52 protein-coding genes (1 of these 52 cut by a window edge) are annotated in these 57,671 nt (G+C 61.8%); 21 read left to right on the top strand and 31 right to left on the bottom strand.

Translation table 11 applies throughout. The features are described 5' to 3' along the window. Nucleotides 1-572 precede the first annotated feature (572 nt). Together R2855_04235 and R2855_04230 are read left to right on the top strand one after the other, a co-directional pair. Nucleotides 573-1,703, top strand: coding sequence for a hypothetical protein (locus R2855_04235; protein ID MEZ4530220.1), 1,131 nt, complete (start codon nt 573-575; stop codon nt 1,701-1,703). Between the two features lie 46 nt (nt 1,704-1,749). Beyond that, on the top strand, nt 1,750-2,757 hold the full coding sequence (locus R2855_04230; protein MEZ4530219.1) for a decaprenyl-phosphate phosphoribosyltransferase: 1,008 nt from the start codon (nt 1,750-1,752) through the stop codon (nt 2,755-2,757). An 18-nt stretch (nt 2,758-2,775) separates the two neighbouring features. Here R2855_04230 and R2855_04225 read toward each other — a convergent pair whose 3' ends face one another. From R2855_04225 to R2855_04210, 4 genes are read right to left on the bottom strand one after another with little or no spacing between them, the layout of a single operon-like run. Next, the gene (locus R2855_04225) at nt 2,776-3,885 is read right to left on the bottom strand and encodes a quinone-dependent dihydroorotate dehydrogenase (GenBank protein MEZ4530218.1); all 1,110 of its coding nucleotides are present in this window, start codon (nt 3,883-3,885) and stop codon (nt 2,776-2,778) included. Further along, nucleotides 3,882-5,462 carry an NAD(P)/FAD-dependent oxidoreductase gene (locus tag R2855_04220; GenBank protein ID MEZ4530217.1) on the bottom strand — a complete coding sequence of 527 codons (1,581 nt, stop codon included), beginning with the start codon at nt 5,460-5,462 and terminating at the stop codon, nt 3,882-3,884. Before R2855_04220 ends, R2855_04225 begins: the two co-directional genes overlap by 4 nt. 14 nt (nt 5,463-5,476) lie before the next feature. Next, on the bottom strand, nt 5,477-5,977 hold the full coding sequence (locus tag R2855_04215; GenBank protein ID MEZ4530216.1) for a hypothetical protein: 501 nt from the start codon (nt 5,975-5,977) through the stop codon (nt 5,477-5,479). A gap of 9 nt (nt 5,978-5,986) precedes the next feature. Further along, nucleotides 5,987-7,174: a L,D-transpeptidase gene (locus R2855_04210; protein ID MEZ4530215.1), complete on the bottom strand. Its 1,188-nt coding sequence runs from the start codon at nt 7,172-7,174 to the stop codon at nt 5,987-5,989. 187 nt (nt 7,175-7,361) lie between these two features. Between R2855_04210 and recJ the strand changes: the two genes are divergently transcribed. Further along, on the top strand, nt 7,362-9,104 hold the full coding sequence (gene recJ / locus R2855_04205; GenBank protein ID MEZ4530214.1) for a single-stranded-DNA-specific exonuclease RecJ: 1,743 nt from the start codon (nt 7,362-7,364) through the stop codon (nt 9,102-9,104). A gap of 27 nt (nt 9,105-9,131) precedes the next feature. On the opposite strand, the gene lon is transcribed toward recJ, so the two are convergent. Together lon and R2855_04195 are read right to left on the bottom strand one after the other, a co-directional pair. After that, the gene (gene lon, locus R2855_04200) at nt 9,132-11,582 is read right to left on the bottom strand and encodes an endopeptidase La (GenBank protein MEZ4530213.1); all 2,451 of its coding nucleotides are present in this window, start codon (nt 11,580-11,582) and stop codon (nt 9,132-9,134) included. 254 nt (nt 11,583-11,836) lie between these two features. Next, nucleotides 11,837-12,625, bottom strand: coding sequence for a TIGR00730 family Rossman fold protein (locus R2855_04195; GenBank protein MEZ4530212.1), 789 nt, complete (start codon nt 12,623-12,625; stop codon nt 11,837-11,839). Nucleotides 12,626-12,746: 121 nt separating this feature from the next. Between R2855_04195 and R2855_04190 the strand changes: the two genes are divergently transcribed. Both R2855_04190 and R2855_04185 read left to right on the top strand, forming a co-directional pair. Next, nucleotides 12,747-13,262 (top strand): hypothetical protein, encoded by a 516-nt coding sequence (locus R2855_04190; GenBank protein ID MEZ4530211.1) that lies wholly within the window; start codon nt 12,747-12,749, stop codon nt 13,260-13,262. Between the two features lie 348 nt (nt 13,263-13,610). Beyond that, entirely contained in the window at nt 13,611-13,856 is a 246-nt protein-coding gene (locus R2855_04185) for a hypothetical protein (protein MEZ4530210.1), read from the top strand. A 212-nt stretch (nt 13,857-14,068) separates the two neighbouring features. Here the strand turns inward: R2855_04185 and R2855_04180 are convergent, their stop codons facing one another. Beyond that, nucleotides 14,069-14,617, bottom strand: coding sequence for a DUF1684 domain-containing protein (locus R2855_04180; GenBank protein ID MEZ4530209.1), 549 nt, complete (start codon nt 14,615-14,617; stop codon nt 14,069-14,071). A gap of 252 nt (nt 14,618-14,869) precedes the next feature. On the opposite strand from R2855_04180, the gene murI reads away from it, so the two are divergent. Beyond that, the gene (gene murI, locus R2855_04175; GenBank protein MEZ4530208.1) at nt 14,870-15,688 is read left to right on the top strand and encodes a glutamate racemase; all 819 of its coding nucleotides are present in this window, start codon (nt 14,870-14,872) and stop codon (nt 15,686-15,688) included. 16 nt (nt 15,689-15,704) lie between these two features. On the opposite strand, the gene R2855_04170 is transcribed toward murI, so the two are convergent. The 15 genes from R2855_04170 to thpR all read right to left on the bottom strand — a co-directional run bounded on the left by R2855_04170 (nt 15,705) and on the right by thpR (nt 30,606). Beyond that, nucleotides 15,705-16,784: a DUF362 domain-containing protein gene (locus R2855_04170; GenBank protein MEZ4530207.1), complete on the bottom strand. Its 1,080-nt coding sequence runs from the start codon at nt 16,782-16,784 to the stop codon at nt 15,705-15,707. Between the two features lie 33 nt (nt 16,785-16,817). Continuing rightward, nucleotides 16,818-17,471, bottom strand: coding sequence for a cyclase family protein (locus R2855_04165; protein MEZ4530206.1), 654 nt, complete (start codon nt 17,469-17,471; stop codon nt 16,818-16,820). A 25-nt stretch (nt 17,472-17,496) separates the two neighbouring features. Next, nucleotides 17,497-17,778, bottom strand: coding sequence for a hypothetical protein (locus R2855_04160; GenBank protein MEZ4530205.1), 282 nt, complete (start codon nt 17,776-17,778; stop codon nt 17,497-17,499). Between the two features lie 18 nt (nt 17,779-17,796). Continuing rightward, nucleotides 17,797-19,074, bottom strand: a complete 1,278-nt coding sequence (locus R2855_04155; GenBank protein MEZ4530204.1) for a hydroxyacid-oxoacid transhydrogenase — start codon at nt 19,072-19,074, stop codon at nt 17,797-17,799. 98 nt (nt 19,075-19,172) lie between these two features. Beyond that, a complete protein-coding gene (locus R2855_04150; GenBank protein MEZ4530203.1) occupies nt 19,173-20,132 on the bottom strand; it encodes a hypothetical protein in 960 nt (319 codons plus the stop codon). A gap of 15 nt (nt 20,133-20,147) precedes the next feature. Then, nucleotides 20,148-21,050: a carbohydrate ABC transporter permease gene (locus tag R2855_04145; GenBank protein ID MEZ4530202.1), complete on the bottom strand. Its 903-nt coding sequence runs from the start codon at nt 21,048-21,050 to the stop codon at nt 20,148-20,150. A gap of 1 nt (nt 21,051) precedes the next feature. Then, the gene (locus R2855_04140) at nt 21,052-22,056 is read right to left on the bottom strand and encodes a sugar ABC transporter permease (protein ID MEZ4530201.1); all 1,005 of its coding nucleotides are present in this window, start codon (nt 22,054-22,056) and stop codon (nt 21,052-21,054) included. 100 nt (nt 22,057-22,156) lie between these two features. Beyond that, nucleotides 22,157-23,590 carry an ABC transporter substrate-binding protein gene (locus tag R2855_04135; protein MEZ4530200.1) on the bottom strand — a complete coding sequence of 478 codons (1,434 nt, stop codon included), beginning with the start codon at nt 23,588-23,590 and terminating at the stop codon, nt 22,157-22,159. Nucleotides 23,591-23,797: 207 nt separating this feature from the next. Next, nucleotides 23,798-25,303 carry an FGGY-family carbohydrate kinase gene (locus R2855_04130; GenBank protein ID MEZ4530199.1) on the bottom strand — a complete coding sequence of 502 codons (1,506 nt, stop codon included), beginning with the start codon at nt 25,301-25,303 and terminating at the stop codon, nt 23,798-23,800. A 4-nt stretch (nt 25,304-25,307) separates the two neighbouring features. Then, nucleotides 25,308-26,132 (bottom strand): BtpA/SgcQ family protein, encoded by an 825-nt coding sequence (locus R2855_04125; protein ID MEZ4530198.1) that lies wholly within the window; start codon nt 26,130-26,132, stop codon nt 25,308-25,310. Between the two features lie 93 nt (nt 26,133-26,225). Next, nucleotides 26,226-26,645 carry a pyridoxamine 5'-phosphate oxidase family protein gene (locus R2855_04120; protein ID MEZ4530197.1) on the bottom strand — a complete coding sequence of 140 codons (420 nt, stop codon included), beginning with the start codon at nt 26,643-26,645 and terminating at the stop codon, nt 26,226-26,228. Nucleotides 26,646-26,652: 7 nt separating this feature from the next. Then, on the bottom strand, nt 26,653-27,669 hold the full coding sequence (locus R2855_04115; GenBank protein MEZ4530196.1) for a sulfite oxidase: 1,017 nt from the start codon (nt 27,667-27,669) through the stop codon (nt 26,653-26,655). Next, entirely contained in the window at nt 27,666-28,553 is an 888-nt protein-coding gene (prmC, locus tag R2855_04110) for a peptide chain release factor N(5)-glutamine methyltransferase (GenBank protein ID MEZ4530195.1), read from the bottom strand. The genes R2855_04115 and prmC overlap by 4 nt, the downstream gene beginning before the upstream one ends. 24 nt (nt 28,554-28,577) lie before the next feature. Beyond that, complete coding sequence (prfA, locus tag R2855_04105) at nt 28,578-29,681, bottom strand: peptide chain release factor 1 (protein ID MEZ4530194.1); 1,104 nt, start codon at nt 29,679-29,681, stop codon at nt 28,578-28,580. Between the two features lie 196 nt (nt 29,682-29,877). After that, a complete protein-coding gene (thpR, locus tag R2855_04100) occupies nt 29,878-30,606 on the bottom strand; it encodes an RNA 2',3'-cyclic phosphodiesterase (GenBank protein ID MEZ4530193.1) in 729 nt (242 codons plus the stop codon). On the opposite strand from thpR, the gene pheA reads away from it, so the two are divergent. Together pheA and R2855_04090 are read left to right on the top strand one after the other, a co-directional pair. Further along, nucleotides 30,599-31,477 (top strand): prephenate dehydratase, encoded by an 879-nt coding sequence (gene pheA / locus R2855_04095; GenBank protein MEZ4530192.1) that lies wholly within the window; start codon nt 30,599-30,601, stop codon nt 31,475-31,477. The two genes, thpR and pheA, sit on opposite strands and share 8 nt — an antisense overlap. Nucleotides 31,478-31,485: 8 nt before the next feature. Then, the gene (locus tag R2855_04090; GenBank protein MEZ4530191.1) at nt 31,486-32,274 is read left to right on the top strand and encodes a hypothetical protein; all 789 of its coding nucleotides are present in this window, start codon (nt 31,486-31,488) and stop codon (nt 32,272-32,274) included. Nucleotides 32,275-32,283: 9 nt separating this feature from the next. On the opposite strand, the gene cysK is transcribed toward R2855_04090, so the two are convergent. From cysK to R2855_04075, 3 genes are all read right to left on the bottom strand, one after another. Then, entirely contained in the window at nt 32,284-33,315 is a 1,032-nt protein-coding gene (gene cysK / locus R2855_04085; protein ID MEZ4530190.1) for a cysteine synthase A, read from the bottom strand. 68 nt (nt 33,316-33,383) lie between these two features. Beyond that, nucleotides 33,384-34,109: a molybdopterin converting factor subunit 1 gene (moaD, locus tag R2855_04080; GenBank protein MEZ4530189.1), complete on the bottom strand. Its 726-nt coding sequence runs from the start codon at nt 34,107-34,109 to the stop codon at nt 33,384-33,386. Then, nucleotides 34,106-35,329 (bottom strand): thiolase family protein, encoded by a 1,224-nt coding sequence (locus tag R2855_04075; protein MEZ4530188.1) that lies wholly within the window; start codon nt 35,327-35,329, stop codon nt 34,106-34,108. The genes moaD and R2855_04075 overlap by 4 nt, the downstream gene beginning before the upstream one ends. 77 nt (nt 35,330-35,406) lie before the next feature. Here R2855_04075 and R2855_04070 point away from each other — a divergent pair, with 77 nt between their 5' ends. Then, nucleotides 35,407-36,381 carry a GNAT family N-acetyltransferase gene (locus tag R2855_04070; GenBank protein ID MEZ4530187.1) on the top strand — a complete coding sequence of 325 codons (975 nt, stop codon included), beginning with the start codon at nt 35,407-35,409 and terminating at the stop codon, nt 36,379-36,381. Nucleotides 36,382-36,387: 6 nt separating this feature from the next. On the opposite strand, the gene R2855_04065 is transcribed toward R2855_04070, so the two are convergent. After that, the gene (locus R2855_04065) at nt 36,388-37,641 is read right to left on the bottom strand and encodes a molybdopterin molybdotransferase MoeA (protein ID MEZ4530186.1); all 1,254 of its coding nucleotides are present in this window, start codon (nt 37,639-37,641) and stop codon (nt 36,388-36,390) included. Nucleotides 37,642-37,796: 155 nt separating this feature from the next. Here R2855_04065 and R2855_04060 point away from each other — a divergent pair, with 155 nt between their 5' ends. Genes R2855_04060 through R2855_04030 form a run of 7 tightly spaced genes read left to right on the top strand, consistent with a single transcriptional unit; the run spans nt 37,797 to nt 46,457 of the window. After that, nucleotides 37,797-40,073 carry a bifunctional (p)ppGpp synthetase/guanosine-3',5'-bis(diphosphate) 3'-pyrophosphohydrolase gene (locus R2855_04060; protein MEZ4530185.1) on the top strand — a complete coding sequence of 759 codons (2,277 nt, stop codon included), beginning with the start codon at nt 37,797-37,799 and terminating at the stop codon, nt 40,071-40,073. After that, nucleotides 40,070-41,041, top strand: a complete 972-nt coding sequence (locus R2855_04055) for a carbohydrate kinase (GenBank protein ID MEZ4530184.1) — start codon at nt 40,070-40,072, stop codon at nt 41,039-41,041. Before R2855_04060 ends, R2855_04055 begins: the two co-directional genes overlap by 4 nt. A gap of 4 nt (nt 41,042-41,045) precedes the next feature. Then, nucleotides 41,046-41,879: a prolipoprotein diacylglyceryl transferase gene (gene lgt, locus R2855_04050; protein MEZ4530183.1), complete on the top strand. Its 834-nt coding sequence runs from the start codon at nt 41,046-41,048 to the stop codon at nt 41,877-41,879. Then, complete coding sequence (locus R2855_04045; protein MEZ4530182.1) at nt 41,876-43,270, top strand: lyase family protein; 1,395 nt, start codon at nt 41,876-41,878, stop codon at nt 43,268-43,270. The genes lgt and R2855_04045 overlap by 4 nt, the downstream gene beginning before the upstream one ends. A 37-nt stretch (nt 43,271-43,307) precedes the next feature. After that, nucleotides 43,308-44,747, top strand: coding sequence for a GTPase HflX (gene hflX / locus R2855_04040; GenBank protein ID MEZ4530181.1), 1,440 nt, complete (start codon nt 43,308-43,310; stop codon nt 44,745-44,747). 58 nt (nt 44,748-44,805) lie between these two features. Continuing rightward, nucleotides 44,806-45,879 carry a phosphoribosylformylglycinamidine cyclo-ligase gene (gene purM / locus R2855_04035; GenBank protein ID MEZ4530180.1) on the top strand — a complete coding sequence of 358 codons (1,074 nt, stop codon included), beginning with the start codon at nt 44,806-44,808 and terminating at the stop codon, nt 45,877-45,879. 2 nt (nt 45,880-45,881) lie between these two features. Further along, a complete protein-coding gene (locus tag R2855_04030; GenBank protein MEZ4530179.1) occupies nt 45,882-46,457 on the top strand; it encodes a GTPase domain-containing protein in 576 nt (191 codons plus the stop codon). Between the two features lie 12 nt (nt 46,458-46,469). Here R2855_04030 and R2855_04025 read toward each other — a convergent pair whose 3' ends face one another. Together R2855_04025 and R2855_04020 are read right to left on the bottom strand one after the other, a co-directional pair. Continuing rightward, a complete protein-coding gene (locus R2855_04025; protein ID MEZ4530178.1) occupies nt 46,470-46,787 on the bottom strand; it encodes an EthD family reductase in 318 nt (105 codons plus the stop codon). A 4-nt stretch (nt 46,788-46,791) separates the two neighbouring features. Beyond that, on the bottom strand, nt 46,792-47,691 hold the full coding sequence (locus R2855_04020; protein ID MEZ4530177.1) for a 3-hydroxyacyl-CoA dehydrogenase family protein: 900 nt from the start codon (nt 47,689-47,691) through the stop codon (nt 46,792-46,794). A 166-nt stretch (nt 47,692-47,857) separates the two neighbouring features. On the opposite strand from R2855_04020, the gene R2855_04015 reads away from it, so the two are divergent. Next, entirely contained in the window at nt 47,858-48,583 is a 726-nt protein-coding gene (locus R2855_04015; GenBank protein MEZ4530176.1) for a hypothetical protein, read from the top strand. A 68-nt stretch (nt 48,584-48,651) separates the two neighbouring features. Here the strand turns inward: R2855_04015 and R2855_04010 are convergent, their stop codons facing one another. After that, nucleotides 48,652-49,719, bottom strand: a complete 1,068-nt coding sequence (locus R2855_04010; GenBank protein MEZ4530175.1) for a hypothetical protein — start codon at nt 49,717-49,719, stop codon at nt 48,652-48,654. A gap of 89 nt (nt 49,720-49,808) precedes the next feature. Here R2855_04010 and xylB (R2855_04005) point away from each other — a divergent pair, with 89 nt between their 5' ends. Continuing rightward, a complete protein-coding gene (gene xylB / locus R2855_04005; GenBank protein MEZ4530174.1) occupies nt 49,809-51,263 on the top strand; it encodes a xylulokinase in 1,455 nt (484 codons plus the stop codon). Here the strand turns inward: xylB (R2855_04005) and xylB (R2855_04000) are convergent. Then, nucleotides 51,209-52,744: a xylulokinase gene (gene xylB / locus R2855_04000; GenBank protein MEZ4530173.1), complete on the bottom strand. Its 1,536-nt coding sequence runs from the start codon at nt 52,742-52,744 to the stop codon at nt 51,209-51,211. The genes xylB (R2855_04005) and xylB (R2855_04000) overlap by 55 nt on opposite strands. After that, nucleotides 52,741-54,315 (bottom strand): FGGY family carbohydrate kinase, encoded by a 1,575-nt coding sequence (locus tag R2855_03995; GenBank protein MEZ4530172.1) that lies wholly within the window; start codon nt 54,313-54,315, stop codon nt 52,741-52,743. Before R2855_03995 ends, xylB (R2855_04000) begins: the two co-directional genes overlap by 4 nt. Before the next feature lie 209 nt (nt 54,316-54,524). Here R2855_03995 and R2855_03990 point away from each other — a divergent pair, with 209 nt between their 5' ends. The 3 genes from R2855_03990 to R2855_03980 form a co-directional block, all read left to right on the top strand. After that, nucleotides 54,525-55,109 (top strand): DUF308 domain-containing protein, encoded by a 585-nt coding sequence (locus R2855_03990; GenBank protein ID MEZ4530171.1) that lies wholly within the window; start codon nt 54,525-54,527, stop codon nt 55,107-55,109. A gap of 272 nt (nt 55,110-55,381) precedes the next feature. Beyond that, complete coding sequence (locus tag R2855_03985) at nt 55,382-56,617, top strand: polysaccharide deacetylase family protein (protein MEZ4530170.1); 1,236 nt, start codon at nt 55,382-55,384, stop codon at nt 56,615-56,617. A gap of 173 nt (nt 56,618-56,790) precedes the next feature. After that, a protein-coding gene (locus tag R2855_03980; GenBank protein MEZ4530169.1) for an SH3 domain-containing protein crosses the window boundary here: on the top strand, nt 56,791-57,671 show its 5' portion. It continues 394 nt past the right edge of the window; only the first 881 of its 1,275 coding nucleotides appear in the window; it begins with the start codon at nt 56,791-56,793; its stop codon lies beyond the right edge, outside the window.

Genomic DNA, 57,671 nt, shown 5'->3' with positions numbered 1-57,671 from the left:
AAGAAGGAAATCGGCGTCAGGCGATGCGATGCTCGTGGGGCTCGCGATCGACGTTGCCATGCGGTCGGCGACAACCTGAGTGAGCACGCTCGGCGCCACGGTGACAACGAGCTCTTCAGGTTGCGACGATGATCTTGTCAGCAGGAGCGCGAGGATCAAACTGGCGAGCAACGCGCCAGCGGCCACAATTGCGTTCGTACGATTCAAACCGAACCTCACGGATCGAGCCCGGCCAGCCACCGGTCGAACCGATCGGATTGCGGGCGCAATCGGTTCAAGTGCTCACTCGTTCATGTGCAGTTGGCTATTTTACGCGCAGAAGCGATGGATTTGCAGCGCAGATATCCTTTCTGTGCTTGACAAGCGGCATGGCATCTCTATGCTTGCATCGAACTGTTCCTCGCGAACGTACGAGCAGGCGATTCTGCTGTGCGCCGAAACGGGGGGAGTTTGCCGCGCATCAGTTGCCGGCCGATACTGCCGACGACGCCAGGAGGCATCGTTTCTTGCCGCTGCGCCGGTCAACGCAATCCGGGGGCACCCCCGGTCCAAAGCCATTCTCGCAGGAATGGTTGCGAACACCAACCGAACCCCGGCAAGAGCCCGAGCGTCGCGGACTTCCCGACTGGATTCCTTCCGAGCGGGTGTTGGCTGGTCTGCTGGTCGGACTGCTGATCCTGTTGATCCTGCCATTCCGGCACTCCGGTGGTGTCAGAACGACTCCGCTGCCGGAGGAGACCGCCATCGCGGCCGTGGTTTCGACTCCAACCGAGACGTCGAGCGGACCGGCAGCCACAGACGTGGCGCAACAGCCCAACGCCACCGAGGACGCTGACGCTGTTCCTACCGAAACGGTGATGGTGGAATCGACTCTCCCTCCCACTACCATACCGATCTCGCCGACCTCAGCTCCGACAGTTGTGGTGACAGGTGACTACCTGCTTCCCGCGTACCGGGTTCTCTCCTATTACGGCTTCCCAGGCGAAGTCAACATGGGGGTGCTTGGCGAGTACGATATGCAGACACTGCTCGACAAGCTGAAAGCGCAGGCGGCGGAGTACGAGGCGATCGACGATCGTCCGTACAAGCTTGCATTCGAGGTCATTGCGTCCGTTGCGCAGCAATATGAGGGTGAGGATGGCGATCATCTGGCCTACATCGGCGAGGATCTGTTGCAGGAGTACATCGATTTCACAGCTGCGAACGACATGTTGCTCATTCTGGACGTCCAGTTCGGACGTCGCACCGTGCAGCAGGAAGTCGCGGCCATGGAGCCGTATCTCAAGTATCCGCACGTCCAGCTTGCGCTCGATCCCGAGTTCGCGGTCGACGAGGGCGAGATTCCCGGCACGGTGATTGGCAGTATCGACGCTGCCGATGTGCTCTACGCCCAACAGGAACTCGCCCGTATCTCGGAAGAGAACGGGCTACCTCCCAAGTTGCTGATCGTCCATCAGTTCACGGAGTCATCGATCAGCAATCGCGAAACGATTACCCAGATCCCGGGAGTTCAGTTCGTGCTGGAGGTCGACGGGTTCGGTTCTCCCGACGAGAAGCGCGCGACCTACGCCCTGCTCACCGGGGGAGAAGCGTTCGACTTCCATGGCTTCAAGCTCTGGTACAACGGACAGGATGCCCCGATCATGACACCCGAGGAAGTCCTGGGACTCGACCCGCAGCCGGACTTGATCATCTACCAGTAACGAGCGCATCGCGCGCTCGACCAGGGAAAGCAAAGGCTCGCCGGCGATGGCCGTTCCGTCAGATCAGCACGCAATCCGCCCGCTACCAGGCGACCCCGTGCTTCAGGTCGATGAAAGCGAGGGCGAGATCATCGCCCCGGCAACTTTGGCGCTGCCAGCCGAGCGTGAGCTGGTCGAACCGGGACGCCATCTTCCGCCGCTGCTTCGCGCCCTGCGGCCGGTGCAATGGTCGAAGAACCTGCTCGTCTTTGCGGCGTTGCTCTTCTCGCTCAATGTTTTCGACTTCGGGCGGTTCGTGCAGGCGGTCGGCGCCTTTGTGGTGTTCTGTGCGGCGTCCAGCGCCATTTACCTGCTGAACGACATTCGGGACCGCGACCAGGATGCGCATCATCCGGTCAAGCGGATGCGCCCGATCGCGTCTGGACAGGTCAGCCCCTCGACCGCGTCCATCATGGCGATTGTGCTCGCCGCAGGTTCGCTCGTTGGCGGATATCTGATCGACCCCAAGCTGGCGCTGGTGGTGGTGGCCTACCTCGGATTGATGGTTTCGTACTCGTTCGGGCTGAAAAAGGTCGTTCTGCTCGATGTAATCATGATCTCGATCGGGTTTGTCTTGCGGGCTGCCGCGGGAGCGGTTGCGATCGATGTCCCGATTTCGCCCTGGCTCTACATCTGTTCGATGCTACTGGCGCTGATGCTCGGATTTGGCAAGCGCCGGCACGAAATCCTGATGTTGCGCGATTCGGCCAGCCAGCACCGGGCGAATCTCGACGCCTATTCCGTTCCATTGCTGGATCAGATCATCGCGGTCACTTCGTCCGCGGCGGTGGTTGCCTATTCGGTGTACACGTTCACCTCACCGGCGCTTCCGGACAACCATGCCATGATGCTGACGATCCCGATCGTCCTGTACGCGGTCTTCCGCTACCTCTTCCTGATCTACAAGGAGCATCTCGGTGGAAGCCCTGAGCTCTTGCTCATGCACGATCGTCCGACGCAGCTCTCGATCGTCCTCTGGGCGATTGCCAGCGGAGCGATTCTCTACTGGAGCTGAACCTGGTCCCGACCTGGACTACAGCTGAAAGCCAGAACCGCGCAACTGGGTCAGATCCGGGATGCCGTGCTTTTCCATGAGGTCCAGCATTTCCCGCTGCACCAGCGCCGGCATTGCCGGACCCCTGTAGATGAACCCGGTATAGGTCTGCGCGAAGGACGCACCTGAGGAGATCGCGGACAGGACGTCCCGTCCGGTGAAGATGCCGCCTGCTGCGATGACGAGCGCCTGGCCATCGACAAGGCGCACCAACTGTCGCACGATCGCGGCTGAGCGTTGCGCAAGTGGCGCCCCGCTCAGTCCTCCCGACTCCCGCGCATGGGCCGATCGCAAAGTGGCTGGCCGATCGAGGGTCGTGTTCGTCGCCGCAATCGCGTCGACACGGTGCTTCAACGCAACCGAGACGACGTCCTCGAGCTCATCGTCGGAGAGATCGGGTGAGATCTTGAGCACCAACGGGCGATGTTGCCGCGCGTTGCGTTCGCGCCGCACGGCCAGCAGGATTGCATCCAGCGCATCAGCACGCTGATGCGAGCGCAACCCGGGGGTATTCGGTGACGAGATGTTCACGGCGACGTACGAGCAATAAGGAGCGACACGCCTCCATGACCGTGCAAAGTCCTCGGGGGCGCGACCTTCCTCCACCGATGCCTTGTTGGGACCGATGTTGCAGCCCACAAGCCTGCTCGGCTGCCGAAGCGCGATCAGATTGTTGACCACCGACTCGACGCCATTGTTGGGAAACCCCATGCGGTTGATGAGCCCGCGATCCTCCGGAAGGCGGAAGACACGCGGCCGAGGATTCCCGGACTGCGGGAGCGGCGTCACGGTTCCTGTTTCGACCGATCCAAAGCCAAGGGCGAGGAGCGCTGGAAAGGCGACCGCGTTCTTGTCGAACCCGGCTGCGATGCCAAGGGGCAAGGGGAGCTCCTGGTTGAAGATCTGTACCGCCAGGCGAGGATCGGGCTCCGGCGCGCACAGGAAGAGGGCGTTCAGAAGCAGCGTACGTCGCGACGTTCGAGCGAGCGATCGGATCGCCCGATCGTGAACGCGCTCCGGGTCGAGGTGGAAAAGCCCGGATTTGGACAGTCGATAGAGTGAATCGAGCGCCCGATCGCACGCGCTCATGCGCGAACGGCCGGATCGCCGAAGGCGCCCAGGATGCGCAATGCGGCATTGCGTCCAGGCGCGCCGAAGACCCCGCCGCCCGGCCACGCCCCGCTGCCACAGAGATAGAGTCCGTCGATTGGCGTCAGATAGTCGGCGTATCCCGGGACCGGCCGGTTGCCGAACATCTGGTCCGGCATGATCTCGCCATGGAAGATATTCCCGCCCGTGATACCGACGATCCGTTCGATGTCGGGTGGTCCCAGCACTTGCATGTACTCGATCGCGCCCGGGAAATTGGGAGCGTAGGCGGCAATCGTGTCGACAATGGTCTGGCCAATCTCCGCGCGCCGCTCGTCCCAGGTGCCTTCAGCCAGGTCATAAGGTGCGTATTGCACGAAGGCGCTCAACGTGTGCTTACCCGATGGAGCGAGCCCGGTGCCGTCCTCGGTGGCGGTTTGAATGTAGATATCCATGAATGGGAGCCGCGACGGATTGCCCCGTTGGCAGTCTTCCCAGGCTGCCTGGAGGTAGTCGATCGATGGATTGATGACGATTCCGCCGGTGTGCTGAACGCCCACCTCTTTCCCTGGCATCGCGGTGAAATCGGGCAACTCTCCCATGCCGACCAACAGCTTGACGACCGACCCCTTGACGCGCATCTGCTCGATCCCGGCGACCAGGTCGGCCGGCAAGTGCGAGGCGCCCACCATGCCGAGGAAGGTGCGATGGGGATCGGCATTCGAGACGACGATTGGCGCAGCAAAGCGTCGCCCATCGGACAAACGAACGCCGGTCGCGGCGCCATTCGAGAGCTCGATTTCTTCGACTTCAGCCGAGGTCAGAATCTCGACACCGCGGTCCCGGCAGGCGTGCGCCAGCGCCTGCGTGATAGAGCCCATGCCTCCGCGCACAAAACCCCATGCGCCCTGGTGCCCATCGATCGATCCAATCAAATGATGGAACTTGACATAGGCAGTGCCAGGATCGCGTGGACCAGCGTTGACTCCGATCACACCCCCGGTGGCATATGGCGCTTTGACCTTGTCCGACTCGAAATACCGGTCGAGCAAGTCGCCGATGCTCGTCTCGGTCAGGATCTTCCAATCCTCCTTGCCGTCGGGGCCAGCAAACGCTGCCGCGATCTCGGCCTCTGTGGGCGCCGGACGGCGTATGAGCGGCTGCATCCGGTCCAGGATGCGATCCCACATCGCCCAGTAGTGGCCATACGCGTCAGCGTCCTTTTTCGAGTGCCGGGCGATCTGCTCGCGTGTTCGGTCTCCGTCCAGAAAGGTCATGAAGTAGTCGCCATCGGGAAACGGGACGAAGTAGGTCGGCTCGAATGGCCGCACGTGGTACCCGTACTTCACGAGTTGCAGATCGTCGACCACTTCGGGCAGCAGCAGATTGCAGACATATGAGCAGGTCGAGAGCCGGTAGCCGGGAAACGTGTCTTCGGTCACGGCAGCGCCGCCGATGATGTCGCGCCGTTCCAACACGAGGACGTGCTTGCCTGACTGCGCGAGATAGCCAGCCGTGATAAGCCCGTTATGACCCGATCCGACCACGATTGCGTCGTATCGTTCCGGTTGCCCCATGCTGCGTATCCCCTCTATTCGATCTCGGCCGGAATCTCGAATGCGACTGCGAGTTCGTCGAGGTAGGCCTGCTCTTTCTCGCTGATGCGTTCGCCACCGAACCCCAGGAACCCGCCGGTACGCGCGGCCGCGCAAACGGCGGTGGCCGTTTCGATCAACCAGAGCTTGTAGGCGGCGGCATCGTCTGGATCGGCTTTGGCGGCCAGGATCTCGGCCGCCTGTCGAGCGCGTTCGAACGTGTCGGGAATCAAGCGCTCGATCCACTGCTCGCTCAGCTGCAACGTCTGCGCTTCGCCATCGCCATGATTCTTGTAGTGCTCGAAGACCCGGTGAACGAGCGGGCTGGACGCGTATTCGTTCGCGCGCGATGAGAGCTCGGTCAATCCGGTGGCTTGCTGGAGGAGCAATCCCAATTCGCCGGACTTGTCCGCGCGCATGGCGGACGCAAGCACACGGATAGGGAGCTCCGTGAGGATCGTCCATTCGACGGGGCTAAACGGGTCGGTGTCGGTCATCTCAGTCGCTTAAGGAATGATCGAAACGGCCGTGCCTTCTGGCGCCCACGTGTAGAGGTACTGCGCAACATTCATTGGCAAGTTGACACACCCGTGGCTCATTGGTTGCCCGAAATTATCATGCCAGTAGGTGCCGTGCAACGCGTTGCCGAGATTGTCGAAGTACATGACCCATGGGACATCCTCGACCTTGTACGCCTCGTTGTTGATGACACCCTGCATCGTCTGTTTCTGGAACTTGGTGAGAATGGTGTATTGGCCGACCGGCGTAGTCGTTTCCTTCACCTCGGCGGTGCCGGTGCTCACCAGGGTAGCCGTGACGAGCTTTCCGTTCTCGTATGCCCAAAGCGACTGGCGTCCGACCGAAACGACGATCTCCTTGAACGCGCCTTGCTGCGGTCCCGGCCCGGCGTCCATGGCGCCAACACCGACCACCGGTTCTCCACCCGGAACGACCTGCGATGGATCGATCTTGGGTTCGACAAAAAGCGTCTCGTCATAGACCGGAACCGCGTTCGGCTGGTGGATCTTTTCAGTCGGGAGCTTCTGCGCTCTTGCCGATTCGGAGCCGACAGCGCGCGGTGATACCGCGAGACCGTCTTTCCAGCGCAGCACCATCTTTTCGAAGTACTGTGTGGTGTATCCGTCGCTCGAAACGAACTCCTCGGTCAGCGGATCGCCGATCAATCGGACTCCGTCGTGGTCATTCCAGTAGGTCAGGAACCCGCCACGTATCGTGTGGCTGGTCGATTTGAACTCCAGACATGCGGTCGCAGCCAGCGTTCCACAGGTGGCGGAAGAAGGCAGGGAATGCTTGGCAAGCTCAGCAGCATCGCGCTCGACGGCTTCCTGCCCGAGGGGAAGAACCTGAACCTGTTCCTCCTGGTCCGCGCCCTCTTCCACGTAGACAATGGCCATGTGCTCGAAATATTGGACGAATCGATCTGCTCGCCCGAAGCCCTCGACCTCGATGGGGGACTCCCACTCCTCGGTGATCGGTTGTCCCATGAGCTCGGGATACTCTCGCCACAGATCGAGGAAATATCCATCGAGCGTATGCCCGGCGTCCGCCACCCAGACGGTGCGCGGAGGCGACCATTCTTGCGCCAGACTCGACGCAGCGTTCGAGGAGAGCAACAATCCAGCAATTGTCAGAGCGACTGCAAGCACTCGGACACGAAAGGATGCGGGTCGCACAGGTACCCCCTTTGCAATACCGTGCGTATGGTCATGTCGAACGGGTAGCCAGAGGAGGCGCGTGCGAGTGCGTCTTCTCGATCCGCTCGAGCTGCGGGCCCATGCCACGGAAACCACTATAGTTGTCGATGGAAACGCCGTCCATACGTACGTTCGCCCTATTGATCCCGTCTGAGAACAAGCTGAGATGCCTTCGAGCCGATTTGCCCAGATCGATCCCCGCGCGCGGCCGAAATCCTGGATCGATCCCGAGCCGGTGCCGCCTGGTATCGACCCCATCCACGACCACAAGCTTGCCCACGCGTTGCTCTACCGGCGGGGGATCCGCGACCGTTCGACAGCCGATACTTTCCTGAATTCGCGCATCGATGAATCGATCGACTCGTCGTTATTGCCAGACTTCGGGCGCGCGGTCGACCGGATTACTGCAGCCGTTCGCAATGGTGAGCGGATCGGAATCTTCGGAGATTACGACGTCGACGGGACGACGTCGGCAGCGATGCTTTTCCTGGCGCTCTTTGCGGCGGGCGCTGGTGACCGCACCACTGTTCGTCTGCCAACTCGCGCCGAAGGCTATGGTCTGAGCGGAGCCGCAATCGAAGAGTTTCTCGAGAAAGACATCGATCTCCTGATCGCGCTCGACTGTGGCAGCGCCGATCATGGGAAGGTGGCGTATGCTCGCGCGCTCGGGATGGAGGTGGTCATCGTCGACCACCATCAGATGCGCGATAGCGGCCCGGAAGACGCCATCGTCGTGTCCGCCTATCGTCCGGAGGGCGGAGTCTACAAAGAGCTTTCCGCGGCCGGGCTCACATGGCAGTTGGTGGCTGCGCTCGAAGATGCAGGGCTCCGTGTAGCGGACGATGATGCCGGCGCCGAGTCGTATCTGGATCTCGCCGCGCTCGGTCTCATCGGTGATGTTTCGACGATGACCGGAGCGAGCCGTGTGCTCGTCCGTGAGGGGCTGAGAAGACTGGCGCAGGAGACGCGCCCCGGCATGGCCGCACTCGCGAGCGCGGCAAACGTCGATCTCACCCGAGTGAGCTCCACGGACGTGTCGTTTCGGATCACGCCGCGTTTGAACGCCCCGGGTCGAATGGGAGACCCGAATCTGGCCCTGAACCTATTGCTTGCGCCCAATCTCGGCGTTGCTCAGGGGTTGATGCTCCAGCTGGAGGAACTCAACGCACGGCGCAAACGAGCAACGGACGAGATCACACGTGACGCCGAACGCTTGCTGCAGCGCGACCCGACCTGGCAGTCGCATCCCGTGCTGGTGGTCCAGTCCGAAGGATGGCAGGCAGGAGTGTTGGGCATCGTTGCAGCCAAGCTGTCTGAGGCGCATGATCGTCCCGCCGTCGTTCTCGTGGAAGAAGATGGAATCCTGCGGGGCTCGATGCGCTCCCCCGAAGGATTCGATGTTGCCCGAGCGCTTGCGAACTGCGCGCCGTTGCTTCGGACGCACGGCGGCCATCGCCTGGCGGGAGGCCTGAGCCTCGAATCTGGCAACGTCTCGCGCTTGATCGATCAGTTGACCGAGCTTGCAGCGGAACGGACGCCAGCGATCATGCCCTCGTTGCAGCTGGATGCCGAGTTGCAGGAAAAGCATCTGAATCTCGAGATCGCTCGCCTGGTGCGCACGTTGGAGCCGTTTGGCCCTGGCAACGAGGAGCCCGTGTTCGTGCTTCGCAATGTGAGACTCCAGAAATACGACGCCATAGGTCAAACCAAAGCGCATCTCAGTCTCACAGTTGGCAATGGTCGGCCGGTGCGAGCAGTCTTCTTCAATGCCGCGTCACGTTCGCGTGAACTGGTCGGCGCGCGTGCGATCGATCTTGCCTTCACGCTGGGGGAAGGCGAATGGAATGGTCCAAAGCTTGATGTCCTGGTGAAGGACTTTCGCGCCGCGCAGGCGTCGCCGCTCTCGTGAGGGAGCAGTGAAACTGTCGTTCCGGCGCTAGAGATCCGAGATGATCGGGCCCGAGGCCGGAATCTGTGTGGCCGGGTACGCCGGGCGTTCCGACTCGAGCCGATCGGGCTCGTGCCGTCCATTGCGCGAAATCTCCCGATCGGATTCGAAGAGGATGGCCGCCGCGATCACCTGATCCATCGACTCGACGAAGATGAACTCCATGTCGCGCCGGACGTTCTCCGGGATGCGAATCACCTCGCGCCGGTTTTCTTCCGGGAGAATCAGTCGCTTGATGCCGTGGCGATGCGCTGCCAGTGCCTTGTCCTTCACGCCACCAATCGGAAGCACGCGCCCGAGCAAGGTGATCTCGCCGGTCATGGCGGTGTCGTTGCGCACTGGACGGCGCATCAGGGCAGAAATCAACGCCGCCGCCATCGTGATTCCAGCAGAGGGACCGTCTTTCGGCGTCGCGCCCTCCGGCAGATGGATGTGCAGGTCCAGCACTTCGCGGAAGTTCAGCGGGATGCTGAGCTGCTCGGAACGCGAGCGGGCATAGGAAAGCGCTGCCTGCGCCGACTCTTGCATCACATCTCCGGCACGGCCGGTGATGATGAGGGTTCCTTTTCCGGGCATGGTGGCGACTTCGACCGGAATGAGCTCGCCTCCGATCTCCGTTGTGCCAAGTCCCATCGCAACACCGACTTGGCTGTCCCCAAGATCGTGATCGACCTGGAAATGCCGCGGACCGAGATAGTGTTCGATCAATGCAACGCTGATGGGCTCGTCGGTGTGCTTCCCGCGAACGACCTCGCGCGCGACCTTGCGACAGATTGCGGCGATCTCGCGTTCCAGCTCGCGCACACCTGCTTCACGGGTGTAGCCACGCACCAGAAAACTCCAGGACGAGCGCGGCAGATCCACATTCTCCGGTTTGAGACCATGGGAAACGAGCTGGCGTGGCAAGAGGTATCGCTTGCCAATTTCGACTTTTTCGTCCTCGGTGTAGCCAGAGATCTCGATGATTTCCATGCGGTCGCGCAACGGACGCGGCACCTGCTGGAGATAGTTCGCGGTTGTGACAAAGAGGACCTTCGAAAGATCGTACGGGGCATCGATGAAGTGATCGGTGAACTGGGCATTCTGCTCAGGGTCGAGCACTTCCAATAACGCGGCCGCGGGATCGCCACGGAAATCGGCGGAGAGCTTGTCGATCTCGTCCAGCAGGATGACTGGATTTGTCGTTTCGGCCTGGCGCATGGCCGTGATGATGCGCCCTGGCATCGCGCCGATGTAGGTCCGCCGGTGACCGCGGATCTCGGCTTCGTCCCGAACGCCGCCGAGACTGACGCGCACGAACTTGCGACCCATCGAAGCGGCGATCGAGCGGCCCAGACTTGTCTTGCCGACCCCTGGAGGACCAGCAAGGCAGAGTATCTGGGACGAGGCACGATCGCTCATCCCGTTTTCGGTGCGCAGCTTGCGCACGGCGAGGAAGTCGAGGATGCGGTCCTTGACTTGCTCGAGACCGTAGTGGTCCTCGTTCAGCAACGCTTCGGCTTCGTCGATGTCGAGCCGATCGACCGATTGCTCGGCCCAGGGGAGCGCGAGCATGACATCGAGATACGTCCGAACGACGGTCGCTTCGGCTGACACCGATGGCATGCGTTCGAGACGTCCGACCTCTCGAAGCATCTTGTCTTCGATGTCCGCGGGCATGCCGCTGTTCTTGATCTTCTGCCGGAATCCGTCGAGCTCGTTGCCACCCTCGCCAGAGAGCTCATCGTGAATCGCCTTGAGCTGCTGGGTGAGGTAATACTCGCGCTGCTGTTTCTCGACCTGCTCCCGCACGCGATCCTGAATGCGGCTTTCGAGCTCGGCCACATTCAGGTCTTCGGCCAGGTGGACCGCGATCTCCTCGAGGCGCTTGATCGGTTCGACGAGCTCCAGGAAGTGCTGCCGACGTCCGGTCTCAGAGACGATCTGAGTCGCCAGAAGGTCAGCAAGATGACCCGGATCGGTGGCGCGTTGCACCATATCCAGGATCTCGGGAGCCATCTTTTCACGCGCGTCGTTGTATCGGCTGGCAAGCTCCTGGACGTGCTGCATGAGCGCGCGCGTGTCGGGAGAATCGTTCTTTGGCTCGCGCAGCTCTTCCGCGGCGATGGTGAAGTAGGGGCGAACCGTGTCGAACTGGCTGATGCGCACGCGCGACTTGCCTTCGAGCACGACCTGAATTGCGTTGCTCGGTTGCCGTTCGACGGATACGAGATCGACCAGCGACCCGATCGAGTAGAGATCGTCGGGCGATGGATCCTCCGCGTCCGCATCGCGATGCGCGGTCACGACCAACCGATGATTGCCGGAAAGCGCTTCTTCGACTGCCTGAATGGAGCGGGGACGCCCAACCAGCAAGGTGACGATGTTGCGTGGGAAGATGACGACGTTCTTGAGCGGCAAGAGCGGATATCGGTGCGCATACAGCTCGTGACGACTCATCGAAGTTGGCTCCCCCAGCCGATTGCGACAGTACGTAGCGTGCGCGTCGCGGTTGCCCAGTGGAACGTGCGAGAGGCAATCGCTGGAGCGCGACGGGGCCCGGAACCACTAACCTGGATGCGGCCGCTGGGCTAGGATACCACTCCTGAGGCCTGCGTGTACGTACGCTTTGCCAGGCGAACCGGATGACCTTGCCGCCAGCCATCGAGCCCTCGATAGGGGCTTGACCAGCCGATCGGCCCGGAACGCTCTCGCTACCGGTTGTTATGCCTGTCGAGCATCGTTTGCACGATCTGGTCGACATCGTCCGTCACGATCAGGCGGTCGAGGTCTCGAGCGACGATCAGTTTGTTGTCGAGCAGATCGCGGCCGATCCAGTCGAGTAGCGAATCCCAAAACGCCGTTCCGAAAAGCACCACGGGAAAGTCGTCGAGCTTTCCTGTTTGAATCAACGTGAGCGCCTCGAAGAGCTCATCGAGCGTCCCGAACCCTCCTGGGAAGATGACGAATCCTTCGGCGTATTTCACGAACATCAGCTTGCGCACGAAGAAGTAGCGGAAGTTCAGGGGAAGATTGACGAATGAGTTGAGCCCTTGCTCATGTGGCAGCTCTATGTTCAACCCGATCGAGCAGCCGCCAGCTTCCATAGCTCCCTGGTTGGCAGCCTCCATAATGCCGGGACCGCCGCCCGTGATCACGGCAAACCCGGCTTCTGACAGTTTTCTGCCGGTTTCGCGCGCTGCCGCAAAATACGGAGACTCCTGGCCAACGCGTGCTGAACCGAAGACGGAGATGGCTGGGCCTATCTCCGCGAGCGCATCGAATCCGGCTACGACCTCGCCCTGGATGCGCATGACGCGCCAAGGATCGGTGTGCGTGAAGGCTCCCGCCAGCGCGCGGTCCTCTGCCGACCAGCCGAGGAGAATCTGATCGTCGGTCGGGCGTCCCTGATAGACAGCGCGATTTATGGTTGGGTTGGCGACCGAATGGTCACTGTCGATCCAGCCCATCTCCTCGATCACCGTCGTGCGCTTCTTTGTCATCGTGTTTCTCCGGCAGTACTGTTGCTGATTGGTAGACTCTTTCGGAACCCGGACGTGTGTGCCGCTCCTGGAAGACCGGTCGGGACCAGTCACAACACGCTGTCACGCACGAGGAGCCAGGTTGCCCCCATTCGTCCGGTCCGAAATCTCACGCCGCTTTGGCCTGCTGGCGTTGTCGATCATTTTGGCATGCGCCGTCCTTGTGGCATGCGGCGGGGGTAACGATGACAAGACGGAGCCTACCGCTGCCCCTCAACCGACTGAGACGCTTGTGGTCGTGCCGACCGCGCTCTCGGGAGCGCCACGCATCGGCGAGGCCGTTTGGACGAGCGTCATTCAGCCCGAGACCAATGCCCCCATTGCCCTTGCGCCGAAGCTCACCGACACGACGATCTACGCGGTCTTCCCGATCGAATCCCTTCCGGCCGGTTCGCAGCTGGTGGCGAGCTGGTTCTTCAACGACACGTCGCTCGATGCACTGAACTCTTCCATGCGCATCGACCAGGATCGGACGACTGGCTGGATCGAGTTCCACATCGAGCGAACTGGCGACGAACCCTGGCCAGATGGCGAATATGAGGTCGTCATCTCAGATGGAACCAACGAGCTTCAGCGGGCTGTGATAACGATCTCATAGCATTTGAAGAGGCTAATTTTTGGTCGACCCCGCCTTGAAACCTGAGAACCGGGAATGGTACGCTCCCCTTCGTGCGTGACGTTCGGTCCTCGATGTGTCCCAGTTCGGAATCCTCCGCACCACGGTCATTGGAGGCGCGTTGCGCGCAGGAGATCGCGGGCGACCGCTTCGGGCGCGATCCCTTCCAAGCGTGGGGAGCTTCCATCCGTGGATGACCATAGTCAACCCGAATCACGACCCCGCTCGACTGGCGATTGCAGCGCCGCCGAGTGTCTTCAGCCTCAATCTCCAATCGACGACTACACGCCCGTCGAGCCAACGACCGCGGAGGCATCGCTTTCGAGTGATATGCGCCCGTTCGTTTGGCAATGCGGTCGCCGATTGCTCATGCTCGAGCGCGAGCAGGGGATGTGGGTGCTGGCCGACCTGCGCTTCGAACCGGAGATCTGCCGCTATTCTGAACTGCGACGCGCGTATTTTCGCTGGGAACGAGAAGCGGTTGGTGCCCTGTTGAGCCGCACGATCGGTTGCGGGGAAGATGCCGCTGCCGAATCGGCCGAACTCCTCGACGACTGGATGGAACGGCGCCGGTAGGGATCCTCCCCGGGCTACACCGATTCGAGACCATTGGGCGGCGATAGCCGCCTTTCTTGTTGCCTCAGCCAGGATTGCTCAACGCGCGAATTGCTCATTGCCCTCCGTCGCCAGCGTCCTCGGTGGCTTCCGACGCGCAACTGTTGGGCAGTTGCCGAGAGCGGTTGCCGGTTGGCTTGGGAAGTGACGCAACCCTGGGTGGTACGTGCGGATTATCTCCCTGACGAGTCGCGACGGAACGTCTTCTCACCGGCTCGCAGCTCGACTGGCAGACGGTTCTGCTCGGGAGGCAGCGGGCACGACCATCCGTCGGCATAGGCGCAATAGGGGTTGTAGGCGTAGTTGAAATCGATCGTCAGCTTGCCGTTCGGTTTCTGCTGTGGATCGAGATAGCGGCCGTTGCTGTACGTCTCCAACCCATTGGTGGCGTCGTGAAAGGGCAGAAAGTACCGCCCTCGATCGTAATCCTTGAGCAGCGTCAGTTCATATTCGCCGTTGTCGACCAGGAAGCGCACCTTGCCGGCGATCATGAAGTCGACTCGCTGGCCGTCGCTGGTGTCGAGCGTGAGCGGAGAGCCTTGCTCGTCCATCGGCTCGATCTCCAGCTCGAACTGCAGGGCTGGATCGTACGGAAAGTACGCAAGCCCCTCGAATCCGACTTGATCGGCTGGATCCAACGGGGAGTGTGCTCCGGAGGCGAAATAGTCGTCTTTGTGCGCGCGAAAGTCGTCGAGTCGCTTGTTGCTTGCTGTGGATTCCATGCGTGTGTCCAACCTGAAACGTGTTCGCGCCACCATCGCGAAAATCCAAGTGTAGGCGCTTGCCATCGGATGTACCGCGCATTGCTGAAACCGCCGCTCTGAGCGATGCTGTGCATCCATGCGCAAAAATGGCAGCCGGATCTGCTGGTTGCATGCGCCTGCGGCTTGCGCGAATTGTGAGCCATCTCGGAGGATGCTAGGCTAACCGAACGCAGAACGTTCCCATACTTGGGAAACTGGGCGGGGGAATATGTGATCCGGACTCTCGATCCCATCGGGGTATTCGATTCAGGCGTAGGAGGGTTGAGCGTACTCCGGGCGCTGCGCGCTCAGATGCCGGGGGAGTCGTTCGTTTACCTGGGTGATTCGGCGTTCTGCCCGTACGGCGAGAAGGACGATGCGACCATCGAGCAGCGCGTGCATCTGCTGGTCGGCGAACTTTTCGAGCAGGGCGCCAAAGCCGCGGTCATTGCCTGCAACACTGCCTGCGCGGTCGCGATCGGCTCGTTGCGGCAGAAACACTCCGCTCCCATCATCGGTTTGGAGCCCGCTGTGAAGCCTGCAGTTCGCCGATCGAAATCGAAGCGGGTTGCGGTGCTCGCGACACCACGTACTGCGCGTGGGGAGAAACTGCGGCAACTCATCGACGTTCATGGCTCCGGTGCGGTGGTCGAAACGATTCCGGCGTCTGGTCTCGTCGATCTCATCGAGTCAGGGCGTGGTGATGGGCGGGAGATCCGCTATCGCTTGAGCGATCTCCTGGAGGGACCGCTTGCCCGTGGGTGCGATGTCGTCGTGTTGGGGTGCACCCACTATCCGTTCTTGGCCGGAACCATCGCTGAGATCGTCGGGCCGAGCGTGGCGATCGTCTCGAGCGGCGCCCCGGTTGCGCGTCAAACCGAAACCGTCCTGCGGCGCGCCGGATTGCGTTCGAACGCGACCGGGAACGGCGAGTGCCGCTACCTCACGACGGGTGATCCGGCCGCGTTCGATTCGATTGCGAGCGTATTGCTCGGCATGCCCGTTCACTCGGAACGTGTCGGATTGGAGCACGTCGTCCCGACAATGTGAACGGTTCGCCCTTGACCTACGCGTCGTGGCGCATCGCGGCGTGGACCAATTCCTCCTCGGGCTGGTTGTATTCAACGTTCTCGTACGTCTGATACGTCAGCGTTTCCGAGAGCGTGACGCGGAATGGAGGGGTCGCTACCAGATCGTCGATCCCATCACGTTCCACGAGCGCGCCATCGATGACTTCCAGCACGCGGATGTCCTTCACGCGGTTCGGTCCCATGTTCCGCTCGCCCGCTACACGCAGGTAGGTCACATTTGCGGGATCGATGCCCATCAGCGCTGTGCCGATCGTGTCGACAGCGGTTTGGTTCGAGCTTGCAAGCGCGATACCCATCGGCCGATCGTTCCCATTACGGAACCCTGTTCCGTCGCGCGGAACGAGCGCGTCGACGATGTTGAGATCGGGCGTGCGCGCCAACGAGATATCGCAAATCTTGTGCGCCCAGCGTTCATGCGAATCGATCACATCGTCACGCAGCCCGTTCCCCCCTCGGTCGCCATCGTAACGGGGAAAGAGGGTGCACATGTGCCGCTCCTCGAGCGGGACCACGATGCCTTGCAAGTTCTTGATGCTGATCGTTGTGATGCCGAAGTTGTGCGTCCGCATCTTCGGGATGTTGATGAAGTACGCCTCGGGATCCCAAACGGTTCGGCCAATCGGCATCTGCCTGAAAACGCGCCCCTCGGGGATATCGACCCGCACATAGTCGTCCGCGTTCAGGTCGACCAGGTTCACTCCAAGCTCGTCGGTCAATACGTCGAACCCGACGTTCGCGTAGTGCTCGCGCATGTCGCGGCTATCCTCGCCGCCGCCCCCTTCCGCTACTGAAATGGCGTCTGGCGCGATCCCGGACTCGATCAGATACTCCGCGACACCCCGCAGAAATCCCGGGTGGACCGTGATACCTGAATCTGGAGACACCCCATGCACCACGTTCGGTTTCAGGGTGACTTTGGGCTTGTCGATCTCCGGTTCGAGCAGATCGAGAATCGATCGCGCCGCGCGCGTGAAATCCTCAGTCGCGTAGGGATACGACCCCGTCGATCGGTAAAGAACGACAGTGTCCGGTCGGTTCCAGTCGTGTTTCGCCATCTGTTTCCTCTGTGATGAACGATCGTCGAGTGGTTAGTTCGCAGGAGCGAGGATCGCGCGACACGGCGCGCCACACGACCCGACCAACGGAATTGGCATCACGGTCAGTCTCCCGCGGGTCGCCGTGGTGGCGCCGAGATTCACGAGCGGCGCCAGGATCAATGCTCCGGCTCCGAAGAGAACCATGTTCACGCCCTGACCCTCGGCCCCCACGGGATCATCGAAACAGGGCATATCTCCACCAAGTATCGAAATGCCGCGATCGACGATCCACTGCATGGCTTCGAGGTCGAAATGAGGAGACTGGAGCACAAATGTCTCGCTGTTGTCGCGATGTTGCTCCCATCCGGTGTGCACCAGAAGTGCATCGCCTGGTTCGAGCGACGTCGCCGTCGCCTCCAGTTCGGCAACGGTGATGTGCTCCCGCGGGCCGCGTGGAATCCTGGCGATGGTCGCGTTTACGAAGAATCGCTCGGGAGGGACCTGGTCGATCGACGGAGCATCGGCGATCAGGTGCTTGGCTGTCTCGAGATAGGTGCCCGCCAGCGTAGGCATCGCAAACCAATCCGCCTCCCAGCCGCGCTCTTCGATGGTCGCCCATCGTTGCTGCTCGAAGGGAGGGATCTCGATCATGGGCGCGTAGCTCCACATCCCAGGATGCAGCGGTCCAGTCAGGTCGATCAACATCTACCGAAGCCCTCTCATCGCATGATCAATTGAACGAAGAATCGCCGCCACCGCTACCAGGTTCGGATCGCTCGGCAGGGAGGTGATCCGCAAGTTTGGCCCCTTCGGAGGTCAGCCGAAACGCTCCCTGTTCGTTGGGAACTGGCTCCACCAGCTTGTTCCGCACAAGGGCAGCGTTGGCGGAGACGATGCTCGATGCGCCGATGTTGCCCAGGAGGGTGGCGATCTGATCCGAGGTCGCGCCGTTCCTACCCTTCAACGCGCGCAACACCTGCTTTTCGACCTGGCCGAGTTCTGAGTCCGACATTGTCGCTTCTTCCTTTCGCTACCAATAAACCATGGCGTCGCGGAACATCTCTGCGAGATCGGTTTCCGAGGCAGGGCGAGGTGAGAGCTTGGTGACCCGGTGTTGCGGGACCGTGCCGGCTACCAGCCGATCGATGTCGTCCTCGGTGAAACCGACCGCGCTTAGGCCATTCGGCATCCCGGTGCGTCGCATGATATCGATCAGGCGGTTTGCCAGGATCTCTCCTGCTTCTTCTGGGCCTGCGCCGGAGACGTCCGCTCCCAGCATGCGCGCCGCTTCCAGGTGGCGTTCGGGATCTGCCTGGGCGGTGAAACGAAAAACCGCCGGGGCATTGAGGATGACCGAAATGCCATGCGGGACCATCGGATGATCGTCCGGATACCCATCCGGCACGTACGAGCGCACGAGACCGGAAACGGGATAGGACATGCCATGCGGAAGATGCACGCCGGCGTTGCCAAATCCGATGCCTGCATACGCGGCGGCGAGCATCATCTGTCCGCGGGCCTCGAGATTGTTCGGTTCGTTGACGACCGTTTCGAGGTTGGAGGCAACCATTTCGGCCGCTTTCGACGACCAGACATCGCTGATCGGATTCGCTCCCTGGTATGCCGGTCTGAGTCTTGGGCTCTCCGGGGCCGGACGACGGTTGTACGGCAGCGCCGTGTAGGACTCGATCGCATGACTGAGCACGTCCAGCGCGGAACTGGCCGTGACCATGGGAGGCATCGTAAGCGTATTGATTGGATCGAGGATGCCAAGCACCGGCCGGAGCGCCCGGTGAGCGATACCAGTTTTCACGTGCATCGACGTCAGATCGAAGATCGTGGTGCCGGTCGTCTCACTGCCGGTACCCGCGGTGGTGGGAATGGCGATGAGCGGACGGAGCTTGCCGGGAACGGGTTTCGCCTGGCCAATCGGCGCATTGACATAGGTCAGCAGGTCGGCGGGGTAGGTTGCATACAAGTTCGCGGCCTTGGCGGTGTCGATGACCGAGCCGCCCCCAACCGCGATGTAGCCGTCGAACCCGCCATCGGTCGCAAACTCTGTCGCTTCCGCAAAGGAAACATCGGTCGGCTCCACGCGCGTATTGGAGTAGAGCGCAAAGTCGACCCCCGCGGCTTTCAGCGATTCGACCGTCGTTTGTACCGCAACGTGATCGGCCAGACGGGCATCGGTGACGACCATCACTCTGGTCGCGCCCAGATTCTTCGCGTCTTCACCGACTTCTCGCGTGACACCCTCCCCGTACTTGATGGCCGAGGTGTCCATGGTGAAGGCGGTTTCGAACGACATGGTTTCTCCTCTCTGCGGAACGGCGACACATCAGGATGGAAGTATCTCACCGAACGAGGGTCGGGGTTCAGGGAAGCGAGGTGATTACGGAACCTGCCCTAGACGGCGCTTTCGAGGGTCAGGCGATGGTTTGTGGCGTCGAGATGGAGCGGGAATGGATCGGTCAGGGCGCCCACGAAGGCGCCGTCGTCATCGAAGCGACGCCAGGCCAACAGGTAGTTGCCGAACCATGGATCGAGCACCGCACGTGCCGCATAGTTCGTGCCAATCTCGTCGGCTTGAAGCAGCGGCTCTGGCGCGAGTGTGAACGGTCCGAACGGCGAATCGGCCAGGTAGTAATGCGTTCCATTCCAGGTGGCCTTCTGGCCATTTCTGGTGGCGTGCTTTCCCGTGCAGAAGAGCAGTGCCCAGCGATCTCCCAATGGAAAGACCTGGGGAACCTCGACCTCTTCGAACACACCGGACGCCAATACCGGTGGACCGGGTGACCAGCGCACAAGATCGTCCGATGTTGCGATGCCGACAACACCTCGTGCATCCCAGGGTTGTCCTGGCGCAGAGGCGGTGTAGTACATGAGCCACCTGCCGTCGTGTCGAAGCACCCATGGATCGCGGCAGTCGGACCGTGTCATTCCGTCCGGGGCAGGAGCCACGTACCAGGGGTTCGCGGCTTCCAGCACCGGATTCCTATCGATCTTGCGCCAGGAACGCAAGTCTTCGGAGATCGCGAGCCCGATTCGTTGCACCAGTCCCGATTCAGTCGTTGTCCGGCCGGTGTAATACAGATAGGCCGTTCCGTCGTGACGAATGACGGATCCTGTCCACTGGGTCATGTCGTCCCAGGAACCAGATTCGCCCAGTGGCAAGATCTCGCCGTGATAGTCCCAATCGGTCAGGTTCGACGAGGTTGCATGACCGATGCGGGCGAGATCGTGACGCATTTCCGGATCGGGAATCGATCGCGGCGCTTGCAGGAAATAGCAATGAAACGGCTCGCCCGCGTCGAGTCGCGGGGCGAGCCAGAAGTCCCAAACGATCCAATCGTCGAGGTAGAGCATTCGTCTCTGGCCGGTCTATCCCTTGACCGCGCCTGCGGTCAACCCGGCGAGAATCTTACGCTGGAAGATGAGGACCAGGACCACCAGGGGCACGGTAACCACTACGGCGGCTGCCATGATGCTGCCCCACGGTTCGTCGAACTGGGTGTTCCCCCGGAAACTGGCGATCGCCGGCTGCACCGTCCGCGCCGCGTAGGTGTTCGTGAACGTCAGAGAAAAGAGGAACTCGTTCCATGCGGCAATAAACGCGAGCAGTCCCGTTGTGACCAGACCTGGCATTGCCAATGGAAGCATGACCTTGTAGAACGCCTGGAACGGTGTCGAGCCATCGACCAATGCTGCTTCCTCGAGTTCGCCAGGCATGGCCTTGAAGAAGTTGGCGAGTACCCAGACGGTGAACGGCAGCGTGAAGGTCATATAGGTCAGCACGAGCCCCGGAATGGTGTTGTAAAGATCGAACCGGCGCATCATCTGGAAAAGTGAGCCCAGGATCGCAATGGCCGGGAACATCGTCATTGCCAGAATGATGTACAGCGTCGCATTGCGGCCACGAAACTTGATACGGCCCAACGCGTACGCGGCCAGTGAACCAACGATGAGCGCAATGGCTACTGTGCTGAGGGAGACGATGATTGAGTTCCGGAGCGCGTAGAGGAAGTCCCGCTGGTGCAAGACGTAATCGAGATTGCCCCAATAGAGCTCAGAGGGTAGATAGCGGGTTGGAGTCGCGCTGATGTCTGCATTCGGCTTGACCGACGCGAGCACTGCCCACAAGAACGGGAAGATGGTGTAGATCAGGATCAGGATCACCAGCAACCAGAAGAGCAGCTTGAGTATCGCGTCCCAGAAATGGAACTTGCGGCGCTTGCCGGGTTGATCTGGTGGCAACGTGGAACGGTCGAAAGGTACGGACGACATCTCAGACTTCCTCCACCTTGACGAGCCGCGTGTAAATCAGGACAAACGCGCCGATACACAGGAAAATGACCACACTGGCAGCCGACGCTCTCCCCAGGCGGTCTCCGTCGACGAGCGTCTGTTGGGTAAAGATCGAGAGCGTAAGGGTTTCGACCTTTGCGCCGAACATGACGAAGATGACGTCAAAGACGCGGAACGCGTCGAGCGTTCGGAAGATCAACGCGACCAGGATCGCAGGGCGGAGGAGCGGGAGAGTGATCTGCCAAAACTGCTTCCACTTGCTGGCGCCATCGACGACTGCTGCTTCGTAGACATCGCCGGGAATGACCTGCAGGCCCGCCAGCAACAGCAACGCCATGAAGGGAGTCGTCTTCCAGACGTCAACCGCGATAGCGCTCGGCAAGGAGAGATTCGGCCGGGCGAGGAAGGCGATCTTTTCATCTGGGAAGATGTTCGCGATGTTGTCGCCAATGATCGGTATCCAACCGAAAAACCGTGGAAGCTGATAGACAAGAATGTCGTTGATGACCCCATAGTTGTCGTTGAGCATGTATGCCCAGAGCCGGGACGACACAACGGTGGGGATGGCCCAGGGGATCAGGATCGCGGTACGAACGAGGCCTCGGGCCCGGAACTGCGAATTGATGATTAGTGCGACGATCATGCCAAGCACGAGCTCGAGCGCAACTGACACGACCGTGAACTTGACGGTGTTCTGGAAAGCGATGCGGAATGTGTCGCTGTTCCAGAGGTACTCGTAATTGCGGAGACCAACGTTCTCGACTTCACGTGCACTCGCAAGTCGCGCGTTGGTAAAGCTCAGACGAAAGCTCTGTACAAGAGGATAGAGGGCGACAAGCGCCACAATGATGATGCTGGGTAGCACCATGAACCAGGCGAGACGCTCCCGGGACTTCGCCCAGGACGTCTGTGGTCGATCGGATACCTTGATCGTCTGGGTCTCAGTCGACGAGACCGCCGCACCAGCGGGAACATTCTGGCTCATGGAAACCCCGCTTTTACGTCAGCGCCGGACGGGAGTATCTCCCGTCCGGCTTGCTTTCGATTCGATGGTCCGTTAGTGCGCACCGGACCGGTGCCGAAGTTTATGCGTCCTCGAAGACGGCGTTCATGTCCTCTTCCATCTGCGCAGCAGCGTCAGCGGCCGACTTGGAGCCGGAGAGCACCTGGTTGAGCTGCTGATAGAAGATGGTGGAAAGCTCTGGATAGAGATCGCCGGTCTGGGCCGAAGGGCGGCCGACAGCGGCCTCGAAGACCGGCTTCAGGCGAGGAATGAACTCGCTGGCCTCTGCCACCGCTGGGTCGTCATAGACTGCAGGGATGGTTGGAAGATGCGACCGCTCGATCGCGTACGAGGTCTGCAGCTCGGGGCTCGTCATGTACTTGACGAACTCGATGGCGGCATCCTGGTTCTTCGAGTACTTGGACACCATCATTTGCCATCCGCCCAGGGTGGCCGCGCTGGTGTCTTCGGCGCCGTCGCCCTTCGGGAGCGGCGAGACGCCGACTTTGCCTGCCGTCGCCTCGCTCTCCTGGCTACCGGAGTACATGTACGGCCAGTTGCGGGCGAAGGCAGCATTACCGGCAACCCAGACATTGAAGGTCTCGGTTTCGGTGTAGGTCGTCACGCCCTCAGGTGAGATTCCGTTCACCCATCCAGCGGCCCGTTCCATTGCGGCAATTGCGGCTTCGTTGTTGATGGTCACGTTGCGGTCCGTATCGATGATCGTGCCGCCACCCTGCGAGACGAGCCATTCGACGCCGTTGCACGTGAGTCCCTCGTAGGCTTTGCCCTGCCAGACGTATCCGGTGAAGTCCGGCTTGTCGGCCTTTTCGCCGTCCTGGATGGTCTGGGCAGCTGCCTCGAGATCGGACCAGGTGGCCGGCGGTTCGACACCGTACTTCTCGAGCAGATCGGTGCGGTAGTACAGCAAGCCCGCGTCAGTGAACCAGGGGATGCCTACCAGGTTGCCATCGACGGTGTTCGCCGCGATGATGCCAGGGAAGAAGGATTCTGCTCGGTCTCCAAGCGCATCCTGGAGCGGCACAGCGTGCTCGGCTACGACACCTGGCCAGATGATATCGATCTGGTACGCATCGATGTCCGAGGCCTGCGCGGCGAATTGCTGGCGCATCGCCTGCAGGCGCGCGTCGGTTTGATTCTCACCATGGACGAGATTGACCGTAATTCCAGTGGCCTCGGAGAACGCGGCAATCGCTGCCTCGTTCCAGGCCAGGTCGGGGTCGGCTGCGCTGGGGCCCATCCAGGCGATCGTCGCGCCCGAAAGGTCGGTGCGGATATCGGCCGGCACGACAATCGTGCTGCCCGCCGCGGCGTCGGCAGCCGGGGATGCATCCTGTGCGTACGCGGGAGCTGCGCCGCGCATGATGCTGAGTACCGGCAAGAGCGCGCCGGCGGCCGCCGCGCTCTTCAGCAACTGGCGGCGGTCGATTCGACCAGCCATATAGTCGCGCAGGAGCTCGATCGACTTCTGGCGTCGATCATTTGCGTTTGTCACGAGTACCTCCTTGTAGAAAACGAACACGCTATCGAAATGTCGCGCGCAGACGATTGCGCGCTGGTCCCAGGTGATGTCATGGGTCGGTCACTCGTCGTTCGAGTGTGAATTTCATCCATCGACACGGTTGGGCCACTGTGTTGGTTGTACTCGCAACGCAAAAATGCGTCAAGTTTGGGCAGGGTCTTGTGCTATTGGCCCAAAAAGTTAGTCGATTTCAGGAAACAGCGTCTGTAAGCGCCGATACAAGTCTCGATAAATCTGGTAGCCGCGGTCGTATGCCTCGGCTGCCTGGGCGCTCGGATCGTTGACGTAACGATCCGCCAGGAAGCGGTCGATCTCGTCCCAACCGGAAAAGAGTCCCCCGGCCATTCCCGCCACAAACGCAACGCCCAATACGGAACCCGGATGATTGCGGAACGAGGTGATCGGCTCGTTAAGCACGTCGGCCGCGATCTGGCGCCAAAGCGAGCTGCTCACGCCGCCATTGGTTGCCATGTAGCGGGTTGGTTCGAGCCCAGCATCGCGAAGCACATCGACGTGATGGCGGAACCCATACATGACCGCCTCCAACGTCGCGCGAAAGATGTGCGCGCGGGAGTGGGAAAGGTCGAGCCCGAAGATAACACCACGCGCTCGAGGATCCATGATCGGCGTCTTCTCACCGAGGAAATAGGGGAGGATGGTGACTCCTCCAGAGCCAGGGGGAACTTCCGCCGCCTCACGGTCGAGTTCCTGCAGCGTGGCCTTGGCGGTGTCGAGGCCGAGGATTTCCGTCACGTACCACTTCACGAGCGACCCGCTGGCCGCCATGCAGCCATTGAGCAGGTATTTCCCGGGAATGTCATGCGCGTCGATGAACAGCGACGGATGGGTGATCGGCTTGGCTGAGCAGTAGAGAATGTCGCCTGCGCCGCCGAACTTGATCAGCGTGTCACCATCCTCGCGCAGCGCGGCCGCCAATGCGGAGGCGATATGGTCGGCGCTGCCCGCCACCACCGGAATCCCTGTTGGCAAGCCGGTCGCCTCGGCAGCGTCCGGACCGAGCGATCCAACGACATCGGTCGGGTCATGCACCGGTGGAAAATAGGACAGATCGAGTTGGACGGCGTCCAGCAAATCGGGCACCCAGCGACGCTCCCGGAAATCGTAGAGTCCGGATTCCACTGCCCAGTTGAGCTCCAGGCTGCAGGCTGCCGGCGGCGCGCCGCAGAGCCAGGCGGTCACCAGGTCATAGGAACCCAGCACGGTCCGGGTGCGCGCCCATGCGTCCGGTTCGTGACGTTGCACCCAAAGCAGCCGAGGCGCGATGTGTTGCTGATTGGTGTATCCGCCGGTGAGGCGATAGAGTCGATCCTGATCGATGCGCGTGCCCAGTTCGGCCACTTCTTCGATTGCGCGGGCGTCGTTCTGCTGAATCGCCGGACGCACCGGCTGACCGGTTTCGTCCAACAGCACCATCGCCGGGACCATGCCGCTGACTCCGATGGCGGCAATCCCGTCCCGATCGATCTCCGGCGACATTGCCAGCTGGCGCAACGCCTTTGCCGCGCCGGCAATCCAGTCGCCCGGGTCCTCCTCGGCCCAACCGGCGTGCGGGGAGTGCAGATCGTGCTCGACGGTGGCATCGGCCAGAATCCGGCCGTCGATAGAGATCAGCGCTGCCTTGACACCGGTGGTGCCGATATCGACTCCAATGGCCTGATGTTTCACCCGGCTAGCTCGCTGTCGCCGAGCGCACTTCGGCCATCAGCGCCTTCACCCGCGCGCCATCGACTGGATTCCAGGTAATACCGTCGACCTTCAGGCTCGAACCGACGATCGCGCCATCGGCGTATTGCAGCAGTTCGGCGGCATTCGCCACCTTGAACCCGGTGTTGACCAGCAGCGGCACCCCGGTCCCTGCAATGGCGGCCGCCACCTCGGCCATCGCCGACGCATTGGCGGGCTGGCTGGTGATCGGTCCGGAGACGCAGATTGCATCGGGCGAGGAAGAGAAGACGACCGACTTGGCAGTTTCCGCGATCGGCCGCGGGGCAACCGGCGCGGCGAACTCGGCATTGATATTGAAGATCATCTTGACATTCTGCGCGCCGATCTGGCGACGGTATCGCCAGGCATCGCCCGCGGATCGAATCCAGAGTCCGAAGTCGCCGGCAAAGGCTCCCGTGAAGATTTCGCGACAGAACGAGGCGCCGGTGGCCGCCGCCACCGCCAATGTAGCGTTCGGGTCCCAGAGAACGTTGACGCCGAATGGCACCGAGAGTTCACCGCGCATGGAAGCAACGGTGTCTGCCATCGCGGCAACCGAGGCAAAATCCGAATCGAGACGATATGGGCGGTCGTTCTCATTGCAGAACATGACCGCATCGATGCCGCCAGCCTGAAGCGCGTCCAGGTCGCGCTTGACCCATTCGCGAATGCCGGTCATGCCGGTCGATTCCTCGTAGAGCGGTGTGCCGGGGAGCGCTGGCAGATGGACCATGCCGATGATCGACTTGGTTTCGCCTGTCATTTCCTGCAACCAGTTCCCGCCCGCCATGATTCCTCCTCACTGCACGCTCGATTCCAGGCACACATCGTTGGTGCTGGAACCGTGAGGATAGCTGAAATCGAGTTTCAATCTCGGAGAGAGCTACGTGAGATCGTCGGGTAGCTCATATCGCCCCGAACGGGCGGTGATTCGCAACCGGAAGACCACTGAATGGGCGCCCATCACGACCGGGACACCTGTGGCTCGTTCGACCAGGGCAACGGCGAGTTGCACCTCGTCGGGATCGGCAATCTCTTCGAACGTTGCTTCTGCGACCACACTCTGCCACCGATCTGATTGCTCGACGCGGTCCACCTCGAACGAGACCCGCGGGTCGGACCGCATCAGGTCCAGCTTGCGGCCGGGTCCGCTGACCGCATAGATCGAATCGCCGTCGTACGCGTAGGCGAGTGGAACCAGGTACGGTCGCTCGCCAGGCTGGTTGCAGGCAATTCGGCCGACGATCGAACCCGCAAGCAGTGCCTCGATACCGTCGCTGTCGAGATGGTGAATCACGCCCATGGCCAGTCTATTCCTCGATCGAAAAGGTCACTCGCTGGATTTCGTTCATGAAGTAACCCTTCTGGTTCCAGAGTGCTTTCCAGGGCTGCGTCAGCCCGCGCCGGTCGGTTGCCCTGGCACAGAGCTCGTGCGTTCCTGGCGGAAGGGCTAACGATTGCTCCCACCGCACCCAGGAGTAGGGACCGGCTTCCTGAGCGATGGTCGCGGGTTGCCAGCTATCGCCGCCGTCGAAGCTGGTTTCGACTGTCTCGATGCCTCCATGACCAGACCAGGCATACCCGTAGGCAATACCGTTCCCGGGCATGACAGCCCCATCGGTTGGATTCGCGATCACCGACTTGACTGGCATCTCGCGCACCGGCTGAATGGGCACGCCGTCGGCATCGTAGATCACATAGAGATCGCCCTGGAACGGTCCGGTGAACGGGCGATCGCTGACCGTCAACCTGGTCAACCATTTCGTTGACGCGATCCCTGCCCATCCCGGCACCAGCAGACGCGCCGGGGCGCCATGCGCCACTGGCAACGGGTCCCCATTCATGCGCAGCGCGATCAGGGTGCTCGGTTGCAGTGCCACGCTGAGCGGCAGCCCGCGTTGCATTGTCTCGAGATCGCCGCCCTGGGAGACGACCTCGACTCCAGCTTCGGTCGGTTGGACGGCGTCCAGCAGTTCGCGAAGCCGAACGCCGCCCCAAATAGCGTTTCCGGCCGCGTCGTTCTTCCAGGTCGTTCCCTCAGCGACTGGATCGAAACGCGATCGCCCGTTCCCGGTGCATTCCAGGAACGCGGGAAGCTCGACCTGTGGCATTTGTTCGAGATCGGACAGGGAAAACTCCGCCGGCACCGCAACTTCTCCGTCGATCGTCAAGCGCCAACTCGTTGGATCGATGCCCGGAATCGCGCCATTCGATCGAACGAAAAAGAGCTCGTTGGGCACGTAGAGGCCATCGATGAGTCCGAGGTCCATGCCGAGGTTGGTTTGGCCATAGGGTGTCAGGCGTGCGTCTTTTCCGGCAATCGTCATGACGGGGACTCCTGTCGCTCGATCGAAACGAACCTGGCGCGGCCAGATAGATCGTCCACGATCATGACACGCGCGCCCGGAAAGCGCGCGCCCGCAAGCGAGGCGACCGTAGATGCCTGACTCGGGTCGATCTCGATCATCATCGCAAACTGCTGAGCTACCCTGGCCGCTGACTGATCGAGGATGCGTTCGATCACCTTCAGGCCGCCGGGCCCGCCGTCGAGCGCCAATCGTGGTTCCGCTGCCAGATCCGGATTGCCGTCGACTTGTGTTGGAGTGAGATACGGCGGGTTGGTGAGGATCACGTCCCACGGCCCCCGCGTCCAGGAGAGGAGATCTCCCTCCACCAGTTCGACACGGGCGCTAAGTCCAAGCTCCTGACGATTGCCCTTTGCGTACGCCAGGGCATCTGTCGAAATGTCGCACCCGGTGATCGACACCAGTGCCGGGTCCGTCAGCAACGCCAAAGACAACGCAATGGCGCCGCTGCCAGTGCAGAGGTCGAGCACGCGAATCGGAACACCGCGCCACAGCCGGTCGATCACGGCCACTGCTCGCTCCACCAGCAGTTCGGTTTCCGGGCGAGGAACGAGCACCCCGGGACCAACATGGAAGTTGTGCCCCATGAACTCGCGTGTGCCAGTGATATAGGCAACCGACTCGCCCTGCAAGCGACGTCGGATCGAAGACCGGAACGCTTCCTGTTGGTCAGGCGTCAGAACGATCTCAGGATCGATCGCCAGCTGGGTTCGCGTTCGGCGCAGAACCGAGCAGAGCAGCACCTCGGCGTCGAGGCGTGGTGAAGCGATTCCGGCCGCACGTAGTTCTGACGTGGCAGACGAGATCGTTTGGCCGACCGTAGGTTCCGGTCTCGGCTCTGTCATGCGTGACGTACGTGACTGACGAAACTACGCCGCGACGACCGCGTGTTCGTCCTCGAGACCGGCTTCGGCGAGCCGCTGTGCCTCGTCGGCCGCTCGCAGCTCCTGCACGAGGGTATCGATCTGCCCGTCCATCACGCCAGGAATATTGCTCAGATTCATCTTGATGCGATGGTCGGAAATGCGGTCCTGCGGGTAGTTGTAGGTGCGGATCTTTTCGCTTCGCTCGGCGCTGCCGATTTGCGACTTGCGTGCGTCACCTCGTTCGGCGGCCAGCCGCTCCTGTTCGGTTTCGTAGAGCCGGGAGCGGAGAATGGTCATCGCTTTCAGTTTGTTCTTGAGCTGGCTGCGCTCGTCCTGGCACGCAACGACCAACCCGGTCGGAATGTGTGTGATGCGTACCGCCGAGTCGGTTGTGTTGACGCTTTGACCGCCGTTGCCGGAGGAGCGATAGACGTCGATGCGCAGATCGTTTTCCGAGATTTGGATGTCGACTTCTTCCGCTTCGGGAAGGACCGCCACGCTTGCGGTGGACGTGTGGATGCGTCCCTGGCTCTCGGTCGCCGGTACGCGTTGCACGCGGTGCACGCCGGATTCGTAGCGCAAGAAGCTATACGCGTTCTTGCCGGTCACCTGGAAGATGATCTCGCGATATCCGCCGCCATCGGTTTCGGTCGCGGAAAGGATCTCCACTTTCCAGCGCTGGCGTTCGGCATAGCGGGCGTACATGCGGAAGAGATCGGCGGCGAAGAGGGCCGCTTCGTCTCCTCCAGTGCCGGCGCGTACCTCGACGATGACGTTCTTTGCGTCGTTCGGGTCTTTCGGCACGAGCAGCGCCTTGATCCGGTTCATCAGCACGCTTTGCTGCTCTTTGAGCGTGCGCATCTCCTCAGCGGCCATGGAGGCCATCTCCGGATCAGAGTCTGACGCCAGCAACTCCGCATCGGCGATGGCCGATTCGGTGGCTTCGAATTCGTTGTACGTGCTGACGATCTCTTCCAGCTCTGCTCGTTCGCGGCCGATCTCTTGCAGGCGCGCGGGATCGGTGGCGATGGCAGGGTCGGCGAAAAGCTCGTCGAGCTCTTGATATCGGCGATTGATTTCGCCGAGTGTGTCCATGAGTTTGCTCATCGATGCGATCCTGGTGCGATGGTTGGAACAGTGCGGACGGCTCGATCGAATCGCGTCGCGCAGCAGTCCATTTTACCCGATGAAGGGTCGTCCGGGCCGCCGTCCTCCGCCGTTGGGCGGTCTCGCTCGATTGCAGCGACAGAGGTCTGGTGTTGCCTGTCCTGGAAACAGGACAACCCACGATGAATGAGGCGGCCTAGAATCGAATACTGGCGAGTTCCTCGTAACGTGCGCCAGCCTTCTCCAGGTGGCTGCGGAACAGGACGAGCTCCGAAATCGTGAACTCGACCTTCGAGGAGATGATCTCCCGCACGCTCGGGGACGAAAATGCCTCGCCGAGCTGGTACGAGAAGAGCTGGTCGACGGAGTCGCGTGCCCGACCCAACGTCAGGTGCGGTTTGAATGCGCCGCCTTCGACGTCGACGTTCAACCGTGCGAGCATCGCTCCAACCTCGGCGCGCGCTGCCTCCAGCTTGTCAGTTTGCCCTTCAAGACCGATCCAGATCACGCGTGGACGCTTTTCGTTCGGGAACGCCCCCAGTGACCCGGTGCGCACCCGGATTGGCCCGGTCCGGAGCGAGAGGTTGGCAAACGACAACCGGATGAGCTCCGCGCGTTCTTGCGGTACTTCGCCGATAAAGTGCAGGGTCAGATGGAAACCGCTTGGCGCTGTCCAGCGCACCGGCAGATCACGGCTGGAAAGATCGTCGATGAGATGACCGAGCTGATCGGTCACGGTCGGTGGCAACGGAGCCGCGATGAAGAGACGCGGTCCGTCCGGCTTCGCTGGCGGGCGACCTGGCTTCGGAGATGGTGCGGAGTGTTTTCGTTTCGCCATGGCGGGAGTATAGGTGTCGCGGAATGACGTTGGACGGGATGCGCAACCGCGCGTACTGTTGCGCACGATGGAGGTTGCGATGATCACTGCATTCCTTGGTCCGCGCGGGACGTTCAGCGAAGACGCGGCGATTGCATTCGCCGGCGAGTCGGGAGAGTTTCTGGCCTTCAACTCGTTTCCGGCGTTGACTGCTGCGGTCGAAACGGGATTGGCGGATCAGGCGCTGCTCCCGATCGAGAACTCGATCGAGGGGTCGATCAGCACCACGCTCGATCTGCTCATCCATGAGACCCCCCTCAAGATTGCAGACGAGGTGGTGGTGCCGGTTCGGCACTTTCTGATTACACCACCGGGAGGCGCCCTCACCGATATCAAGGTCGTCACCACGCACCCGCAACCACTGGGGCAGTGCCGGCGTTTTCTGGAGCGAGTGTTGCCAAGGGCTGAGCAAGTGGCCGCCCTGAGCACCGCAGCGGCTGTGGAAGACGTGGTCAAGAGCGGTGATGTTCAGCGTGCCGCAATCGGCACGCGCCGTGCAGCCGAACTCTATGGTGGGCAGATCATCGCGCATGACATTCAGGACATTCGCTCGAATTTCACTCGTTTTGTCGTCTTGCGCAACGAAGATTCACCACCCACCGGCAACGACAAGACCTCGATCAGCTTTGTGTTGCATGTGAACGCGCCGGGTTCGTTGCTCGAATCCCTGACTCCCTTTGCGGAAGGAAAGATCGAGCTGACCAAGGTCGAGAGCCGCCCGACCAAGGAGTGGCTGGGGGAGTACTACTTCTTGCTCGATTTTCAGGGACATCGCACCGATCCATTGGTGGTGGACGCGCTCGAACGGCTGGGCCGGGTGGCGAACGTAAAGGTCTTCGGTTCATACCCCCGGTTCGATTTTCAAGCCCTGGCCGACGAGGTCATGGCGGGCGCCGGTCCAGGCGTTCGCGTTCTGTAGGAACACCGATGCTCCTGGTCGATCGTTCGCTCGAGACCTCATACATCACCTTCGGTCTGACCCACGATGAGTCGGGCGAAGGCAGTTTCGAGATTCATAGCAGGTTGACAGCGGATCGGGTCGGAGCGGCGGATGCCGCGCTGATCTCGACACCGGAGATCGGGCTGCTGACAGAAACCCATCGGGCTGATCCCGGTTTCGGCTTGTGGACCAGTGGCGCCGGGGCCATCGCCATGCGCACCCCCGTGCGCCCAGACGAGATCGAGGATGCGGCGATATTGCTCTATGACGTGTCTGGCGCCGCAGAGCTTCTGGCGCGTGCCACCATCTGGCCCTTCTACGGTATCAAGGCGACGGCGTGGCTTTCCGAACCAGATGGCTCGAGCACAGTCAGCATCCTCGATGGACTCGACGCGCTCGAACCAGTCGAGGCAGGGTTCAGTGAAGACCTGGTTCGGGCCTGGTACATCCTGACCAATCAACCGCTCGTCACCCACCTGCTGTCGGTGCCCATGGGCGCGAGCGCAGAGCAGCTGCTCGATGTCCGCTCGAGACTTGTTGCCGCGCGTTCGCTTGGTCACGCGGTTCGCAGGGATGTGCGAAAGCAACTGCTGGCCGATACTGCCATCGAAGGCGAGCGATTGGTGGAGATACTTGGCCGTGTCCAGCACGAACTGGACGGAGCCACTCGCGCCGCGGCCTATTCCCTCATCGCCCGTGGCTCGGGAGGCACACGTTACCCTTTGCTGCGTGAGATTCCATGGTGGGAACCACCGACAGAGGCATCAGTCGACTGAGACAAAAGCCTACCTGGACGTCCCGGCAGTGAGCACCGACGTCGGCATGGTGGACGCCTTGTCACGCAAGTCGGAGAAGAGGGGCGTGCTCAGGTAGCGCTCACCCGTGTCCGGCAAGATCGCAACGATCAGCTTGCCCTGGTTCTCGTCGCGCCTCGCCAGTTCACGTCCCGCGTAGACAGCCGCTCCGGCCGAAATCCCGGCCAGAATCCCTTCGGTGACCATGAGCTCGCGCGCGGCTTCCATAGCCGCATCGCCCGGCACATGAACGATTTCGTCGATGAGATCGGTGTCCAGCACCGGCGGGACGAAGTTGGCGCCGATCCCCTGGATCTTGTGAGGCGCCGCCTCACCTCCGGCCAGAAATGGAGACTCGGCTGGCTCGACGGCTATGACCTGGAACGATGGCTTGAGACTCTTGAGCACCTGTCCGACGCCAGTGATGGTTCCTCCGGTTCCAACTCCGCCGACCAGAATGTCGATCGCCCCGTTTGTGTCCTGCCAAAGCTCGACCGCGGTCGTGCGGTTATGGATGGCGGGGTTGGCGGGGTTTTCGAACTGCATCGGCATCCAGGAGTCGGGGATCGCCTCCATCAGCTCCTCTGCCTTCCAGATCGAGCCGACCATGCCATCGGCCGCAGGCGTCAGCACGAGTTCCGCGCCGTAGGCGAGGAGGAGCACCCGTCGCTCCAGACTCATGCTTTCCGGCATGGTGAGGATCAGGCGATATCCGCGCGAAGCGGCGACCCAGGCAAGCGCGATGCCCGTGTTGCCGCTGGTTGGTTCGATGATCGTCGTCTTGCCGGGAGTGATGAGTCCTTTCGCTTCAGCGTCCAGGATCATCGCAACCCCAATGCGGTCCTTGACCGAATAGCCGGGCGATAAAGCTTCCAGCTTGCCGACCAGGCGCCCCGGCGTATCGGGCGCAAATCGTGAGAGCCGCAGGAGCGGAGTGTTTCCAATCAGCTCGGTGGCGTCGTCGGCGATCGCGGGACGCGTCCGGCGAACGAGATCGGATTCGGAAATATCGAGGACAGGCATGACGTTCGTCTCCGCGGCGCGGTCGCATGTGCGCTCGGCGAGGAAACTAGCAGAAACTGAGTTCTCTATCAACTTTGTCCGGCTGGCACGTCCTCGGCGGCAACTCGCCCCGTCTCCACCTGGTACTCGGCTTCACTTCCGATCCAGACCGCGCCATCTTCATAAACTTCGCGTTTCCAAATCGGCACCAGCACCTTGATTCGCTCGATGGCATAGCGACAGGCGTCGAATGCCGCATCACGGTGTGCCGATGAAACGGCGATCACCACGCTCGTTTCGCCGACTTGCAGCAACCCGTAGCGGTGCGCGATGGCGACATTGCGCAACCCCCAACGCTCGAGGATCTCGGCGCCGATCTGCTCCAGCATCTTCTCGGCCGCCGGAGGATAGGCCTCATATTCGAGCGCGGTTACCGACTTGCCACGCGCATGGTCCCGCACCGTCCCGGCAAAGGTGACGAGCGCGCCAGCGGCGTCGTCGACGACGAGCGCTTCGACGTCACGCGGATCGATGACGTCTTCGGTCACAAGGAAACGCTTCTGCTCGCTTCCCCCGCTCACCGGAGGGATGATTGCCACCTCGTCACCGTCGGCCAGCACGTGCTCACGTGGTTGATACGATTGATTCACCATCACCATCATGGCCGATTGCGCGTTCAGGAGCCTTGGGGAGCGAGCCAGCACGAGATCGAGCGCCTGTCCTACTGTCGAGCCGTTTGCCAGCTCGATGGTTTCTTTCGATGTCCCCAGCTGTTCGCGCACGAAGGCGAAGTAACGCATCTGAATCGTGATCATGCCTGGTCCAGTCGTTCGATGAGCATGGCCATCCCCTGGCCGGTGCCAATACACAGTGTGGCCAGTCCGTAGCGGCCGCCACTTCGCTCGAGCTCGTGCACCAGCGTGGTCATCATGCGCGCGCCGGTGGCGCCCAGCGGGTGCCCGAGGGCGATTGCCCCGCCGTTGGGATTGACTTTGGCTGGATCGAGGCCAAGTTGGTCGATGCAGGGCAGAGCCTGAGCAGCAAACGCCTCGTTCAGTTCGATGACATCGAGCTCATCGACCGAGATCCCCAGTCTGCCGAGCAGCTTCCGGGTCGCCGCGATCGGACCCAATCCCATGATCGCGGGATCGAGTCCCACCACAGTCGAGCCGAGAATGCGCGCCTTTGCGTGAAGGCCCAACTCCGTTGCTGCCGTCGCGTCTGCTACCAGCACGGCTGCGGCGCCATCGTTGATGCCGCTGGAATTGCCTGCCGTCACGCTGCCGCCCTCTCGGAACACTGGCCGCAGCCGCGCGAGATCTGCTGCAGTGGTGCCGGGTCTGGGATGCTCGTCGATGGAGACGTCGGAGAATCCGTTTTTCGCAGGCACACGAACGGGCACGATCTCTCGCACGAAGCGTCCTTCAGCGATGGCGACTTCGGCGCGTCTCTGGCTTTCAGCCGCGAAGGCATCCTGGGACTCGCGTGAAACGGCGCATCGCTCGGCGACATTCTCGGCCGTTTCTCCCATCGAATAGGGGTGGTGACGAGCGGCCAATTCCGGATTGACGAAACGCCAGCCAAGCGTCGAATCGACCAGCCCCAGGTCTCCCCGCGGGTAGGGAGTACCGGGTTTCAACATCACGTAGGGCGAACGGGTCATGCTCTCGACCCCACCCGCGATGAAGACGGAACCCTCTCTGGCCCGGATCGCCTGCGCCGCCGATGCGATTGCTTGCAACCCCGACGCGCAAAGGCGGTTCACCGTTTGGCCAGGCACTGTCTCCGGCAACCCGGCGATCAACGACGCCATGCGAGCGACGTTTCGATTGTCCTCACCGGCCTGGTTGGTGCAGCCCAGGATGACATCGTCGATCAGATTTGGGTCGACGCCAGTCCGATCGACAATCGCTGAAATGACGAGCGCTGCAAGATCGTCGGGCCGCACAGCAGCCAACGCGCCGCCGTAGCGGCCAATCGGTGTGCGCACGGTATCGACGATGACCGGTGCAGGCGGAAGTGAAGTGTCTCTCATAAGTTGTTATCGTTCCGCGCGGTCGGAGATCGACTGCGAATATGGAAATCGCGACTTTGTGAGAAAGGATAAGGGGAATGCCAGAACGAAATGACTCTCTACCGAAAGGCTATCGTGAGGTGGCGCCGACGATGGACGACATTCCAAGGGCTACCGAGTTCTTCAATCTGGTGGAGATAAGTGAATGGGGCGAACCGGATTTCGACGAAGCCGAAGTCGAGGAAGAATGGAGCGAACTCGAACTGGCGCAGTCGGTTGTTCTTGTCGAGGATGCTGACGGCCAAATCGTCGCCAGCATGACGCTGATCGGTGGCGAGGGCGTGACCTGGGAGGCGTTTGGGTATGTCCACCCCGAGCATCAGGGGCGCGGACTTGGAGGCTGGATCGTCGATTGGTCCGAAACGCGCGCGCTCGACCGCATCTCGTCCGCTCCCGACGGATACCGGGTCGACATCCTGAACTACACCTCGACCATCAACGCGGCTGCCCAGCAGTTGCTTGCCAGCAAAGGCTACGACGTCTTCAAGGTCTTCCGACGCATGCGCATCGACCTCGAGGCGCGCCCGCAGCCTGTCAGTTGGCCCGAGGGGTATTCACTCCGACCCTTCCAGGAGAATCGGGACAAGCACGCATTTTTCGACGCGATCCAGCAAGCCTTCGTCGAGCACTGGTCGGCTTCGCCGCGCACATTCGAGTCGTGGTCGAAATCGTGGTTGGCTGACGGATACGACCCGGACTTGCTCATTCAGCTCGTGCATGGCGACCAGATCGTCGGCACGATCTGCGGCAAACCGACTGGCGAATCGGGATGGATTGGCTATGTCGCCGTGGTCCCCTCGCACCGTCGGCGGGGACTCGCAAAGCTCATGCTGCAGGAGAGTTTCGGTCGATTCTGGGACCGGGGAATCGAGCAGGTCGATCTCGGCGTCGACTCCGAGAATCGCCAAAGCGCGATCGATCTCTATCTCGGGATGGGAATGACCGAGTCGCATAGTTACGAAACCAACCGCAAGATGCTGCGCGACGGGCTCGATTGGCGCGACGAGGCGTAACAGTAATCAGACCGGGCCGATGAGAATGGCGTCGACCAATTCCCCGGCCCGGTAGATCGTCTCCCGAGGGGGAATGACGATCAAGGCGTTGGCCCCGAGGAACGATGCCAATCTCGAAGAACCCTGGGAACCGTTCGCGCTGGCGACGAGCTTGCCGTCAGCATCGACTGTCAGAACCGCCCGCTGATACTCGACCCGGTCGGTCGGCTCAGTATCGGCGCCCAGGGTCACTCGTACAGTTTCCGGTCCTTCGCCCGCTCCGGTCATCTTCCGGATCGCGCTCTTGACGAAGACCTCGAACCCAACGAGCGCGGAAACCGGGTTTCCGGGCAGGCCAAAGATCAGTGTCGGCCCCGCAGTCGCAAAGTTGAGCGGTTTGCCCGGCTTCAGGAAGACGCGCCGAAAATGCACGGTCGCGAGGTCGAGGAGGATCGGCTTTATCAGATCGAGATCACCCATCGACACGCCGCCGCTGGTGAGCACGATGTCGCTGTCGGCGATCAGGCGAACCAGCAGCGGTTCGAGCTCCGACCGCACATCCGGGCGTTTTCCGGCCCAAACGATCTCGGCGCCGATCGATTCGAGCGCGGATCGCAGCATGTAGCGATTCGAGTCGCGGATCTTCCCCAGAGTGAGCGGTTCGCCTGGTTCGAGCAGCTCATCTCCCGTCGAGACGATGGAGACCCTGGGCTTGCGCCGCACGGTGACAGGATCGCCGCCGTATGTCGCGAGCATGCCGATCTCGGCGGGACCGATGCTCGAACCCGCACGCACCAGCAACTGCCCGGCGCGTGCATCAGAGCCGATCTGCCGCACGCTTTCGCCAGGCGCCACAAACTCCTGGTGGATGATCACGCTGTCATCGGCGATTTCGGTGTTTTCGACCTTGACCACCGCATCCGCACCCTTTGGAAGCGGGGCGCCGGTCATGATCTTGATTGCAGTGCCGGGGGTGACTTCGGCATCGATCAAATTGCCGGCCGACTGGACCCCGACGACATCGCGCCAGGGAGACCCATCGTTGGCGATGACGGCGTATCCATCCATCGTCGAAGCGGCAAATGGGGGAAAGTCGGCGCTTGCGACAAAGTCGTTCGCAAGGATCCGTCCCGACGCCTCGATCAGCGGAATCTGCTCTGATGGAAGCAGATGCGTGTGGGAGAGCACTGTTGCCAGCGCCTCACTCGGATGGCGCAATCGGTCGAGCTCGTCTTCGGGTCCCTGAAAGGTCAAGAAATGCACCCATCGATTGTCCGCCATGGGCGGATTTCCCGGATCGGGCCGCATGGTACCATCTCGGTCACCTTCGCGGCGGAGTGGGCAGAGTCCGCTGGACAGACCCGATATAATGACATAATGCAGAGGAGTTTCCTGGGGCTGCCATGGAAGGAAACTCTGCAACGCGCGTAGCAACCATGACGAAGAGCGAACACGCTTCCAGCTCTGACCTTTCGGACGGGCATGCCGATGTCGCGGCGGCCCCGCTCGATGCTGTCGTCGAGCTGGATCCGCAGGTTTCCGAACTGGCGAACGCGTTGCTGGATGAGGTGCGCGCCCAGCACTTCTCGGAAAAGAGCCTCGACACCGTTGCACGCGCCATAGAGTTCGCGGTCGAGCACCATCAGGGGATGGTGCGCCGTTCTGGCGAACCATTCGTGCTGCATCCGCTCGAGGTTGCGCTCATCCTGGCGCGAATCCGCCTCGACTCGGACACGATTGCGGGCGCGCTCCTGCACGATCTGGTCGAAGACACCGATGTCACCTACGACGACATCGAGAAAGAATTCGGGCCCCGCGTCTCCAGCCTTGTCAATGGCGTCACCAAGCTCTCCAAACTGCCTTGGGCGGGCGATGGCGATCAATCGAAGCGGGAAAAGGAAGCGCAGGCCGAAAGCCTGCGCAAAATGTTCCTCGCGATGGTCGACGACATCGGCGTCGTGCTGATCAAGCTCGCCGACCGGCTGCACAACATGCGCACATTGCAGTTCATGCCGCCCGAGAAGCAGCAACGCATCGCCCAGCAGACGATGGAGATCTACGCCCCGCTCGCCAATCGCCTGGGAATCTGGCAGTTCAAGAGCGAGCTGGAAGACCTTTCATTCAAGTTCCTCCTGCCGCATGAATACGAGACGATTCGCAAGGGAATCGAGGCACGCGGCGCGTCCGAGCGAGAGTATGTCGAACGGGTCAAGGAGATCCTCGTCGAGGCGCTCAACGAAGCAGGCATCGAGGCCACGCTCACCAGCCGCACCAAACACATCTATTCGATCTATCGGAAGATGAACCTCAAGCGGCGCACCATCGACGAGATCTATGACCTGATCGGTATTCGCATGGTGGTGGAGGAAAAGCGCGACTGTTACGGCGCTCTGGGTGTCGTGCACGCCATGTGGCACCCCATCCCCGGCGAGTTCGACGACTACATCGCGACCCCAAAGGAGAGCATGTATCAGAGCCTGCATACGGCCGTCATCGGTCCGGAAGGGCATGGGCTCGAAATCCAGATTCGCACCGCCGAGATGCACGAGATCGCCGAGTACGGTGTGGCGGCCCATTGGCGATACAAGGAAGGCCGCAAGTCGGACGCGCGGGTCGAGGCGAAGATTGCCTGGTTGCGCCAGTTGATGGAGTGGCGTGAAGAGGTCAGCGACGCGGAAGAGTTTGTCGAATCGCTCAAGTCCGATGTTTTCAAGGACCAGATCTACGTCTTCACCCCGCGCGGCGACATCATCGAATTGCCAGCCGGGGCGACTCCGCTCGATTTTGCCTATCGCATCCATACCGAGGTCGGGCATCACTGCGTCGGCGCCAAGATCAACGACCGCATGATCCGGCTCGACCACAAGCTCCAGAACGGCGATGTGGTCGAAGTCATGACCAGTAAGTCGAAGGTCGGGCCGAGCCGCGACTGGCTGCAGGAAGACAACGGTTACGTTACGACAGCCGGCGCACGCGAAAAGATCCGTCAGTGGTTCCGCCGCCAGGAGCGCGATGTCAACGTGGAGCAGGGTCGCGAGATTCTGCAGAGCGAGTTGCGCAGGCTGGGGCTCGACTACAAGTTCGCCGATGTGCTCACGCACTTCCCGCGATATACGAAGATCGACGACTTTCTTGCCGCAATCGGGTACGGCGGGATCTCCGCCCAAACAATTGCAACCAAGCTGGGCGAGAATGGCGCCAAGGACGTCGTTTCGGCCACGCCGCATATTCCCAAGCCGAGAGCACCGCAACGGATCGTCGCCGGCGGAGTGGGCGATCTGTTGACCAATTTGGCGGCCTGCTGCCGACCGGTGAATGGTGACGAGATCATTGGGTATGTCACCCGCGGCCGCGGGCTCACGGTTCATCGCGCCGATTGCCCGAACGTCGCCAACATTGTCGACCGGGAGCGCTTGATTCCTGTCGCCTGGGACGAGAAGGGACCCGATCAGTCGTTCCCCGTTCCGATCGTAGTCCGCGCAAACGACCGGGTGGGACTGCTCAAGGACATCTCGACCCTGCTTTCCGACGAGCGCGTCAACATCCTCTACACGCACACGCGCACCCACGACGACCGTGAGGTCACCATCGATATCACCGTCGAAGTTATCGACGTTGGTCAGCTGAGCCGCGTGCTGCACAAGCTCGATGGCATACAGGGTGTTTACGAAGTGCGCCGCGACACGTCGGGCGCGCGCAGTTCGGCAGCATGACCACGCAGCCGGGTGGACAGGTGCTCGCCTTCGGCGAGCTGTTGATCGATTTGATCGCGTCCGGCGGAGCCACGAGCCTGCTCGACGTGGAAGTCCTGTCAGTGCGGCCGGGGGGCGCGCCCGCCAATGTCGCGGTCGCATTGAGGCGGCAGGGAATCGATGCCGGACTCTGCGCGGTGGTCGGTTGCGACCCGTTTGGCGATCGGCTCATTGCGGTGCTCGAGGCCAATGGCGTCGATCGGTCCCGGGTTCGCCAGGACCCGGACTGGGACACGACGCTGGCGCTGGCCTGGAAGGACGCACGGGGCGATGGGCATTTTCGTTTGCTGCGCCAGGCCGATATCCAACTGAATGTCAGCGATGTTGATGCCGCCGGTGTGGACAAACTCGCGGCAATCGTCGTCGGTTCTGTTTCGTTGAGCCGCCAGCCCGCTCGCGCCGCGATCGAGCGGGCGGTCGAACTGGCGCGGGCCTGGAGCGTGCCAGTCTGCTTCGACGTGAACATGCGTCCCACGATCTGGCCAGACAGCGCGACCGCGCGCGCAGCCTGCGAGCGCCCGCTCGCCGCGGCAACCCTGCTCAAGCTCAGTCTCGACGATGCCCGATTCATGCTCGAGCTCGGTCCCAGCGCGAACGCCGACGATGCGTTCGCAGCGCTGGAGGAATATGGCAACCGGTTCGTCGTCTTGACCGACGGCGCGCGGGGCGCCTGGTTCACCAGTCCGACCGGCGACGTCATCTACCTTCCGGCGTTCGAGATCGAAGCCAGGGAACCGACCGGAGCAGGCGACGCCTTCATGGCGGCTGTCATTGCGCGATTGATCGGCAACAACTGGACGAACCTGTCGCCGGAAGACATCCGCTACGCATCGGCGGCAGGTGCCCTGACGACAACCCGCGAGGGCGCGATCGACTCACTTCCGACCGGCAGCGAGATCCAGGAGTTCCTGGCCGCCCACGAGAGTTGATTGCGTGCCGAAACTCTCGGATCCAGTTGCCATTTCCGTCCTTGGATTCTCTGTTCGCTGGTATGCCGTTTTCATCCTGATTGGCATCGTTGCCTCGCTGGTCATCATGCGCTGGTTGGCGCGCGGCCGTGGGCTCGACCCCGACTTCCCGCTCGATGCCGCTCCCTGGGTCATTCTGGCAGCGCTGATCGGCGCGCGTGGTTACTACCTGCTGCTGAAATGGTCGTATTACCTCGAACACCCATCCGAGGCGATCAACGTCAGGCTCGGCGGTTTGACGGTGCATGGCGCCATCGTCGGTGGGGTGATCGCGCTTTGGCTCTACTGCCGCCACCGGGAACAGCGATTCCTGACCTGGGGAGATATCACCGTGGCGGCCCTGCCGGTGGGACAGGCGATTGGCAGGTGGGGCAATTGGGCGAATCAGGAAGCGTTTGGCCGACCGACAGATCTGCCCTGGGCGGTCGAGATCGATCCCGCTCACCGGCCTGAGGCATATGTCAGCTTCTCGACTTTCCATCCCACCTTTCTCTACGAGTCGTTGTGTGATTTGGGTATTGCGCTCGTGCTCATCTGGGTCGTGCGCACGATGCCGAGACATCCATTCTGGCGCGAAGGCGACGCGATCTGGATCTACTGCGTACTCTATGGAGCGGTTCGCTTCGGTATCGAGAGTCTGCGAACCGATAGCCTGACGATTGGTCCCTTCCCAGCCGCGTATTGGCTGAGTTGGGCGTTGATTGCGATAGGAGCTGCAATGTTCATCGGCCGCCGGACGATCTGGCCGGGAATCCGGGTCTCGGAGCTCGATGCCTCCGTGCAGGGAGCAGAGGCGTGACCGAGCCCAAACCATTTGCGTTGCTGATGACCGCGCATGTCGCGATGCTTGGAAAGCAGGGACTGATCGACGATGCCGCCGTTGCGGTGATCTCGGGTGTGGTCGACCGCATCGGTTCCGGCTCCTTCGATCTCGACGATCCGCGCTCCCTGTTAGTTGAGTTCGATGCGCGTGTGGACGCGCAGTCTCCTCCCGGGTTCGCCGGCGCCAGCCAGGTAGGTCGGGGGGGCAACGAGCTGCTGGCAGCATACGCGCGCGTGGTGCTGCGTGACCGGTTGCTTTCGTTGGCCGACCAGCTTGGCCAGGCGCGTGAAGACGTGATCGATCTGGCGCTCCAGCACGTCGTCACCATCATGCCGATTTATCAGCAGGGTATGGCCGCACAACCATCCACCCTGGCGCATTTCCTGGGCGGGGTCATCGGTCCCTTCGATCGCGCGCAGGCGAAACTCCAGCAGGCGTTCGCGTTGGTGAATCAGTCGCCGCTTGGCGCGGGAGCGCTGGCCTCGACCGGCCTGCCAATCGACCGTGAGGTTGTGGCCGCGAACGCTGGTTTCGATGGAGTCATCGAGAACACCTTCGACGCTGTAGCCGCTGTCGATCATCTCGCAGCGGTCGTCGAGACAGTGCGGGCAGTCGCGCGGCCAGTGTCCCGCCTCATGCGTGAGATCGCGACGCTGCACCGAACCGACCCGGCGTCATTGATCGTGCACGACGCGTCGCCCAGCGTGCGCAGCGAGCTGCCGCAGCATCGGGTCATTCCGGCATTCGACGAGCTCGCGCGCCTGGACATCGACCTGGTGGCAGTGCTCGACACGCTCGATCGCTGGATCGAAGATGCCGCCATGGAGCCACTTGCCGAGCTTGCGGTTCCGCTCGGCCGGTTTGCGTTGGCCTTCGACCTGGCTGATGCGTTGATCGAGCGATTCCTGGTGTTCCTGAATCGCGAAATCGCCTTCAACCGCGCCTATCTCGCAAACCGCGCGAACCGGAATCACACCACCGTTGTCGAGCTTGCCGACTATCTCATGCTGGAGGAGCAGATTCCTCCGGCACAGGCCAAAGCGATGGCTGGCCGGGTGATGAGTCAGCTGAGTGAGGAAAGCATCGAAACGAGCGGCATCACCAGCGCGATGATCGATTCTGCCGGGATGCTCGTCGTTGGGCGGGAATTGGGCGTCGAATTCGAATCGATCAGCAAGTACCTTGCGCCCCGCCGATTCATCGAGCGTCGGGCTGGCTTGGGAGGACCGGCGCCGATGGCGACACGCGCATGGTTGGCCAGGGAGAAGGAGCTTCTTGCCGCCGACCGGACGTGGACCGCCGAACGTCGCGCAGCATTGACCGAGGTCGAGTCGGCGATGGCCGCATTGGGTAGTGAGGGGGATTAGGGTCCGGGCCCTGGGGCAGACGGGTACGAGCGGCTGGTTGGACTTTAAGTTCGTCGCCGTCGGGCGCCACGTATACTTCTCGTTCGCAAGGTTTTCGCTTTCGTCGCATGAGGTAACTCCCATTCCCCACACCAGCAGAACGACCGGTCAGCCAATCGAACATGCCCTCCTGGTCGCCGTCGACAAATACGGCGAAACCTGGAATGTGCAGGACTCGCTGGAGGAGCTGGCGAGACTCGCGGAGACGGTCGATGTCGAAGTCATCGGAGCAATCACGCAAAAGCTGAGCCATCCGATCGCCGGCACGTATGTGGGCAAAGGCAAGCTGGAAGAGATCAAGGCAGAACGGGAAGCGCTCGGCTACGATCTCATCATCTTCAATGACGAACTTACCCCGTCCCAGCAACGCAATCTGGAGAAAGCGCTCGATGTCAAGATCATCGACCGCACCGCCCTCATCCTCGACGTCTTCGCCAAGCGCGCGCAGACACACGAAGGTCGTCTCCAGGTCGAGCTGGCGCAGCTCGAATACCGACTGCCTCGATTGACCGGTATGTGGACGCACCTTTCGCGACAGGCGGTCGGTGGCGTCGGTCTTCGAGGACCGGGTGAAACCCAGCTGGAATCGGACCGCCGGGAACTCGGCAAGCGCATTGCCTTTATCAAGGGGCAACTGGCCGATGTGCACCGCCATCGCCAGATCTATCGCGATCACCGGCGCAATCAGCAGATGGCAGTGGTGGCGCTGGTTGGCTACACCAATGCGGGCAAGAGCACGCTGCTCAACCGGTTGACGGATGCCGGTGTGTTGGCCGAGGACAAGCTTTTCGCGACGCTCGATCCCACCACACGGCGGATCGAGCTGCCTGGCGGCCGGGCCGTGCTGATGACCGACACGGTCGGTTTCATCAACAATCTGCCGACCATGCTCATCGCGGCCTTTCGCGCCACTCTGGAAGAGATCAACGAGGCAACCCTGCTGGTGCACGTTGTCGATGTCACGCACCCGAATGCGGTCGAGCAGTTTGCCACCGTCAACGAGGTCCTCGAGGAGCTCGGCGCGGATGGCAAGCCAACTGTGATTGCGCTCAACAAGGCAGACCAGATCGATTCAGTTTCTGACGAAGATCTGGCTCGCCTCCGTGAAGCGATCGGCAACGAATGGCCGGTGGTGACGATTTCCGGAGCCACGGGCTTCGGCGTGGAAGCGCTTCTGGGAGAGGTCGAGCTCGGTCTCGAGGCAGAGCAACGTTTCGTCGATGTCGAGCTGGTTGTGCCGTTTGCCCGGCACGATCTGGTCGACCGATTTCACAGCACCGGACGGGTGGAGACGACCGACTACGATGAACGCGGAACGGTGCTCGTTGGCAAGTTGCCAGAGGCGCTTCTCTCGCTGTTCGAGCCCTACCTGACGGTACTCGACGTCGAAGGGGCAAGCATGGAAGTGGACGTCGAAGCTCGTGACGCCGTTGCCTAGCGGATTCGTAGACTAGTGCCGACTGAATGCACTGGCAGGCTCGCACTCGGGAGTCATCGTGAGCGCTGAATCGCCCAAGACCATCTCGTATCGGGACGCGGGAGTCGATATCGACCGCGCTGCCAGGAGTCTTGGCGCCATTGCCGGTTTTGCCCGCGCAACGGCGGGCGCAGGAACCGCGGGGGATATCGGTCACTTCGGCGGTGTTTTTCGGCTCCCTGCTGGTGAGGACCGCTTGCTCATCGCCAGCGCGGATGGCATTGGCACCAAGATCAAGTTGGCGTTCTCGATTGGCGGTTGGGCGCACAAGCGGGTCGGCGGAGACCTGGTCAACCACTGTGTCAACGACATACTCGCCTGTGGCGCGCGCCCTCTCTTTTTTCTCGACTATGTCGCGATGGGACGACTCGATTCCGGCGCGCTGGAGGGACTCGTCGAGGGAATGGCGGAGGCGTGTGCTGCCAATGGAGCGGCGTTGATCGGTGGAGAAACCGCCGAAATGCCCGGCCTGTATGCTGTTGGCGAGTACGACGCGGCCGGATTCATCGTGGGCGAAGTTGCGCCGGACGACTTCATCGATGGATCTCGTATTCGGCCGGGAGATGCCCTGATCGGTTTGCCATCCTCTGGGCTCCATACCAATGGCTACAGTCTGGCCCGATTGATCGTTGGTTTGACTGGAGAGAATGATCTGGAACAGCTGTCGCGACCGCTTCCCGGCGGATCAGGCGAGTCGATCGGCGACGCGTTGCTGGCGCCGCACCTCAGCTACTTTTCCGAGGTCTACCCATTGCTTCGCTCGGAACAGATTCTTGGCATCGCGCATATCACCGGGGGCGGGTTGATCGACAATGTGCCGCGCATGTTGCCCAACGGTGTCGCAGCGCATCTCGATCAGCGGTGCTGGGCCGTGAATCCGATATTCGCGTATCTTGTCGAGACCGGGCGTGTCGAGCCGCGCGAGCAATACCGAACCTTCAACATGGGGATCGGCATGGTGCTGGCGGTGCGTCCTGCGTCCGTCGATGATGTGCTCGCTGCGATTCCGGGAGCGGTTGTCATCGGTGAGACGATCGCGAGCGACGGACCACAGGTTGTTATCGAGCATACGAAGCATGGGACGGTGAGCTGACGATGGCGATGATCGACCTCGACAACAAGCAGATCGTGGCCAAGATCGTGGTCTACGGTCCCGGGCAGAGTGGGAAGACAACATTTTTGCGGGCCGTGCACGATCTCATCCCGGAGAAGCAGCGCAATGCCCTCACATCGATCGAAAACGATAGCGGCCGCACGGTGCTTTTCGACAATCTGCCGATCGACGCCGGAAAGGTGGGCGACTACCGAGTGCGGTTTCAGCTCTATTCCGTGGCAGGTAATGAAGGCAGCGAGGATGCCCGCAACGCGGTGCTTTCCGGTGCGGACGGAGTGGTGTTTCTGGCAGACGCGCAGCCAGATCGTTTGGCCGAGAATGCCGAGAGCCTGGACGAGCTCCTGGCCGCGCTCGCCCGTCTGCAGAAATCGCCCGGCGCGTTTCCGCTCGTGATCCAGTACAACAAGGTGGACCTCGTCGACGAGTCGTCGCTCGTGGAAACTCGGCAGGCGCTCAACGCGGATGGATACCCGGAGACCTTTTCGTCAGCGCTCAACAAACGCGGCGTTGTCGACTCGCTGCAAACGATCACGAAGCTGGTCGCGCAGTCACTTTAGCCGATTCGCGTTTCAGACGATGATGTGCTCCTCGGCGTAGAAGCCTTGCGTCTGTTCCACCGTCTGAAAATTCACCGCGTCCGCGATGGCGGCCTGTAACTCGGGCGATAGCTCGGCGGCGCGCCAGGACGCTTCATCATCGAACTGGGCGAAGGCAATCGCGTCGAACGCAGGCGCCGATCCGTCGTATGACGTCATTGGATAGCAGCGATAGGCGCGGATACCCGGCGTTGCGGCGGTGAGGGGGGTGTGCTCGTCGATCCAGTATCGGGCGAACTCCTCTTGCGTCATGTCGGCGCGTTTCTTGACCAGCCAGACAACCGTGAACATCGCGCTACTCCTCACCAGTCAGGAAGGTTGGTTCGAGGTACTTCGGATTTGGGTGTTCGTAGAATCCCTTGCCCGTCTTTTCACCAAGTTCGCCAGCCGCAATCATGCGAGCGAGTGTTGCCGACGGCGTATCGGTCGGGTCCTGCGAAACGAGCTGGTAGCTGGTTTCGATGTCCGAGACGACATCGAGGCCGACCATATCCATGATCCCGAACGGTGCGTACTGCGTTTGGAAGAACATCATCCACAGTCGGTCGACATCCTCGGGAGACGCTACTCCTGCGTCGACCACCGCCAACGATTCCCGCTTGACCGCTCGCCAGATGCGGTTGATGATGAAACCCTTGCTTTCACCGTTGACGATCGCAGTGACAAGGCCAAGCGAGACTCCGAGGTCACGCGCGGTCTGTATTGTCTCGTCGCTCGTTGCGCCGCAACTCATCAGCTCGAGCATCGAGCGCACCCAGATTGGCGCGAAGAAGTGCATGTTCAACAGACGTTCGGGTCGTTCCACCGCGGGGGCAATCAACGACGAGGGGATCGATGACGAGTTCGTTCCCAGAATGGCGTCTGTCATGCGCGACAGATCGGAAAAGACTGCCCGCTTGACCTCGATCTCTTCTCGCACCGCCTCGATCACGAGCTGCGCGCCGTCGACCGCCTCCGCCATCGACCCCGCAGTCGTGAGCCTTCCCAGTCCGGACGCCACTTCGGTTGTTCCGAGCCCCCGCTGGGCGCCAATGTTTGGCAAGATTTCGCTCTCGGCTCGGTCCATTCCGCGCTCGAGGGCGGTGTCCAGCGCGTCCCACAGCGACACGGTATATCCGGAGATCGCCGCGAGCGACGCGATCTGCGCGCCCATCGTCCCCGCTCCGATAACCGCAACCTTGCCAATCTGATTCATTCCAACCCTCCGGAAGTCCGCGTTGTTCCGTTTCGGCAGTATAGAGGCGGCTTGCGGCTGAGATTTGAGCGTGATAGGGTGAAGTGGGTAGATCCGGAACGACTGCCCGGCGAAGAATCACGCTTGCATCTCTGCATGCCGGCGCTGGCTATGGGAGTGGAACATAATGGCTTCGTTCGTGCATGAGTCCGATTCGCTTCTGAATCGGCGACTTCTCCTCAAGCGATTTGGAATCGCCGCGCTTGCCTTCGCGGCACTCTCTGGTCCCGCGCGCGTTTTCGCCCAGGGCGAGGATGGGAGCGATTCGACCGGTGGCGACGGCGTTGGCGGTGACGGACAAGGTGGTTCCGGCAGCGGTGGTTCGAGCACTGGCGGCTCGGGCACCGGTGGCGACGGAGCCGGCGGCAGCGCGGGTTCCGGAGGCACCGATGGCGGCAGCACCTCAGGCGGTGGCAACACCGGAGGTGATGGTGGGGGAGCAACTGGCGGCTCGGCCACCGGCGGTGACGGAACTGGCGCCAATGGCGGCACAGCGAACGCTGGCAACGGCGTTGGCGGTGGCGGCGGAGCCGGAGGCAACGGCGGGAACGGCGGTAGCGCGGTTTCCGGCGACGCGGTTGGCGGTAATGGCGGCAACAGCATTGGCGGCTCCAACAGCGGCGGGAGTGGCGGTAGCGGCGGCGGATCGTCGGCGGGCGGTGGAACCGGCGGCGGGTCCACGTCGGGAGGCGGTTCGAGCTCATCTGGAACAGGTGGTTCGTCCGTGAGCGCTGCAGGTTCTGGCGGAAGCGGCGATCCCGAAGTGGTCACCACCACTATCAGCGTGGAGGCAGCGGAGCCCTCGTTGCGGGCCGAAGCCGACCTGCTCTGGTCGAGTATCGTCCCCTTCTAGACACAACACGATTGACGATTCGACGAGGCCCCAATCCGGGGCCTCGTTTTCGTTGCTGCTTGGTTTGGCTATGCGTTCGGGATGACACCAAGCGCGGCGATCTGCTCGCTGGTGTATCCGGCAACCGCAAGAGGGGCAATGACATCTTCTGCCAGGTCGGGGAGATAGCAAACGATGAGGTCCCCCACGCCTGACGGCTCGATCGAGAACTCACCCAGGGCAGCCGGAATCACACAGGAGGTGGCCCGATCGAGTCGCAGGCTACCGCCGGAGTAGTGAAGCTCGACAGCATCGCCTACGCACGAGATGGTCAGGCATCGATCGGGATGAGCGGATTCGCGATGGGTTTCCCGCAGTGACCAACGCTCGAGTGCAAAGTACGGCCCAGCGCAGCAGTAGCGATAGCGGTTCTGGCCGCGCTCGATCGTCAGGCCAGGATTCGGAACGGGACGATAATCGCGCTTGAGCTCCGCCAGCGTCTGCGCAATGTTGGCATCCCACTGTTCCTCCGGGTATTGATTCCCGAGCAGGTCGATTGGCATGACATTCTGCGCCAGATCCGAGGTTTGCTGGATCTCGAAGATAAGCGTGTTCGGTCCAAACGAGTGCAGAACACCACCCGGAACATAGACCGTGTCTCCCGGCGCGATCGGATACTCATACATGACGCCAGCATAGTCTTGCCGCTTGAACGCTTCGACGAGTTCGTCGTTGGTTGCGCCGTCCTTGATACCTGCCAGAATCGTCGCGTTCGGATCGGCCCAGAGGATGTGCCAGGCTTCGCTCTTGCCGTTTGGCTCGGCGTAGACCGCCGCGGCGGTTTCATCATCAGCATGCAGATGCACTGGCAGCATGTTCGACGCATCGAGGAACTTCGCAAGCAATGGGAAGTGCGGACCGCTCCACCCTTGTCCGACGATTTCTTCCGGATACTGCATCACGACATCGTGAAACGGCTGGCCCGCGAGCGATCCGTTGAGAATCGTCGCCCGTGCGTCTTTCTGATCGCTGATCTCCCAGGTTTCAGCCACGATTCCCTCGGGCACGCCGGTCTTGCCGAGCATGTCGGGAATCAGGCGTTCACCAAAGGTGTAGGTGCGAACGTGAAACGACAGCTGCAGTGGATACCACTTCACAGGATGATGCTCCTTGGTCCGAATCCGCTGTGCGCCCAGCGGACGTTGACGTCAGAATAGCGGACCAACACGTGAGACGAGGAGGTTCGATGAACGAGGTCGTTCTGGGATTGGATTCCAGCACACAGTCCACCAAGGCGGTGGCGGTCGATCTGGCGACTGGACAGATCGTGGCCGAGGGACGGGCGCCGCATTCTGGCCGCGACACCCAGTGGCCTGGCGACTGGTGGGAAGCGCTGCGCATCGCGGTCGAACCGATCGTCGCCGAGGGATGGCCGGTGGTCGGCATCTCTGTGGCGGGGCAGCAGCATGGATTTGTCGCGGCCGATGCAGCGGGCACACCGCTTCGTCCGGCGCCGCTTTGGAACAATACCGATGCCGCATCCGACGCTGAACGCCTGAACCAGGAAGCAAACTTCGCCGCCGAAACAGGCACCCGGCTGGTGGCCTCGGTCACGATCGCCAAGGTTGCGCATCTCGCCCGCACGGAACCTGAGGCGCTGAGCGCGATCGAGGCGATTTGCCTGCCGCACGACTGGCTGACCTGGAGGCTGACCGGCAACCTTGTCTCTGATCGTGGCGAGGCATCGGGATCGGGTTGGTGGAGCCCCATCTCCGAAACTCCCAGGCGGCAGTTGCTGGCGCTGGCAGCGGGCGAATCGTTCGCATCGCGGGTGCGTATCCCTGAGGTGCTCGGTCCCAACGAATCCGCGGGGCACCTGACGCGAGAAGCAGCGGCGTTCCTGGGTTTGCGGCCCGGAATTCCGGTGGGAGCAGGCACAGGGGACAACATGGGCGCGGCGCTCGGGATCGGCGCGGCGCCAGGCCATGTGGTTGTCAGTCTTGGCACCAGCGGCACGGTCTACTCGGTGTGGGACGAGCCAACTGCCGACCCAACCGGGGAAGTTTGCGGGTTTGCCGATGCGACCGGGCGGTTCCTGCCGCTCGCGTGCATGCTCAATTGCACCCGGGTCGTCGAGGATGTCGCCCGGCTGACGCAAACTCCGTTGATCGAAGCGCTCGACCGCGCAAGGGAGATCGAACCGGGCGCGAACGGGTTGCTCCTGATGCCGTATCTCGGCGGCGAGCGGACTCCCAACCTGCCACATGCAACCGGTTCGCTGCTGGGGGTCGGTACGTCGAACCTGAATCCGGCACTGCTGGCCCGAGCGGCAGTCGATGGCGTCGCGGCCGGGTTGGCGTACTGCCTGGCCGCTCTGCGTCGGCTCGATATCGATGCTCCGGAGATCGTGTTGGTGGGCGGTGGTTCGGCGCATGCCACGTGGCAGCAAGCAATTGCCGACGCGACCGGACTTCCCGTGCGGGTGCTCGGAGGCAAGGAACATGTCGCGCTGGGCGCTGCGATCCAGGCCGCTTCGGTCGCGACCGGCGTGCCGGTTGTCGAGCTTTCTGAGCGATGGCGGCCGGAAGTGGTTGCGAATGCCGTTCCACGGGCCGGTCTCGGTGACCGCTTCCGCATGGCCGAGCGTCAGGCGCTGATCGATGCCAAGCGGGCGCGGGCGGCAATTGCGCCCAGCGCGTGAATATCGTCGCGCAACGCCAGGTAGGCTCGCCGGAAGATCGGATGCAACGCTCGATAGATCTCCGCTGATCGCGAATTGGGTTCGACTCGTGGCCCATTGCGCGCCGATCGATGCGAACCGCTTTCCAGGTCGTACCAGCCGACTGCTGTTCCCGCCACAATGGCGGCGCCCATGGCGGATCCTTCCGACTCCACCAGAGGGTCGACCGGCAAGTCGAAAATGTCCGCGACGATCTGTGTCCAGACGCGACTGCGCGCCCCCCCACCGGCGAGCACGATGCGTTCCGGCGACCCGCCGAGCTCTCGGAGAACCTGGAAGGCATCCAGGAGCGCGAACACCGAGCCCTCCATGACCGATCGCGTCAGTTCCGCCTGCCCATGATTCGCCGTGAGCCCTATGAACTCGCCGGTCGCGTCGGGGTCCATGTGCGGGGTGCGCTCTCCGTTCAGGTAGGGAAGAAAGATGAGTCCTTCCGAACCCGGCGGAATCGGATCGACCAAGGTGTCGATCTCATCCATGCCCGCCGCCATGATCTCGTCTCGCAGCCAGCGCAGCGCCCGTCCAGACGCGAGTGTTGCCCCCATTTGATACCAGCCCGGAAGTCCCGAACCCGGTTCTGCCAGGCTGCACCAGGTGTGGATACGTCCCCTGGGATCGACAACGGGCAACTCGGCCGGAAGGATCGCCTGCGAACCGGTGCTGATCGTGAGCAGCAGGGTGTCGCTCGCAGTTGCGCCCGCTGCCAGTGCCGCAAGTGGAGCATCCGCACCCCCACCAGCGACAGGCGTCCCAATTGGTAAGCCGAGCGCGGCTGCGGCCTCGGCAGTCAACTCGCCGGTCATCGCTGTCGATGGAAGAACGACTGGTAGACGCGAGATATCGATGCCGACTGCGCGCACCACCTCCGGCGACCACGCTCGCTGTCGAACGTCGAAGAGAAGCGTGCTGGAGGCGTCGCTGGGTTCGGTCGCATACCGGCCAACAAGTCGAAACCGAAGATAGTCCGCCGGCAGCAGCACGACCGCGGTCTGTGCGAGCGCGGCGGGTTCATGTTCGGAGAGCCAGGCGAGGGTTGCGGCCTGGAAACCGGTCGCGACCGGGCTTCCGCAACGTTCGATCAAGGGTTCAGCGCCAACCACTTCGGTGAGGCGCCGTACCTGTTCGGCGCTCCGACGATCCTCCCAGATGATCGCGGGTCGGACGGGCGTCCCTGCTTCATCCAACAGCACCGTTCCGTGCATCTGTCCACTCAAGCTGATGGCAACGATCTCGACGTTGCCAGCCACCTGACAAGCCTGCCGAACTGCTTCGACCGTGGCGTGCCACCATTCATCGGGATGTTGTTCCGCCCACCCTTCGTGCGGTCGATAGACGAGATACTGGGCAGATGACTTGCCCAGCACCGTGCAGTGTTCGTCGACGACCAACGCCTTGACCGATCCGGTGCCGAGATCGATTGCGAGCACGGCCGGCCTGGTCATGCTGCGTCCTCGTCGACCACTTGCGCGTAGATCAAATGGTTGAGCGGTTTGAGCGTGGCATACAGCTGCTTGTAGACGGTTTGGTAGAACTCCTCGTAGAACTCGGCCGCGGCTGGATCGGGTTCGATCGTTGTGCTTTCCAACTCGATGGTGGATTGCACCTCGGCGGCGTCACGATAGATGCCTGCCGCCAGTCCTCCGAGCAAGGCGCTGCCCAGCGCGGTGGCTTCATGGATGGCCATCACATGATGCGGTCGATTGGTCACCGAAGCCTTGATCTGCAAGAGCAGGTCGTTGCGCGCGCTGCCGCCGATCACCGTGAAGTCGGGGAGCACTTTGGAACCGGCAAAGGCAACCAGTGGTTCGACCGAGAATCGCGCTTCGTAGGCCAGGCCCTCGTAGACGGCGCGCACCAACGCGCCCTGATCGATGTCAGTCGTCAGTCCCAGGAACGCTCCTCGCGAGCGGCCATCGATGTTCGGTGGTCCGCCGAGCCGAAGGTGGGGAAGAAACGTGACCCCATTGCTTCCGGCAGGAACCGACCCTGCTTCGCCAGAAAGCGCCATCCGGTCTTCGCGGCCGGTGATGCTGCGGATCCAGTCGATGGAGGCGCCAGAGGTGTACAACCCGCCGAAGCCGTAGTACTTGCCAGCGACAACATGTGCGCCTTGCGTGTAGCCCGCTCGGCCAAAGTCCTGATCCCAGATAGGGGCATCGAGCGCCACGAAGAGCGCCTCGGCCGTGCCCATCGAATCGAGCACTGCGCTGTGTTGCGTGACTCCCGCGGCAAACGCGCCGCAGACATGGTCGTGGCCGCCCAGGCCGATAACCGTGCCCTCCCTCAGTCCGGTGGCACTGGCTCCGTCCTTGCCGACGACCCCAATCGCAGTGCCCGCTGGCATGACTGGTGAGAGAATCGCCGGGTCGATTCCGACTCGTTCGACGAGATCGGTATCCCAGGTCAATCGCTGCAAATCGAAGGCCAGGGTGCGGGCAGCTTGCGAGTAGTCGCTGGCGGGCGCTCCGCCGAGCCGCCACGCGATGTAGCTGTCGGCCATCAGCCAGCCCCGGGTGCGGCGCCAGGCGTCTGGCTCGTTCTCCTTCAACCAAAGCAATTTGCAGAGGGTGAAGATCGGCTGCAGCGCCAAACCGGACCGCTCGAAGAGCCGCTGTTCCCCGACGGTTTCCAGTAACCAGTCCGCTTGCGGGATCGTGCGCCGGTCGAACCATGCGATCACGTCGTAGGTTGGTCTGCCGTTGGCATCGACCGGCACGCCGGCCTCCGCAAAGCTCGCGACCGCAACCGATTTGATCCGCGCAGGGTCGCTGATCTGCGAGACCACGCTTCTGACCGCAGCAGCAACCGCGCCCCAAAGCTCATCGGGTTCGAAGTAGGCCCAGAGCGGACGCGGGTAGTGCGTTGTGGTTGGCTGGGATGCAGTCGCCACCATGCGGCCGCGCGTGTCGTACGCGACGGCCTTCGTGGATGTGGTTCCCAGGTCGATTCCAAGAATCAGGTCGTCATCGCCAGTCGTTCCAACCAACCCGGAGCCACCTCGATTGTCGGCCAAACACTACGCTGGCTATTCTCCCACAGCACCGCGCGGAGATTCGAAGAGCCGCGTCGAGAACATCATCGAACGAATACTGTACGTACAGCAAAGTGTGGGTTAGGATGTTCGTGAATGCCCCTGATTTGCCCTGGGGCAAGATCATTTCTGGCAGTCGGAGGGGTGTTTGGATGCAACCTGGAGCAACCGGACTATTCGATCCCAGGCAGATGGCTGAGACAGCAAAGGAGTTGCTCGACCTTTGGTGGCTCTGGCTCGTGCGTGGGGCATTGGCCATCATCTTCGGCATTGCGGCCTGGGCATGGCCTGGACTGACGCTGACAACGCTCATCTGGATCATGGGCGCCTACATTGTCATCGATGGTGTGATCAGCATCATCGGTTGTTTCCGGCACGGCGATCTGAGTTGGGGGCGCCGCATCCTGCTGCTCGTCTGGGGCGTCATACAGGTCATTGCAGGCATCGTGCTGTGGATCGCCCCCGGACTTGGCGCGGTTACCTTGATGGTGGTCTTCGGTGTTTGGGCGATGCTGACCGGCATGTTCTTGCTGGTCGGCGCCTTTACCCGCGATGGCAGTCTCATGAGCCCTTGGCTGCAAGGGCTTATTGGTGTCCTGGGGATCCTGGTCGGCATCTATCTGGTGATCGAGCCGGGCCGCGGGGCACTCGCCACCATCTGGGCCATCGGCGTGACTGCCATTGCCTATGGCATTTTCCTCATCATCGCGGCGTTCAGAATCCGCTCGCTCCGCAACCAGGTGGAAGATCGTCTGGCGGCCACTCCCGGACGGTGACAACCGTCTCGAACACTGCTCTCTCCAAGGACCCGGACGCTCGTCCGGGTCCGTTTCGTATGGGCGTCATCATTCACCTGCAGTTCGAAGAAACCTGGAAGCGCAGCGACGCGTCTTATTGCCAGTGAAGACGACGGTATTTATACTGTCGGCTCGTCATGCGAGAAATCGGCGTACGTACGCGGGTATTCAGCGTGATGTTGGTCTTTTGGTAGTCGATTCAGGGATCCGCAATGCCGTTCTCGACCAGTCGCCCGTGCACGGCTAGACGCATGTTTGTCGTTCTGCTTGTTGCGCTCATCGCGATGGGCGCGCTGCCGCTTTCGCCGGTTTCCGCCCAGACGGATCCTCCCAAGAGCCCGCCGATCGAGCCGGTCGATCCGTGCAAACCGGTTTCCTCGAGCACCAGCGGCGGGGATCGCTACATCGTGTCCGCCGAAGCGGTCAATTTGCGCAGCGGTCCGAGCATCGACTGCGGAATCGTTGCCGAGCTCGAACGCGAAACCGAATTGACGCTGGTCGGCGAGTTCGTCGTGGATGACGAATTCACCTGGGCTCCTGTCGAGACGGCATCCGGTGCGGGATATGTGGTGCTCCAGAACATTCAGCTGGTACCCGACAGCGCGACCTGCGATCGGAGCGTGAAGATCGAAGGCGCGAAGGAGAATGGCTTTACGTCGGGATCGGTCAACCTGCGAACCGGACCGGGGCTCGGCTGCGCGGTGATTACGACGCTCAATGCCGGAACGCCGGTAGAGGTGCATGGGAACGCCATCCAGCGAGATGGCGAAGCCTGGCTCTCCGTGTCGACCCCGCTCGGAAACGGGTACCTCGTGCAAGACGGGTATGCGCCCCCGGGTAGCTGGGACCAACCTGAGGCCGTGGCAGTGTTGATGTATCACGACATCGGTGACAACAACAACCGCTATGTCGTGGCGCCCTGGCAACTGGAGCAGCAGTTGATTTGGCTGCGCGACAATGGCTACACGTCGATCACCCCGCGCGAGTTGGCTGCTCATCTCGATACCGGCGCTCCCCTGCCACCGCGGCCGGTGATTCTGTCCGTCGATGACGGGTGGGCATCGGCGCGTATCTTCCGGGATCTGCTGACCGCTTACGGCTTCAGAGGCACCTACATGCTGCCAAGCTACGCGGAACTCACTCCGGAGGAGATCTATGATCTCAATCAGTCTGGGGAGGTCTGCGGTCACTCCGTGAGCCACCCATTCCTCGATCAGATGAGCTGGGAAGCACAGTGGTACGAGATCGCAGAGAACAAGGCGTGGCTCGATTCGATCACCGGAACCTCGACCACGTGCTTTGCCTATCCCTTTGGCGCATTCAATGAGGCTACTACTCAGATCGTGATCGATGCCGGGTACTCGCTGGCCTTCCACGCCTGGGACGGGGTCCAGTACTTCGACTATCTGGACCGATGGCATATCACGCGCATCGAAGTCTCGGGCGAATGGGATCTTGGTCTGTTTGCTTCGGTCGTTTCGTTCTAGCCGCCGAAGCGAATCCGGGTAGACAGCGGACAATAGTTTCCAGTGCGCTGACAGAAGCCTTGCGGGTGCAGGTGACGACGCCTATACTGGTGACACCTCGCCATTTCCCTGCGTACGTACGCATGTTGCTGGTGTTGCTTGGCTGAGCAGCGCGAACTGGTCGAGGTCATCGGATGTCTTCTCCCCACTCGTATTCCCTGCGGTTTCGGAGCCTGATTCTCGCATCGATCCTGTTGTCACTGAGCGGAACGTGGAGCGAAGTCCGCGCGGAAAACCCGTCCAGTGGATCGATCGGTCCGACGTCGACCAAGGCCTCGATCTGCGCGCCGAATCTCGCGCCATCCTCGGACGGAGAGCGATATGTCGTTTCGGTTCCTGAACTAAACCTGCGTTCGGGTCCCAGTACCGATTGCGACATCCTCGCCGAGCTGGACCGCAACACGGCTGTCTATTCGATCGGTGAGGAAATCGAAGACGATGAGTATGTCTGGGTCCCGGTTTCCACCGACGCTGGCGTTGGGTTCGTCATTCGCGAAAGCATTCAGTCGGTCCTGGACGGTTCCACTTGTGGCGAATCGGCGGCGGTGGGAGATCGGGTTGAATCCGGATTCGCAGCGGATGTCGTCAATTTGCGGAGTGGTCCGGGACTGGGTTGCTCGGTCATCACCGAACTGAATGCAGGAACACCAGTAACCATCGTCGGTCTGGCCGTCGAGGTCGATGGTGAAACCTGGCTGCCGGTATCGACCCCGTCAGGAGATGGCTATATCTACCAGGATGGCTATGCTCCGCCGGGCTCCTGGGTGCAGCCGGCGGCGGTGGCCGTGTTGATGTACCACGATATTGGCGACTACATCGACCGCTATCGGGTCGCTCCCTGGCAACTCGAAGAGCAACTCATCTGGCTACGCGACAATGGATACAGCTCGATCACGCCTCGTGATCTCATCGCGAACATCGACTACGGCACCCCCTTGCCAGCACGTCCGGTCATTCTTTCGGTCGATGATGGTTGGGGTTCCGTGCGGGTGTTTCGCGACCTGCTCGCGGCGTA

The sequence above is a fragment of the Thermomicrobiales bacterium genome, from assembly GCA_041390825.1.
Lineage (GTDB): Bacteria > Chloroflexota > Chloroflexia > Thermomicrobiales > UBA6265 > JAMLHN01.
The sequence above is the reverse complement of the archived record's forward strand: the minus strand, read 5'-3'. Positions and strand labels throughout refer to the sequence as shown.

Excerpts from the sequence above, each read along its gene's own strand:
- R2855_04230 (MEZ4530219.1), top strand. The coding sequence starts at position 1,750 with ATGGCCGTTCCGTCAGATCAGCACGCAATCCGCCCGCTACCAGGCGAC.
- R2855_04225 (MEZ4530218.1), bottom strand. The coding sequence starts at position 3,885 with ATGAGCGCGTGCGATCGGGCGCTCGATTCACTCTATCGACTGTCCAAA.
- R2855_04220 (MEZ4530217.1), bottom strand. The coding sequence starts at position 5,462 with ATGGGGCAACCGGAACGATACGACGCAATCGTGGTCGGATCGGGTCAT.
- R2855_04215 (MEZ4530216.1), bottom strand. The coding sequence starts at position 5,977 with ATGACCGACACCGACCCGTTTAGCCCCGTCGAATGGACGATCCTCACG.
- recJ (MEZ4530214.1), top strand. The coding sequence starts at position 7,362 with ATGCCTTCGAGCCGATTTGCCCAGATCGATCCCCGCGCGCGGCCGAAA.
- lon (MEZ4530213.1), bottom strand. The coding sequence starts at position 11,582 with ATGAGTCGTCACGAGCTGTATGCGCACCGATATCCGCTCTTGCCGCTC.
- R2855_04195 (MEZ4530212.1), bottom strand. The coding sequence starts at position 12,625 with ATGACAAAGAAGCGCACGACGGTGATCGAGGAGATGGGCTGGATCGAC.
- R2855_04185 (MEZ4530210.1), top strand. The coding sequence starts at position 13,611 with ATGCGCCCGTTCGTTTGGCAATGCGGTCGCCGATTGCTCATGCTCGAG.
- R2855_04180 (MEZ4530209.1), bottom strand. The coding sequence starts at position 14,617 with ATGGAATCCACAGCAAGCAACAAGCGACTCGACGACTTTCGCGCGCAC.
- R2855_04170 (MEZ4530207.1), bottom strand. The coding sequence starts at position 16,784 with ATGGCGAAACACGACTGGAACCGACCGGACACTGTCGTTCTTTACCGA.
- R2855_04165 (MEZ4530206.1), bottom strand. The coding sequence starts at position 17,471 with ATGTTGATCGACCTGACTGGACCGCTGCATCCTGGGATGTGGAGCTAC.
- R2855_04160 (MEZ4530205.1), bottom strand. The coding sequence starts at position 17,778 with ATGTCGGACTCAGAACTCGGCCAGGTCGAAAAGCAGGTGTTGCGCGCG.
- R2855_04155 (MEZ4530204.1), bottom strand. The coding sequence starts at position 19,074 with ATGTCGTTCGAAACCGCCTTCACCATGGACACCTCGGCCATCAAGTAC.
- R2855_04150 (MEZ4530203.1), bottom strand. The coding sequence starts at position 20,132 with ATGCTCTACCTCGACGATTGGATCGTTTGGGACTTCTGGCTCGCCCCG.
- R2855_04145 (MEZ4530202.1), bottom strand. The coding sequence starts at position 21,050 with ATGTCGTCCGTACCTTTCGACCGTTCCACGTTGCCACCAGATCAACCC.
- R2855_04140 (MEZ4530201.1), bottom strand. The coding sequence starts at position 22,056 with ATGAGCCAGAATGTTCCCGCTGGTGCGGCGGTCTCGTCGACTGAGACC.
- R2855_04125 (MEZ4530198.1), bottom strand. The coding sequence starts at position 26,132 with ATGGCGGGCGGGAACTGGTTGCAGGAAATGACAGGCGAAACCAAGTCG.
- R2855_04120 (MEZ4530197.1), bottom strand. The coding sequence starts at position 26,645 with ATGGGCGTGATTCACCATCTCGACAGCGACGGTATCGAGGCACTGCTT.
- R2855_04115 (MEZ4530196.1), bottom strand. The coding sequence starts at position 27,669 with ATGACGATTGCCGGAAAAGACGCACGCCTGACACCCTATGGCCAAACC.
- prmC (MEZ4530195.1), bottom strand. The coding sequence starts at position 28,553 with ATGACAGAGCCGAGACCGGAACCTACGGTCGGCCAAACGATCTCGTCT.
- prfA (MEZ4530194.1), bottom strand. The coding sequence starts at position 29,681 with ATGAGCAAACTCATGGACACACTCGGCGAAATCAATCGCCGATATCAA.
- pheA (MEZ4530192.1), top strand. The coding sequence starts at position 30,599 with ATGATCACTGCATTCCTTGGTCCGCGCGGGACGTTCAGCGAAGACGCG.
- R2855_04090 (MEZ4530191.1), top strand. The coding sequence starts at position 31,486 with ATGCTCCTGGTCGATCGTTCGCTCGAGACCTCATACATCACCTTCGGT.
- cysK (MEZ4530190.1), bottom strand. The coding sequence starts at position 33,315 with ATGCCTGTCCTCGATATTTCCGAATCCGATCTCGTTCGCCGGACGCGT.
- moaD (MEZ4530189.1), bottom strand. The coding sequence starts at position 34,109 with ATGATCACGATTCAGATGCGTTACTTCGCCTTCGTGCGCGAACAGCTG.
- R2855_04075 (MEZ4530188.1), bottom strand. The coding sequence starts at position 35,329 with ATGAGAGACACTTCACTTCCGCCTGCACCGGTCATCGTCGATACCGTG.
- R2855_04070 (MEZ4530187.1), top strand. The coding sequence starts at position 35,407 with ATGCCAGAACGAAATGACTCTCTACCGAAAGGCTATCGTGAGGTGGCG.
- R2855_04065 (MEZ4530186.1), bottom strand. The coding sequence starts at position 37,641 with ATGGCGGACAATCGATGGGTGCATTTCTTGACCTTTCAGGGACCCGAA.
- R2855_04060 (MEZ4530185.1), top strand. The coding sequence starts at position 37,797 with ATGACGAAGAGCGAACACGCTTCCAGCTCTGACCTTTCGGACGGGCAT.
- R2855_04055 (MEZ4530184.1), top strand. The coding sequence starts at position 40,070 with ATGACCACGCAGCCGGGTGGACAGGTGCTCGCCTTCGGCGAGCTGTTG.
- R2855_04030 (MEZ4530179.1), top strand. The coding sequence starts at position 45,882 with ATGGCGATGATCGACCTCGACAACAAGCAGATCGTGGCCAAGATCGTG.
- R2855_04025 (MEZ4530178.1), bottom strand. The coding sequence starts at position 46,787 with ATGTTCACGGTTGTCTGGCTGGTCAAGAAACGCGCCGACATGACGCAA.
- R2855_04020 (MEZ4530177.1), bottom strand. The coding sequence starts at position 47,691 with ATGAATCAGATTGGCAAGGTTGCGGTTATCGGAGCGGGGACGATGGGC.
- R2855_04015 (MEZ4530176.1), top strand. The coding sequence starts at position 47,858 with ATGGCTTCGTTCGTGCATGAGTCCGATTCGCTTCTGAATCGGCGACTT.
- xylB (MEZ4530174.1), top strand. The coding sequence starts at position 49,809 with ATGAACGAGGTCGTTCTGGGATTGGATTCCAGCACACAGTCCACCAAG.
- xylB (MEZ4530173.1), bottom strand. The coding sequence starts at position 52,744 with ATGACCAGGCCGGCCGTGCTCGCAATCGATCTCGGCACCGGATCGGTC.
- R2855_03990 (MEZ4530171.1), top strand. The coding sequence starts at position 54,525 with ATGGCTGAGACAGCAAAGGAGTTGCTCGACCTTTGGTGGCTCTGGCTC.
- R2855_03985 (MEZ4530170.1), top strand. The coding sequence starts at position 55,382 with ATGTTTGTCGTTCTGCTTGTTGCGCTCATCGCGATGGGCGCGCTGCCG.